We start from the raw sequence: 57,671 nt of genomic DNA, 5'->3' as shown, positions 1-57,671 counted from the left end.
TCCCAGCTCAATTGTGAACCCGCCACGTTTAAATTCCTGAATGAACCAATCTTTATACCCAGCATGGCTGTCAATGTATTGAACCGCCCGATATCCGCTGCGCTCCTCAAACTCCCTTGCAACATTCGCTGCCTGTTCAGGTTCATGTCCCTCATATCCCCAATAGAATTCCTTTCCCTGTGTGTGAAGTGCTAGCACTCTTTCAAAATTCCGTCTTGTTGCCAGCTCCTTCATGGCCAATGCTTCTGGCTCTGATAAAGCGGTCTCTCCTGGATAATCCCTCGGAGCAGGGGCTTTAGGAATTTTTCTTTGCTTTTCAATCTCCCAATTGGCCGGATATTGATTATTCAGGTCTACACCACGGATATTGGCTTTCCAAGCATAAAAGGCAGGATTACCATTATTCATTTTTAATACATCAAATTTCCCCTCTGCCGCCTTCTCCCCCTTTAGGACTAGCTCGACTCCATCAGGATTCACCATTGGAACCATCGAAATAGTAACTTCCCGATAGAAAGGCATACAATCCATTCCGCATAATGTACGATCATTCGTTACTGCCAACAGCAAATCATTCAGCCATTTCATCAAGACCGCCGACGTGATCCATTCATTTGCATGAAATGAACCATTATAATGTATGAGCTTATCACCTTTACCGACCCTCACCTCATGAAGTTCTTTTCCTAATACACTCCTCCCAATCGATTCAACTTTTATGAAGGGATAATGAAAAGAAAGAATATCAAGGTCGTCAAGAAGTGTTTGATAATCATATGGCTTTTCGGTGACAAGCATGGGATGCATGACTCTGACGGGTACGGAAAATGGTTTTTGTTCACCTTGATTCAACAACAATATCGCATCGATTGGCAATTGAGACTGTAAAGCGATATCGGAAAAATCGATATCTAGCCGGGACTCTTCTTGAATAACGAACCCCGGTATTTGCACCTCCATGCCATTTGGCAAAATCCCTCCCGTAATGGAGGGATTTGCATCCTCAATCAAGACACGTGGAATTTGGAACAATTGACTATAATATGCCAAATCATCCCCGCTTCTGCTTACGACTTTCATTCAGCCTCCGCCCCTTTCATTGTTTAATCTTTATGAAACGAAAGGCCGAAAGATGTTCAGGAAGTCTCCCGTGTTTCAAATTGAATGGTGATCCTCCTTTAATGGTGCCGATTCTCCTCACAAAAACAAAAAAACCTGGATTAGCCAGGTTTCCATTTTCAACGTTGCTCATAAAATCGAAGCAAGTCGCCATATATTATTTTATCGGAGTAATTAAGTTCCTGCTTCGCCTTTTCTAAATACTTCTCACATGGACTCTTGTCCGTCGCCGTTCCGGTCTTTTTATCATAGCAGGTATCCATCGTATACAGATGATCCTTCGTGATGAAGCTGCTATCGCGAAGAACGGTGAATTCTATTTTCTCTTCGGAAAATAAATCTTTGCCGAATTCGATATAATCATCATTTTCAACGCCCAATAAATGCAGGAGTGTCGGCCTTACATCAATTTGGCCGGAAACGGTGGAAATCGTTTTTCCCTTCTGTCCGGGGACATGTATGATCAGCGGGACACGCTGAAGTTGGATGGATTCGAACGGCGTGATTTCCTTACCCAGGAACTGGCTCATGGCAGAGTTATGATTTTCCGAAATACCATAATGATCCCCATATAGTACAATAATCGAATTCTCATATATTCCATCACGTTTCAAATCGCCGATAAATCGTTCCAAGGCTTCGTCCGTATAACGTACGGTCGGAAAATACCGATTCAAGGTTTTGGAATTTGAATCGTATGGTTCCAATGATCGGTCTGCTTCATTCAAAGTGAATGGGAAATGATTGGTTAACGTTATGAATTTGGCATAAAAAGGCTCCGGCATCCCCTTCAAGTGAGCAATTGATTGCTTGAAGAACGATTTATCATTCAAACCCCAATTGATGGAATTCCTTTCAGAGACCTTGTATTCATCACTATCATAAAACCGCTGGTACCCAAGAGAATCGTACATCATGTCACGATTCCAAAAGCTTTTATTATTGGCATGCAAGGAAGCCGTATAGTAACCTTTTTCCGTTAAGATTTCGGGGGTGGCTTTGTATTCATTTTGGGAATGCGTGAAAAATACTGCACCTCTACCTAGAGGATAAAGGGAATTCTCAATAATGAATTCTGAATCAGATGTTTTCCCCTGGCCAGTTTGGTGATAAAAGTTATTGAAATAATAGCTCTCTTTAATGAATTCATTCAGAAAAGGAGTGATTTCTTCCCCGTTCACTGTTTTATTGATGACAAAGCTTTGAGTGGATTCCAATGATACAAGAATCACATTTTTGCCTTTTGCCAGACCATATAGATCATCATTAACCGCTTTTTGATTGGAACGGATATAATTTTCAATTTCCGCCAATTCACTGCCATCCGCAAGGGCGCGTTGAGCTGATGATTTCGTCTGTAATATTGCATCATAGAGATGATAATGGTACGTACCAATATTCTTAACGAAGATTTCGCGGTCAAACGTTCTTGTCAGGAGTTCAGGACGCTCCGCTTCCGCTAAAGCTAAATTAAAGAATGTCACTCCCAAAGTCATTAACACTAAGAATTTACGATCCTGTGGATTGTATGAACGATCGTGGAATATTTTCGGTTTGTATTTGACCAAAAGCATCAAGAAAAGAATATCGGCAAAATACAAAAGGTCACTCAGATTGATCAATTCATGTACACTGCTTCCAAGGTCGCTCATATTGCTCGTTTGAAAAAGAACGGGAATGGTTAAAAAGTCATTGAAAAAGCGAAAAAAAACAAGGTTGGCAAACAGGACAAGGGTGATGAAAAAACTCATGATCAATAAGTATGCTGTCCGCCTTTTTTCTTTTAAAAATATATTTACGCTAAGAGTAAGTAATAGGAAACTGACCGGATTGATGAATAATATGAACTCCTGGACCCAATTTTCAATATCTATCTCAAAACTCGTTTTATAAGCAATGTATGTTTTAAGCCAAAGCGATATTAATAGGACCCAAAACAATGAGTATCCTTGATTTTTGAAGACCCTTTTCACTCCTGGTCCCTCCTCATTGAAGAAGCGCTGGCGCTATGAACCAGAGCGTTTCAATCATGGGTCATGGTTCTTCTCTCCCGCAATGCAAAATCAGGAACGATTGGACCTGCCCCTTAAAGTTGTTAAACTGTCTGAAAATTACATCTACTTTTCTTATACCCCTGTTTGCCACAGGGGCAACGGATCAAGTATTCAATTGGCTTTTGATAAGCCAGGCTGCACCTATTACCCCTGCATCATTGCCTAGTGTTGCCAGGCTGATTTTCGTTGATTTACTAACCCGTTTGAATGCATACTTTCCAAAGGCAGAACGGACAGTATCAAGCAGAATGTCCCCCGCTTGTGAAACGCCCCCGCCAATGACGATTTTATCTGGATTCATCACATTCCCAACATGTGATAGTGCTAACCCTAGGTAATTGCCTACCTTATCTACCACAGCCGTGGACAAAGGATCACCTGCTGCAGCGCATTGGAATAACAATTTGGAAGTAACCACATTTCCCTCGTCGACTTTCTGCTGAAGCATTGACCTTTCATCGGCATTATTCAAGGCCTCTAAAGCCATACGGACGATTCCCGTTGCTGAAGCGACCGTTTCCAAACAACCTGTCTTGCCGCAATTGCACGGCGCCCCGCCGTCTGTTATGACCGTTATATGGCCCACTTCTCCAGCAGCACCACTAATACCATGGACAATTTGCCCATTATGGATGATCCCGCCGCCTACACCCGTACCTAAAGTGACACAAACGAGGTCTTTGGCGCCATTACCCGCACCTTTCCACATTTCTCCCAAAGCTGCCATATTGGCATCATTATCGATCACCGCAGGGAGAGATGTCTCCACTTCCAATAAATCTTTTAAAGGATAATCTTTCCAGCCTAGATTGACGGCTTCATATATGGAACCACTTACAAAATTCACAGGGCCGGGGGCACCCATTCCTATCCCAACTATCTTACTCTTCGGTTCATTAAGTTCCACGAGCTTCGCATCAATCGCTTTTGCTATGTTAATCGTAATGAATTTGCCCTTTTCGGAGATGTCCGTGCTGATTTCCCATTTATGAATAATCTCTCCGTATGAATTGATCAGAGCCAGTTTGGTAGTTGTACCGCCTAAATCTACACCCATCAGCCACTTTTCCATCATTCTCACCTTTTTTATCATTTTTTTTCTTTTTTTCCCTTTCAAGAGACAATTGCTGCCTAATTAAAAGGATTGCCATTTGATAATCTTTCGTATCCATCATCTGCATACGGTGGATTTCCCTGATTTCAGCTTCCATCAGTTCAAGCTCGGCTAGCCGATCACCAATATAAATAAATGTACCGAATCTTTTCAAGTATTGTTGAAGATCATAATATGTTTTCATAGTTAGCCTCTTTAGTCTTTTATATAGGAAAGTATATCGAATCAGCCTCTTTACAACAAGCGTCCATTTCCTCTTTTGATAATTTTACCCATCCCCCTCATACATGTCCAACTCTATTCATATGATGAAATATCAAGAATGTGAACGCCTAATGAGGACTCTCTCGATTTGATTTAAAAATTTGGAACAACTTAATATTTTTTAAAATCATTCATCGTACGTGAAAACGGAGGGGAAAAATGAAACTACAATTGAAGTATACCGTCTTTTTAGTCTTAACCACCATTTTTGTCATCCTTTACTTTTCAAATAATAGACAGGCAGAGGAAACCATTATTTTTTTCCCCATCGATTCCTCGCTCCATTTTGAACATGCTTCCACCCACCTTACACCGAAGGGTACCGGGGGTTCCACCTATTCCATCACTTGGAAGGTGAATTCTGCGTTGGACCAGCCTGCTTATTTACGTCAGGACGTATCGCTCTTATACAAAAATGGAAAATTGGCCGGAGCTTTAAAAAATTGGCGGCAAAATAAACAAGAACTCTCTCAAAAAGCGGAATCTAAAGAAAGGGAGAGCGGGCGTTACGAAGCGGTAACTTTTCATTATGCCGAGGTTCATCCGGCTGACACAATTTTCACCAGTGCACAGCAGCTCAGTAAAGATAAACTTTATACAGTAACGTCACCAGCTTTTCAATATTTCCATCGTCCCCTTTCAGAAGAACAGATTCAATGGAAAAAAACGCTGGACGGTTTGACTGATCAAACGGTTCAAAATGGTTTGGAGAAAGCAGGTCAAGCATTTCAAGTTAATCTGGATCAGTACAATTTCATCTCATTGACGGACCTGCCCTCAAAAAAAAATCAATGGCTTTCCGCCTTCCCCCAATTCAAACGGGAAGAAATTGTGGGAAAGCTATGGGAGGGGCTTTATAAAAATTATGTGTTAGGAATTAAAAAGGAGGATGGATCCACTGTGAGTCCACAAGGAAGCACCATCCCCCAATTGCTTATGGCGAAGAATCAGGGTGAAATACTTGTCTTGTTTACCCTGAAAGACGGTACCCCAATCATGCTACGTCAAAAGTTATAATCGCTTTTCAATTTCTGCCAACAGTTTAATATATGACTTTTTATCCGGGGCTAGCTCAATAGCCTTTTCAGCTTGCTCCTTAGCTTGGTCGAATGATTCGAGCTTCATGTAGACTAAGGCCAGATTGTAATGCGCTCCATGCAAATCCGGATTACTTTCAATCGCTTTTTCATAATAATCCCTTGCTTTGTATAAGTCGTCTTTATCAAAAGATAAATTCCCAAGCATAAAAAGCGATAGTGGTGCATCTGGGTTTTGATCCACATAATTGAATAACATCTCTTCTGCTTTATCTTCTTCTGCATCATCAATGTACTTTTGGGCTAGCATGGCCATGGTATTATCATCTATAGCTGCATCGCTCTGATGTTTAAAACCAAATTGAAGCATGCCATAGGTCAGTATCGCAGTTCCTATTAAAAAAGCCAGCTGCCGAAAGAGATTCCTGGTTTTTGGCAGATGGACCACTCCAGCAGCCAAGAACCCGCCAACCAACCCTCCGATATGCCCTGCATTGTCGATTCCCGAAACGGTGAAACCATATATCAGGTTAATGATAATTAACGCGATCACCGTTGAGCCCATCGAGCGCATGAATAATTTTGGATAGACGATGCCAAAGTACAGAAGGGCCCCAAAACAGCCAAAAATGGCGCCGCTCGCCCCTGCCGAAAGATTCGGGGTCATGATGAAGCTGCCTAGAGTTCCGGCGAAACCTGCGAATATATAGATAAAAAGGAACCTGGCATTACCGTAAATCCTTTCTACTTCAGCACCGATCAAATACAATGAAAATGTATTCATCAGTAAATGAATGAACCCAATATGGATGATCATCGGTGTAAAGAACCGCCACCATTCCCCTTGTATGATATAAGGGGAATATTTAGCGCCAAACTCAATCAAAGTCTTGGAGTTGGTGCTGCCTCCATTAAACTCCATCAAGATGAACATAGCTATTTGTATCGCTATGAATATATATGTAAAGAATGGCTTATTTGCATTTTGAAATACTTTCTGCTCAGCCTTAGCCTTTTTGACTGACTCCGAGATGGCGTCTTTCTTTACTGCGAGAACCTTTTCCTCATCTATTTCATTTTCTTTAAGAACTTGAATTGAAAGTGGTTTTTTCAAAACATGCTCAAGGTTTTGCAACGAATCATGAAATGTTTCACAAGTAAGAATAAACGTGTTAACATTCGTTTTTTTAAAGGAAGCCACCTGTAAACTAAAGTCATGATCATCGACCGGGGCAAATTTACTAACATAGATACTTAGTATGTCTATGGGCTTTTTGTATAATTTCCTCCTGATTCTTTCCCCATTCTGCAGTGTTCGGTCGATATCACGTTTCAGCCAATTAGCCCAATCCAAATCATGTCGAATGAGCCTGATGACTGGAAACTCCTTATTCTTATCGCTCTCAAGCCAAATCTCCTGATGGTTTTCCGTGACAGTGATCATTCGATAATCATAATGGGCCGACAATTCCCTTATGGTTTCCCAAAACAAATAATCCTCTTTAAATCCCAATGCCTTCCCCACTTTCCAATGAATCTTAAGCTTCTAAAATTCCTGTTTCTATAATTAAAACTATAGACGAAATGATGAAAAAAGTAAAAAGGAGACTGTTTTCCCCTCCACTCTCCCCCTCCTTATAAAAAAAGGAACCCTTGAGAGGTTCCTTTTTAAGATGCCGGCATCATCATTTGGTCTGACTGAACATGCTTTGCATCATTTTATCCCTGAACATTGGCATATCCAAGGACTTAGTCACTAGAAATCTTCTCAGTATGCCGTTTGAAAGCACAGCATTTATCAGGCGGTACCGGTTTTGATAACCTGCATAAACCACTAAACCAACCAAGAAGATTTGAATAATTAATCGAAGCATAACAATCCCTCCTAGCATTAGTTTGATACAGGAAAGGATTTTTATGAGCTAAAAGTGATAATTAATAATTTTCTTCTTCTAATGGGCGTACGTGCGTAAAATCCTGGAAGGGGTAATGAGTTTGCTTACCGCTATATCATGAACCTCTATCGGGAGTTCATCCAAAAATTGAAGGTCGTATGCAAGGGCCATTGTAGCACCTCGGTAATATGAGAGGAAGCGGTCATAATAGCCACCCCCAAAGCCTAGGCGATACCCTTCTTTGGTAAAGGCAAGACCGGGTACGATCAATACGTCCAATTCCTCTTTGAGAGCCTTAGCAGTTTCAGCCACTGGTTCAAGCAATCCATAATAAACAGACTCCAGCTGATTGAAGGAGGAAATCTTTTTGAATTCCATTGTCTTTTTTTCAGGGTCACACTTGGGCACTGCCACTTCTTTCCCTTCACTCCATGCTTGTTCAATGATCCGTACCGTTGGAACTTCAGGTGGGATGGAGATGGTGATGCCAATGGTTTTAGCTTTTTTCCATTCCTCCAGTGAAAATAAGTTTTCAGCGATTCTGCTCGATAGTTCTTCATGTTCCACTTTGGTCAGTTCCATTAAACGGGACCTAACTTCTTTGCGGAGCTTATTCTTGTTTTCTCTCATCTCTTCCGACTCCTTTAGTCTACTTCTATTATTATCTCATAATATTTGTTCAATTACGAAAATACGAAGCGGGAAGTTGCCTAATCATTAGTACATTCTGAAAATATTCACTAAATGGGCAACGGACCCTAAAGGAAAGATAGAAAGAAGGTATTAAAAAAATGCAAAAAAAAAACAACAGGAAAAATCCTGTTGCTTACTTTGTTTCACGGTGAGTCGTGCTGCGTTTTTCTCTTGAGCAGTATTTTTTAAGCTCAAGACGGTCTGGATTGTTACGTTTATTTTTTTTAGAAATATAGTTACGGTCTCCACATTCAGTGCAAGCTAATGTAATATTTACGCGCATTGTGTATTTCCCTCCAAACATATTGACTTTTTCACATAGGACTTTTCTATAATATCATTATTCAATGCGAATTGCTAGTATGTTTTTTGGGAAAACCAACATTAACTTTTTTTAATTTTAATTGTTCACGTTTTGCATCGTCAGAAGAAGTTGATTATTTATGACTTTCGCTTCTTCTTTCGTTTCAGCATGAATGACCCAAGCCACAGCTTCTATACATTCCTTAGGTAAGATTTCCGTCTCTAATGTAAACACGCTGGTAACTTCCCCTTTGGCAAGCGGTGAATAAGCCAGGAGCCCTTCTTTCAGTGATTTGAAGCATCCCTCTTGATAAAGGCTTCCCTTACCTTGGATGCAATATTGAGAGATGCTTTTCCCTTTCACCAATCCACCCAGTAAGGCAATCGATTGAGGTGCTACATGTAAAATCGCCCTTTCATTCGGGCTGTAAAAAGCCACCGCCTGTCTTTCGAAAGCGTTTTCATAGTGAAAAAACACTTTAGGACGCTTAGTCTCAAATGAAGTATTCCTAATCGTGAACTTCGAAAAGGTCACCTGACCCTGGGTATAAGTTTGCGAAAGTGTCCGGATCTCTCCATTAGGATGACTCATCATGTCTTCCTCAGGATACCAATCAAAACTCTCATCCATCCATAACCCAGCCTTTAATCCCTTACGATATAGATCCTGGTTATCCTGCGGCATATATGCGAATAGCGAATTCATATAATCATCCCTTCCCCTTTTTTATCCTTATATAACTTATCATTAGGCGCTGACAGTGAAACTTTCCACTTAGAATCTGCACACCATTTTCTTATCTTATAGGTTCGCTGATTTTTAACTATTCATAATATTTCGTCTTTTCTTTTTATTCTATCTTTATGTTAGCACTGAATTGGCTGATGGACAATAAACACTTTTTGTCGAATTTTATGTAAGTTATCTTTTAAAGGTTTTTTTCCCGTTTTCATGCCTGAATTTTTTTCTTCATCGATAGTCATGAGGCTTTTCGACAATAATTTGAAACCAAACAGACAATTAATGTAGTTTATTGCCATTTGCAAGATATAAAAATATGAAAATCTCCAATTTTTTAAAAATATGTGTAAAATATAAGTATATGTCGAAAATTATCTTCTGAGGTGTAAACATGGAAATCCTTATAATCCTTCTTTTTTCATTAGCGATCATCATTCTTATCATTTCCTTTATCAGTAAAGATAAAGTTGCCAAATTAGAAGAAGATTTAGAGCAGATGACCATAACCTATATGCAGGATATCTACCAATTAAAGAAGAAAGTGAAAATTCTTGAAGAGGAATTCATTATCCAGGATGACCCGATTCCTCCTTTAAAGACTAAATCACCTGTTACTTCCAATGATATCGAACCCATTCATGAAATTCTAAAAAGCCAGGTTCTATCCTTATATAGCCAAGGTCTTTCTTTGGACCAAATCGCAAAACAATCCTCTTTAACAAAGGAACAAACCATCTCAGTGATCAAGCAACAAAGATTGCGGGTGAATAAAGATGAATAAAGCAAGACTGCAAGGCCTTTCCGCCGGTATCATCCTTACAACAACAATCTTTACAGGATTTTATTACGGTACCGGAATAATCGATGGTACCACTCCGACTACGGAGGAAGCTAAGGAATTGCTAGAGAATGAGGGATTTGTCGTTTCACTTCCTATCGAGGAAGCTAAAAGAACTGTCCATCAGTCAAAGGATGCGGATAAAGAAATAAAGGAGAAAGAAGCTTCAAAAAAAGATCACTCCATCGTCTCCTATACAATGGAAGTGAAAGCGAATATGACCACAAGCGAAATTGCCAATAGGCTTTCAAAGGAAAAGGTCATCGATGATGCTGCAGGATTTGAAGCTTATATGAATGAACATGATTTCGCAAAAAAAGTTCAAATCGGTGAGTTTGTGGTTACGAATAATATGACATATAGACAATTGGCCCACACTTTGACACATTAATGAATAAGAGAGACTTTTAAATGGACGATGTCCGAGAAAAAGCCTCTCTTTATTTCAATTAGGATTGGGTTCATTCATTCCTGCTGACATATCTCCCTCTTACTAGGAAATAAATATTCTCTGCGATATTCGTTGTATGATCAGCCGTTCTTTCTAAATATCGGGCAATTAAGGAAAGCTGTGTGATCTGCTGAATGTTTTTTTCATCTGAAAGCCGAAGGAGACCTCGAATCATCTCTCCATAAAAGCGATCGACCTCATCATCCATTTCAATGATTTCTCTTGAAAGTACAACATCTTCCTTCTCAAATGCTTCTATCGAAAGTTCAATCATCTTTAGGGTAATATCATGCATCTGCTTTAAAGGTGTTAAAGGCAGAATAAATGGCTGGTCACCGATTCGGATGGCCGATTTAGCGATATTGACCCCAAAGTCCGCCATCCGTTCAATATCTGAAGCTATTTTTATGGCAGCGATGATACGCCGTAAATCAATCGCAACTGGCTGTTGCTTAGCAATCAGTAAAATAGCAAAGTCATTAATTTCCTCTTCCAGCAAATCAGCTATTGTATCATCATCAATAACTTCAAGAGCCTCTTCAACATTCTTGTTTTCCAGTGCGGTAAATGATTTTGAAATGGCGCCGGAAGCTAAATTGGCCAGTTCCACGATTTTTCCTTGTAACTCTTTCAATTGAAGCTCGAAATTTTCACGAACGATCATTATCGCATCTCCCTTTCTCTTTAACCGAAGCGTCCGGTAATGTAATCTTCTGTTCTTTTATCATTCGGATTAGAGAAGATGGTATTGGTATCAGAGTATTCGATGACTTCTCCATTTAAAAAGAAGGCTGTTCTATCAGAGATACGTGCTGCCTGCTGCATGTTATGGGTAACGATTATGATGCTGAATTCCTTTTTCATTTCTTGGACCAATTCTTCTATTTTCAAAGTGGAAATCGGATCAAGAGCAGAAGTCGGTTCATCCATTAAAATGACATCCGGCTCGATTGCCAAACATCTGGCGATACAAAGTCGCTGTTGCTGTCCACCTGAAAGTCCATATGCATTTTCATGAAGGCGGTCTTTCACTTCATTCCAAATCGCTGCACCTTTTAAACTTTTTTCAACGATTTCATCAAGGATTTTTTTATTTTTGATACCATGGATCCTTGGTCCGTATACAACATTTTCATAAATTGATTTAGGAAAGGGATTAGGCTTTTGAAAGACCATCCCCACCTGTGTCCTTAAATCTTCCACCTTATAGGACTGATCGAGGATATTCCTGTTCCTATATTTAATCTGACCTGTCGTTTTAACATCCGGAACCAGTTCAATCATTCGGTTCAATGTTTTGATGTAGGTGGATTTCCCACATCCTGAAGGCCCGATGATGGCAGTCACTTCATTTTGATGCATATCAAGATTAATATTTTTCAAAGCATGGTTTTCTCCGTACCATAAATTGAGATTGGACGTTTCATACACCTTTTCCGTCAAGACACCGGACTCGACATTTTTGATCCCGATTGCCGGTGACTTTTTTTCTCTCGTTAAGGTCATATTCATGCTTCCTTCCTCCCATCAATATCTTTTCTGGAATTTATTCCTAATTAAAACCGCTATTGAATTCATGAAAATCAACAGGAAGAGCAAAACGATGATTCCCGCTGCAGCAACCTGCTGGAATTCCTCCTGTGGACGAGATGTCCAATTATAGATTTGCATTGGCAGCACTGTAAATGTATCCATGACCGTTTGAGGCAAAAAGGCGATGAACATCGGTATGCCAACCACCACCAATGGCGCCGTTTCACCGATTGCCCGCGACAAGGCAAGTATTCCACCAGTTAAAATGCCAGGTATAGCAGCCGGTAGGACCACTTTCAATATTGTCTGCCACTTTGTTGCACCCATTCCAAATGAAGCTTCCCTTAAATCACGAGGTACGGCACGTATGGCCTCTTGGGCAGCTACTATGATGACCGGGAGAACGAGAAGACTCATGGTCAAGCCTGCTGCCAATATGGACCGGTCCAAGGCTAGCGCCCGGACGAAAACCGTTAAGCCCAGCAGTCCAAATACAATTGACGGGACACCTGCCAGATTGGAAATATTCACTTTGATAAAAGTGGTGATCCAATTCTTTCTGGCATATTCCTCTAAATAAATCGCCGTTCCGACACCAAGCAGCAGGGAAACTGGAGCCACGACTACCATCAACCATATTGAACCGATTAGAGCTGCTTTTATACCAGCGTCCTCTGGTTTCCTGGAAGCGAAATTCTGAAGGAAATCCCCATTCAGATGACCAATTCCTTGAGTGAATATCCGATAAAATAAGATGGCCAATACAATGAGGCCAACCAATGTTGCCAAGAAGAATAATCCTTTACAAATCGTGTTAACAGCCAGCCTAACGGGCATTTTTTTTGCAACATGACTTTTGTTTATCAGTTTCATGTCTTAATATTCCTCCCTGAACTTGCGAGAGATGAACTGCGCCAGTAAATTCATGACAAGCGTAAAGACGAACAGTGTCATTCCAACCGCATATATGCTGTAGTAAATCGTTGTCCCATACCCTGCATCCCCCGAACTGACCTGTACGATATAGGCGGTCATCGTTTGGATCGATGAAGTGACATCCATGCTCATATTTGGAGTCGAGCCACCTGCAACACTCACAATCATGGTCTCCCCGATCGCTCTGGATAGAGCAAGAACGATGGATGCCACAATTCCTGAAATGGCTGCTGGCAATACCACTTTAATTGTCGTTTCAAGTTTCGTTGCCCCTAAAGCATATGCACCTTCGCGAATCGACTTCGGCACTGATACAAGGGCATCTTCCGACAAAGAGGCTATCATCGGCATGATCATGATACCTACAACGATCCCAGGACTTAAGGCATTGAACATATCAAGGGAAGGAAATAAATCCCGCAAAACCGGTGTTACAAAAGTTAAGGCAAAGAAGCCGTAAACGATAGTAGGAATCCCAGCTAAAACTTCTAAAATCGGCTTGATGATTCTCCGCGTATTCTCTGATGCATATTCACTCAAGAAAATGGCTGTTGCAAGCCCTACTGGAACTGCAACCACCGCTGCTATCACTGTTATCTTCAATGTTCCAACGACAAGGGGCATAATCCCATACGAAGGGGTGGATGCAAATGGCAGCCATTTAGCCTCTGTAAAAAATTCGACGATGGAAACTCTGTCAAAGAAGATGAATGTCTCAAATATAAGCGTCAGGATAATCCCGATTGTAGTAAAAACAGAAATTGCCGCAGTAAAGAACAATAGCTTAGGTATGATTTTTTCTATATTTATTTTTTTCTTCCTTTTCTTTTCCAGGATCATTTGCTGTACAGAATAGCTTTCTGTTTTTCTCAGTTCCAACTTGCATCCTCCATTTCAGACACGCAATATTTGGATTTACAAGCTGTTACCCCCGCCTTAAACGAGTCAAGACGGGATTTCAGTAGCCTGTAATATCGATTATTTTTCAAGTTCTTTCAATTTATCAAGATCTTTCTTGTACTCTTCTTCCGGTAGGCTGATATAACCCACTTCTTCAGCAAGCTCTCCAGCATTTTCAATGACGAATTGAGTATAATCTGCCACTTGTTCTTTTTCAGCTACCGACTTATTAGCTACATATGTGTATAGCGGACGTGACAATGGGGCATACTCCCCACTTTTAATTGTTTCATGTGTTGGCTCAACAGCACCTTTGCCGTTGTCGATGGAAACGATCTTTAACTTATCTTTATTTTCTGCATAGTAGGCATAACCGAAGAACCCAATCGCATTTTTATCACCTTCTACACCCTGTACAAGAACATTATCATCTTCTGAAAGCGTAGCATTTTCCACCATTGGTTTTTCGTTAAGGATCACTTCATTGAAATAATCATATGTGCCTGAATCTGTTCCCGGAGAGTAGAATTTTATTTCTTCATTCGGCCATTCGGGACGTATATCAGACCATTTCTTCACCTTGCCATTATCAACCCACAGTTTTTGGAGTTCTTCAACTGTTAGTGAATCGATGAAATCATTATCTTTATTGGCGACGATTGAAATCCCGTCAAATGCCAATTTCAACTCTGTATATTTAACTCCCTTTTTATCAAGCATCGTACTTTCTTCTTCCTTGACAGGGCGGGATGCATTGCTTAAATCCGTCTCACCAGCGATGAATTTCTTAAATCCTCCGCCTGTTCCTGATGATCCAACTGATACTTTTACATCAGGTTGTTTAGCCATATATTCTTCTGCAACTGCCTCCATGATTGGAAAGACCGTTGAGGAACCATCCGTAATCACTTCTCCCTGCAGTTTGCCTGATCCTTTTCCTTCACTGCTGCTTGTCTTAGTATCATCGGATCCACAACCCGCCGCAACTGCAATTACTCCACCCATCATTACAGTCATTGCCATACCCTTGAAACGTCTCATTTGTAAATCCCCCTAAGAATTTTATATGAATATTTTGTCCTACAAACACATCATACTTTTATACTGTGAACCCCATTTGAAGCAAATGTAAATATTCAGTAAATTATTGTGTACGAATTGTAAAGATGCCAAAACTGGATTCATCGCGACCTAAAAAAAACACGTTTTCGGTTTTACCCAAAAACGTGTTTTTAGCCTTTTTATTCATTTTCCTGGCTTTTTCTAACTTCAGCCTGGTCTTTTTGAACGTCTTTACCATTCTCCACTTTCAAATCAGTCGAGGTTTCAGTATTTTCCTTTTTAGCCCGTTCTTTTTTCAGTTTGAAATAAGTATCCATGATTTCTTCACCTATTTCTTTGCTCATACTGTGGCCCGTATGTCCTTGATATGCCCACGGAACAACGACAGCAAAAGCAACCTCCGGATTTTTAGCAGGTGCATAACCGACAAGCGTGATGTTCATCGTTTTTTGAGGCTCGCTATAATCCGTTCGGTTCGGACCATCATAGAACGCTTGCGCCGTTCCAGTTTTAGCCGCTACCGTATATGGTTTATGACCAAAATACGTATATGCTGTTCCGCCTTGTTCCATCGTTACTTTCTCGAAACCGCTCTGCACACGCTTTATCCAATCTTCCTTCATATCCAGACGATTCATGACTGTCGGTGAAATGTCTTCGTCGACAGGACCCAATTCTTCGTTATTATCAACCGGTTCGCGAATTTCCTTAACCATATGCGGCTTCATGCGATTTCCACCATTCGCAATGGCTGAAACATATTGCACGAGCTGCATTGGTGTATACGTATCATACTGTCCGATTGCAAGGTCAAGCAGCTTACCAGGAGATGTTTCGGAACCTTTGAATCCGCTCATTTCATTCGGCAAATCAATCCCAGTTCGTGTACCCAAGCCAAACTGGGCAAATGAATTCCGCATGGTTGAAAAGGCACCGGAACTAATATTCAATGGCTCATTCGGGACATATTTCGCACCGGCAATATTAATCGCCGTCCTGAACATATAAACGTTCGAGGATACTTTTAAGGCAGTCAAATCATTAATGTTCCCGAAGTTACTATATGATCCTTTTTCTGGTGTACCTTTGATTTTCAGCTTCGTATCATAAAAGTACGTACCCGGCTGGATCGCACCTTGCTGATAACCAGTTAAAACAGTTGCACCTTTTACGGAAGAACCCATCGTATAGGAAGTCGTGATATTTCCTAATGCAAAGTCCTCTATGGAAGATTTCCCTGTTTTCGGATCCTTCTCATATTTCTTACCAGCCATCGTTAAAACTTCCCCTGTATTGGGATCCATCATGACGACAAAGGCCCTATCCAAGAACTTGGTGTTACCCAATTTCTTCTTGGCAATCAATTGCTTTTCAATGATTTTCTCTGTTGCTAGCTGTAAATCCATATCGATTGTCAATATAAGATCTTTTCCGCGCTGGCCTTCAGTAATCACTTCTGAATCGACTATATTTCCTGATTTATCGGTCACATTCCTTACTTTTGCTTTCTGCCCTTGGAGGATATCTTCATATTGCTGCTCGATATAGCTCTTTCCTACACGGTCATTCCGGCTGTAATCACGTGCCAGGTAATAGTCCAGACTTTCACTAGGCAATCCTTCTTCAGACGAAGAAACTTTACCCAATACAGATTTAAGGGTTTTATTATACGTATAAAAACGATCCCAATCCGTTGATATATCGACCCCAGGAAGCGAATCAAGGTTTTCGCTCACCCTGGCGAATTCTTCCTTCGTCACTTTTTTGTTTTTCACAATCTGTGGAGTAAGCGCATATCCGCTAGCGAATTCCCTGTATATGGCAAGGGTTTCCATATCCTTTTTCGAAAGCTTTGCTTCTTCCTCCGTAATCCTTTTGAGCTGAAGCTTATACAAATCACTCTCTTCCAGCTCGCCCTCTTCGACCTTTTTTCTCTCTTTATCAGTAATTTTTTTGGCGGCCAACTTTGGATTATTCAAAATCCAAAAATCCTTTTTATCACGCTCAGTCACTTTATTCGTATCTTTATCGATCAACTTCGCGAGTTTCTCAGCCGTTTCCACCATTTCTGTTTGTTTCGTACCTTGCTTTCGTGTATATGTAATTGCATCCAGTGGTTGGTTGTCGACCATCAGTTTTAAATTCCGGTCATACATTTTTCCACGGGGCACCGAATTATTCACGGTCACTTCCTCTGTTTTTTCAATCTCACGCCGGTAATCATCACCATAAACAATCTGTACAACACCCAAGCGTAAAATGAGAACGGAAAACAAAACAAATACTAAAAAGAAAAGAATATTCAATCTGAAAGGCACATGCGTCTTTTTCTTTTTCTTTTTATTCACACTAAGCCACACATCCTTTTTACATAGTCATAATAGTCCTTTCCTATTCTATAGAACATTTATATTTTTTTCTACCTTAGTGTTCTAGAAATATTAAACATCTAACGAACATTACACAAAAAGTGACTTACGGCTCATAATACCTAAACCGTAAGTCATGGATATTGAAAAGAGGCCTTTATGGCCTCTTTTCAATCTTGGTCAATGATATCGATTTTTCGTACAAACCAATATATGGCCGTATGCCCTGCCCCGACGATTAACAGATAAATCGGAAGCATTTGCTTTAGGTCGAAAAACATGACCGAAAGAATGAATCCTGATATGGATACTATCCTTCCAAAATGTACGAACAGCTCCCGGACTACGATATATTCAATCCTCATTTCCGCTGCTTTCCAAGCGCGGCCTATAATGTCATAAGTCAATGATATATATGGGACCAAAAGAATAGGATAAGCGGTAGCAACAATCGCCCCATAAATGAGAAGCTTTCCGAATGTGATATCAATTGCAATCAATAAGACTCCTGCATACAACAGGATTCCTCCAATAAGAATCGCTTTCTTTCGCATCGGTTGTTTTATATATCGAGAAGCAAAAAAATACGCAACGAATGATATGGCTGAATTTAACAGACCATAGCTCCCTAAGGCAAGTTCACTACCCGTCTGAATGAAAACGGTGATTGAAATGATGAACATGAATGTGCCCTCTCGTATCCCTTGAAAAAAATGTGCACGAGTGATCAAGAGCCAATTACGATTTTTTTTACGTTCTTGCAATATCCGAAGAAAAAAATATTTCCCATGGGCTGGACGTCTTTTCAACGAAAAACTAAGAAATACCGCAACGGAAAACAATAACAAAGACAAGCCGAATACAATGGAATATCCCGTGAATTTTTCAAGCCTTGAAATGATGAACCCTGAAAGAATAGGACCCACCATCCCCCCAAGGGATGATAAAATCCCTAAAAAACCATTGAAGAAATCTCTAGTTTCCGGTTCAGTAATTTCAAACGTCAATACATTATACGCTAGCCAATAAAACCCATAGCCCATTCCTAACAATGCACCGAGCAGCCAAAGAAAATCCGTTGCCCGTGTGCCGACCAAAAGGACAGTTAAATAAAATAGGGCCAAAAAGATTACACCTAGACGCAAAACAATGATTCGATCCACTTTTTTCGCCAGCCTGCCAGCAAAGACAAAGGTAAGCGGTTGAAAAAGCACCACGGTTAGATTATATACGGCAATATCAACAATTTGACCGGATTGTTTCCACAAGTACACATTAACGAATGTATTGGATAAAGCAATGCTAAGGCTGTACAGACCGCCAATAAACAAAAGGAGGTGCAGATCCTTCTTCCCCCCCGTTTCACCCAACCATCTCTCTAAAATACCCATTGTTTTAACTCTCCTTTAAATTCCACTCTAGTGTTTGAAAAAACAAGGGTATTTATGTAAAAAAAAGTAAAGAAAACTCTTCGACCGGCGAAGACAGAGAAGTAGTTGCACTTACACTGGTTATCTTATAGATACTGCCATCTATATATAAACAAAAAAAAGACAGGATTTCCTGTAAAGGAGTTCCTGTCTTTTTCTTACTAATTATTTTGCAGCGCTGTAACGTTTTGCAACTTCATCCCAGTTTACAACATTCCAGAAAGAATTGATGTATTCAGGACGACGGTTTTGATAGTTTAGATAGTAAGCATGTTCCCAAACGTCCAATCCAAGAAGTGGAGTTTTACCTTCTGATAATGGATTGTCTTGGTTCGGTGTACTTGTTACTTCCAATTCGCCGTTGTTGACAGCAAGCCAAGCCCAGCCAGATCCAAAACGAGTAGTAGCCGCTTTAGCGAACTCTTCTTTAAAGCTGTCAAAACTTCCGAATTTAGAAGTGATAGCATCTGCTAATTCACCAGTTGGTTGTCCGCCGCCGTTAGGTGAAAGGATTTCCCAGAATAATGTGTGGTTAGCATGTCCGCCACCATTGTTGCGTACAGCTGTACGTACAGCTTCAGGTACTGCGTCAAGGTTAGCGACAATTTCTTCAACGCTTTTGCTTAGAAGTTCTTGGTTGCCTTCTAGGGCATTGTTCAGGTTCGTCACATATGTGTTGTGATGTTTAGTGTGGTGAATGTTCATTGTTTCTTTGTCGATGTGTGGTTCTAATGCATCATATGCATACGGTAATTGTGGAAGTTCAAAAGCCATTATAAAATTCCTCCCTATGTAAGCTGTTTTTTTGAGGGCTTCAGTTCTGGAAAGATACCTGAAGCTCGCTAGCAATAGAGTATCAAATTTTTGTAACCGTTTCAAACCTTATGCCTCAATTTTTCATTTTTCGATTTTATTTCCTATGAGAATACCACGTATATAAAATATCCTATCATCAGAAGTTGAATGATGCCTTTGGTGATTACGCTGCTTATAAAACCTACAACGGAACCAAGGCCGATTTTAGAAGCAGTAACCGGGTCTTTTTTATGGACTAGGATTTCCGCCAAGAATGCCCCGATGAATGGGCCTATTAGAATTCCGACGAACGGAATCACGAATGGTCCGACCAGAAGCCCAATCGTACTGCCCCAAACCCCCGCTTTCGTGCCGCCATATTTTTTGACTCCAACCATGTTTGCTATATAATCAGCTGCGAATAAAAGGATGACGAATAAAATTTGGACAGTCCAGAAAAACCAACCAAATGGTTCAAAGGAATAAAATAGTCCATATAACAATATTCCGCCGAATATGAATAAAACACTTGGGATAATCGGAAAAATCAGACCGACAAAGCCCATTATGAACATGAGGATAATTATTATCCAAAATAGTGTATCCATAACTAAAAACGCCCTTTCTCATTTCATTTATTATTTTTGCCTCTATCACTCCATAATTGCCTCTTTATTAATGGTTGAAACCATTGAAGCAGAAAACAGGTTGTTTTATTTTTCCCAAATAGTTAAAATTGGTTAGGAATCTTATATAGTTAGGTGCTGAAAACATTGAACATATTCAAACAACTATGGGTAAGCATATATTCTCCTAAAGATATCGCTTCCTTTCAAAGCCAAGGTATCGGGAAAACGATATTATTCGTATTCTTTATAAGTCTCATTGCCTTTCTCCCTTCAGCTTTTTATTTCGGTACAATGATAGTTGACGGGATAGATGCCATGAATGAAACAGTATCTGAAGACTTACCTGCATTTGAAATCAAAAATGGCACGTTGACGACTGAAGAAGGTGAACCATTTAGCCTGAATAAAAACGGATATCAAATTTTTGTAGATGGTACGGGGACATTGACCCCGGAAGAAGTAGCTGCAAAAGCTGATGAGGCTGTCGCCCTTTTAAAGTCAGATCTGGTGTTCGTATCTGGCGGCAACGTGCAATCCACTCCATATTCACTTCTGGAAGGAGATAATCAGGAAATATCCACTTGGCTTGAGTCAGTTGAATCTGTGCTACCGATCATCCTTCCATTGCTACTACTTATATTATACCTGTTTACTGCTAGCGGAATCTTCATTAAAGTGACAATCCTTGCCGCTTTTGGACTTCTTTTCAAAAATGCCCTTGGCCGTTCGCTTTCCTATAGGCATCTATGGAGAATTGGTGCATATAGCATTACACTTGCCACCATATTCTTCACCATCATGGATGCTTTTAAAGCAACGGTTCCATTCGCTTCAATCATTAGCTGGTTTGTGACATTGATAATCTTATATTTATCCATTAAAGAAACAGCTGCTAATAAGACCGCAGATTGACCTTAAAAAGCAAAAAGACCCGGAACCTATCTGTTCTGTTCCGGGTCTTTTTGCTTTTGCAGGTTCTCCATGCTTTCCCGCATATGACTACAGTCATATTTTTTCATATCTTCTTAATTCGACAAAATACTCACCAAGTCATTCTTATACTTATTGTTGAAATAGTATTTAAGAGGTGATAGACGTGAAGGAAGTAATATTGATGTACAAGGGCTGTTACTCATAATGAAGGCAACAGAAATTGGTCTGACCCCAAAGGAAACTAACATTCATTCAAATAATAAGGATTTTAATCAACTGAAAAAGAAAAATGGAATGACCCTCCCACATTCCATTTGAAAAACTGCCCATTTTTAGGCATATTTTTAGATTCTTACAAGTATAAATGAAATAAAGACAAGCTTGGGAGGATGGAAAATTGAAACGGCTACTGCTTTTTATCTCATTCTGTTTCACTTTATTTATTATTTATTTCGATTTGACTACGGGTACCCTGCCGCCTTCCCATCCACCGGCCACTACAGGCCAACCGACCGTCCCGGCCAGTAAGCCTGCATCCGCACCATCTGCCGCTTATAAAGAAATCACCATGAAACCCGGGGATACCTTACTCTCCATCATTGAAACGGAAAAAGTCGGATCAAATCAGCCAATCGAAACGATCATTTCTGACTTTCAAAGTTTGAATGAAGGATTGAAGCCCGAAAATATGCAGATTGGCAAAACATATAAGATTCCCGTTTATAAATAACCTCAAAATGGGGATCTGCGCACTCCCAAGCACCATTAAAAGGGATTTCTAAGCATCGAATATATCCAGTAATGGGGAATTTTTCTTGTTGAAAAAAGATAATGCGACCTATTTCCTTGTCAAGCGGTATGTACATTGATACAATATTTCAGAGAAACAAATTAAAAATCAAAACTGATTTTTTCCTAAAGGAGAGAATTCCACTTGAGTGAAATCATACATCGGACCAAGACGCGGCCAATTAAAGTCGGAAACTTAACGATTGGCGGCAATAATGAAGTTATAGTACAAAGCATGACAACTACAAAAACACATGATGTTGAAGCAACAGTTGCAGAGATCCTTCGTCTTGAAGAGGCGGGATGTCAAATCGTACGTGTCGCCTGTCCGGATGAAAGGGCAGCTGATGCAATCCCCGAGATAAAAAAACGGATAAACATCCCACTTGTAGTCGATATTCATTTCGATTATAAACTCGCTCTTAAGGCAATTGAAGGCGGAGCGGATAAAATCAGGATAAACCCTGGTAACATCGGACGCCGTGAAAAGGTAGAAGCTGTCGTGAAAGCTGCGAAGGCTAAAGGAATTCCAATCCGCATCGGGGTAAATGCTGGTTCTCTCGAGAAGAAGATCCTCGATAAATACGGATACCCCACTGCCGATGGCATGGTTGAAAGTGCTTTACACCATATCAAGATCCTGGAAGATCACGATTTCCATGACATCATCGTTTCCATGAAGGCTTCTGATGTGAATTTAGCCATCGAAGCATATGAAAAAGCTTCTAAAGCATTCGATTACCCTTTACATCTGGGAATCACGGAATCAGGTACACTGTTCTCAGGAACCGTAAAAAGTGCTGCCGGACTAGGTGCCATCCTAAGTCAAGGTATTGGAAGCACGATGCGTGTTTCCTTAAGTGCCGATCCTGTCGAAGAGGTGAAGGTGGCAAGGGAGCTCCTAAAAGTATTTGGCCTTGCTTCTAACATGGCCACATTAATTTCCTGCCCTACTTGCGGTCGGATCGAGATTGATTTAATCTCTATCGCCAATGAGGTTGAAGAGTACATCCAGACGGTTAAAGCACCAATCAAGGTATCAGTGCTTGGTTGTGCGGTAAACGGTCCTGGGGAAGCCCGTGAGGCTGATATCGGCATAGCTGGGGCTCGTGGTGAAGGTTTGCTGTTTAGAAAAGGTCAGATTGTACGTAAAGTGCCTGAAGAGACGATGGTCGAGGAACTGAAAAAGGAAATTGACAAAATCGCTGAAGAGTACTATGAAAAACAAAGAGCCGAAGCTGCTGCTGCCGCTTTACTAAATAAATAAAAAAAAATCCCGATTTTTCATTATCGGGATTTTTTTTATTTAAAAACCCTTTGATGCATTTTAAGAAATGACATCAAAGGGTTTCAAATTGTTAAAAGAATGGCAGGATGAATATGCCAACGATGATGGAGATTGCACCTATTACTATGGCCCAAGTACCCAAGTTTGATCCCCTGCTTCTGGCCACTATCCCTACAATTATACCCACAACCCCTAAAATGAACGGCATCATGAATAACGATAAAATGGAGATGATCAAAGCTATGACACCAATAGCCTTTCCTCTTGAAGCAACATTCCCAGAATCATCAGCCTTAGTTGACTCATTATTCTTATATTCCCTGATTCGCGGTGGTGTTGAAATTTCTGCAGACGTTTCTTCATTATACTGGTTATCCATATTATTGGTAATGGTCCCACGACTTTCATACCGCCTGTCATCTGCAGGTGTATCTTCATTATAATATCGCTCATGATGCTGATCATCCACAACAACGGATGGTTCACTGCCCTTTTTAGTCAATTGCATCTCATCGTCAATACTGGAGTATTGATCTTTTTCCATTAGTGAATCCCTCACTTTCGTTTATGGAGCATTTATAGTGTATGTAAAAAGTGATGGAATCCATCGTGAAATGGTTTCATGTCTTGGAAATAAATACGGGTTTTTACCAAAGCTATCTTGGTATATGTTACACTATTACAAGTATTGAATATGAGGAGAGATTCATCATGAAAAAACGATTTGGCATCGATATAGATGGAACTGTTACGAGACCTGATTCCATGGTCCCTTTTTTAAATAATGCTTTTCAGCTGAATTTAGCATATGAAGACATAACGGAGTATGACTTATACCCATTCGTTAATGTTCCAAAAGAAGATTTCACTAAATGGTTCATTGAAACCGAGCCAATCATCTATTCCGAATCTTTATTGGCTGAGGGAGCAAAGGATGTATTGGAAAAATGGACAGAACAGGCTAACTTATATTTCATCAGTGCCCGGAGCAACCTTTTATTGGATATAACGAAGAATTGGTTCACGAGCAACGAAGTCCTATATGATCATATCGAGCTTGTAGGATCACACGATAAAGTTGCTGCAGCCAAGAAATTTGAAGTCGATCTCTTTTTAGAGGACAAGCACGATAATGCAGTGGCCATTTCGGAAGAGTGTAAAATACCCGTGATTTTATTTAATACCCCTTACAACCAAGATCCTGTGCCTGAAAGGGTGATCCGGGTCAACAATTGGCAAGAAGCTTCTGTCTGGGTGAATAATTGGATGTCAGGGCAACCGGCAACTATAAAGTGAAACAGGAAAAACCATTGACCGAGTGTCAATGGTTTTTATGTTTCTAAGATGCACTGCATGCAGGACATCGTCCGTATATTTCAAATTTATGTCCTGAAACATCGTAGTCCTTCAAGCTTTCCTGAAGTTCCTGCATCGGACACAATTCGATTTCTTTCGTTTTTCCACAATTCAAACAGATAAAGTGGTGATGATGGGAAGAATGGCCGCATGTAAATCGAAAATGCTTTTCCCCTTCCAACTCCGTCGCTTCAAAGATGCCTAATTCGACAAATAAGGAAAGATTCCGGTAAATCGTATCAAAGCTTAACCCTGGATAGTCTTTTTTCATATTCTCCAATACATCTTTTGCCGTTAAATATTTATCGCTGGAAGAGAAAAGCTGAAGCATTTCTTCCCTCTTTCCTGTATGTTTAAAACCTTTATCTTTTAATAATTGCATGGCAGTAGTTACGTTCAAAAAACATCACCCCATCTATCGATTTTTCCACTTATCAAACAAAATTGACAAGATGAGAATTAGCACAGCTATTATTACAATGGTCCCACCAGGAGCGAGATCAAGGTTGTATGATAAAAATAATCCGCCTATGACGGATACTTCACCGAATATTACCGAAAAAACAATCATCTGCTTAAAGCCCTTTGCGAAACGGAGACTGGCTGCTACCGGGAGCGTCATGAGCGAAGAAACCAGTAATATGCCAATGATTTTCATGGAAGCGGCAATGACCAATGCGACCATGACAATAAAAATAAAATGAATCGCTTTATAAGGTATTCCCGACGCTTTTGCATGCTCTTCATCAAATGATAACAGAAATAATTCTTTATACAATAGGGTGAGCATTAATGCAACGACTATCCCCACTGCCAATATGACATATAAGTCAGCCCGGCTGACGGCGCTGACACTGCCGAATAAATAACCATATAAATCCGTATTGAAACCATTTGCAATGGATATGAAAATGACACTAAGACCCATGCCGCCGGACATTATGATCGGGATTGCAAGCTCTTGGTAATGCTTGTACACCCCTCTTAATTTTTCAATGAATAATGAACCACCTACAGAAAACGCCATTCCTATATAAAGTGGATTCAATCCTGCTAGAGATAGAAAGCTCTTCTGAAGCAATAAACTAAACGCTATACCAGCAAGCGCTACATGACTGAGAGCATCGGAAATCATCGACATCCGCCTTACCACGACAAAAACGCCCACTAATGGCGCAATCGCTCCGATGATGATTCCGGTCAAGAATGCGTTCTGCAAAAATTCAAATTGCAATATCCCCGATATCATTGGGCTATCCTCCAAAACATATTAATGATTATGATTTAATAATTGGACCCCATGTCCATAAATGGATGAGAGCTCGCTTTCATTCAACTCATTATATTCACAGGCATCCCCGTGAAAATGAAGTTTTTTATTTAAGCAGGCGACATGTGTGACTTTATCCGTCACAGTACCAACATCATGGGTTACTAAAATCAGTGTTATTCCTAATTTTTTATTCAGCATCTCAAGCATTTCATAAAATTGGTGGACGTTCTTTGAATCAACGCCAACCGTGGGCTCATCCAATATCATCAATTCCGGCTCGCTTACCAGTGAACGGGCAATGAATACCCTCTGCTGCTGCCCTCCGGACAATTCTCCGATATTGCGGTTCTGATATTCAAGCATATCCACGGATTCCAAAGCTTTCTTCACCTTTTGCTTATCCTCTTTGACTGCAAACTTGAATAAACCGATTTTTTTGGTCAAACCGCTTTGAACCACTTCAAATACAGTGGCAGGGAATCCTGAGTTGAAGGAGTTCGCCTTTTGGGAAACGAACCCTACCTTTTGCCAATCTTTAAAGCGCCTTATGTCTTCCCCGAATATTTCAATTTTTCCCTTTTGGAGCTTGAACAGACCAAGCAGCAATTTCAAAAGGGTTGACTTACCGGATCCATTCGGCCCAACGATAGCTAAGAAGGCCCCTCTAGGAATTTCAAGCGAAACATGTTCCAGCACTAGATCTTTTGTATATTTGTAAGATATATCTTCTAATTTAATTATGGGGTTTACTACATTATCCAAAGAGATCACCTATTTTTTTAAGAATCATTACGATTAACAATCGTTAGTATAAATCAAAGAAGTCCAGATGTAAAGAATCCGGTCCCCTGAACAAGTGTCCATCCGCCCTGAACCATCAAAAAATGTTAGCTGAACCAAATTCCCGTAAATCAAACAAACTTTCATGTTCACATACGTCTGCTTCCTTCATATGTTTTAACAAAGGAGGAGATCGTTTGAAATTATTTGAAATGATGGTCAATCATAAAATCAACAGTATTCGCCCTGATGAACTGCTTTCCCTTGCTAAGCAGCATGGGGTTGCACTCACCCAAAAACAAGCACAGGATATCACTGCACTTCTAGCAGGTAAAAAAATCAACATTTTTGATATACGTCAAAGACAGAACGTACTGGGTCAAATTACAAAAGTTGCCGGAGCAGGCACAGCCAGGGAAATAGAATCCCTCTTTAACAACCTTACTTCCACCTTTTAAGCCTACTTTCTGACAGTCTTTGAATGAGTATACTTAAACTAAATGTAAAATGAAAGGACGATTCATCGAAATAAAGATGAATCGTCCCTTTCTATTATGATTATTGCTGAGATCCGATTTTTTCCAGTAAATCTTCTTCAAATTGATTATTCTTGAACATATCAATTTCAAATTTATAAGGGGCCTTTTTGTCTTTCTTGTCTTCCCCTACATAAGGTGTTTCCAGGATTTTTGGAACAGTGCTTAATTGCGGATGGTGGACAATATCATTCAACGCCTTAAAACCGATATGACCGAAGCCAATGTTTTCATGGCGGTCCTTACGCATGCCGCGTTCGTTTTTACTATCGTTTATATGAAGGACCTTGATGCGGTCAATACCGACCAATTTATCAAATTCATTCAGCACACCATCAAAATCCTCAATGATATTATATCCTGCATCGTGAGTATGGCAAGTATCGAAGCATACCGATAATTTTTCATTATGGGTCACACCATCAATGATCATCGCTAACTCCTCGAAAGACCGGCCACATTCAGTACCTTTACCCGCCATCGTTTCAAGGGCAATCTGAACTTTATCGTCGGCTGTCAGCACTTCATTCAAACCTTCGATGATTCTCTTTATTCCCAATTCACTGCCTGCACCAACATGCGCACCTGGATGAAGTACGATCTGCCTTGCACCTATCGCTTCGGTCCGATCGATTTCACTGCGTAAGAAGTTGACCCCCAGCTCGTATGTGGCTGGATTCGTGGTATTTCCTATATTGATGATATATGGGGCATGGACTACGATGTCGCTTATTCCATTCTCCTCCATATGCAGTCTTCCGGCTTCAATATTTAAATCCTCGATTTTTTTACGTCTTGTATTTTGAGGGGCCCCCGTATAGATCATGAATGTGTTGGAGCCATATGAAACCGCTTCTTGACTCGCAGCAAGAAGCATATTTTTCCCGCTCATTGAAACATGCGATCCAATCTTCAGCATCTGATTACTCCCCTATTTCTTTCTCTGTATACGACGTTCGCGTTTTTTAAAGTTTTCCACATCGCGTTGAATTTTCTTTTTGTATCCTGGCTTGACTTTAGTTGGCTTCTTGACGTGCCTGCTCGCTTTAACATCGATATCAGATTTTTGTTTTTTACGGTTTTTCCGTTTATTACGTTCGTCGATATCAACCCAATCACCGTTTTGGATATCGGCATCACGGAATTCGATGCCCATTTTTTCAAGGCGGTTCAATGAATCTTCATCGGATGTATCATAAATGGTAGTGGCAATGCCGGAATATCCTGCACGAGCAGTCCTTCCCGTCCTATGGATGTAAAAATCCAAATCTGATGGCAATTCATAGTTAATGATATGGCTTACACCTTCAATATCGATTCCACGGGAAGCCAGATCAGTCGCAACGATGAATTGATACTCTAAATCTTTGATTTGCTTCATCATTTTTTTACGCTCACGAGGTGTTAAATCCCCATGAATACGACCGACATTCAACCCTTTTTCAATCAAGGAATTAGCCACATGATCCGCCATTTTTTTTGTGTTCGTGAAAACTATCGCCAAATAAGGATTATAACGAACAATGATGTCATGAAGTAACTGCTCCCTGTTACGGTGGCGAAGCGGTACCAGAACATGTTCAATTTTCGCAGCTGTCGCCTGCTTCGGATTCACTTGAACATACTTAGGATTCTCCATATATTTATTCAAAAACGGCTTCAATTTTTCAGGAATGGTTGCCGAGAAGACAAGCATTTGAATTTTTTCAGCCATACGTGATGCAAACAAATCGACATCTTCAAGGAATCCCATGTCTAGCATAAGGTCCGCTTCATCGACTACAAGCATTTTTGCTGTATACACTTGTAAGGCCTGAGCCTCAACCAAATCCTTGATCCGGCCTGGCGTTCCGATTACCAACTGTGGCTGTGTCTTCAATTTATCTATCATTCGTTGTTTATCAGTACCACCGATGAAACAGCGGACTTGAATCTGCTCATCCTCAGGGAAATGATCAGCAATTTTCAAAGCTTCTTTGTAGATTTGGTTCGCTAACTCACGGGTTGGTGCGGAAATAATCGCTTGAACCTCATTTTTACCAGCATCAAGCCTGTTCATAATCGGCAGCAAATAGGAATGTGTCTTTCCTGTACCTGTCTGCGACTGGCCAATTAAGCTACTTCCCTTTAAAAGCGACGGAAGCACACGCTCTTGAATTTCCGTCGGCTTATCGAACCCTAAAGTACGAACTGCATCTAGAATGTAGCTTTTCAAATTAAATCGTTCAAATTGGTTTTGTTTCATCAAAAAACTCCTTTATCCTGTCAGTCATTAGACATGTCCTGTTATTATAATAAATTTTACATAAAAAGCGCAAGCGCCTGGGTAGCTCGTGAAGAAAATAGGGATTGTCCCATAAGGCGCTTTTTGCCTTGTGAGGGCAATCCTCTTTTTCACAGCGAGCTAGGCGCTGAAGCTGGATTTCATAAAAAGCGCAAGCGCTGAGGCTAGTTCTCTTAAAATGGACTCTTGCAAATGAAAAGCCCCTGTCCTGGTCATAGCGTATCCCCCGCAGACATGGAGCTAAAAGACTACCGTTACCATCTTACCTTCTTTCCGGTCACTTCACAACAGCCCAGTCACTCTTTCCTCAAACCTTTTTTGTCGAGCTGCATAATTTATATAGAAGAATACACCAGCATATAAAATCAGAGGAGGTGAAACCTATGTTCCCAGACAGAAATCGTCAACCCGGACCCGGTTTTCAGCCACCAAATGGTCGAAGGATGCAACAGCCGCCAATACCATTTAGGCAACCACCGCAAATCCCCAACCCTTATCAGCAGATGCGGCGGCCGATGGCACAAAACAGACCGCAGGGACCTCAGGGGCCTCAAGGTTTCCGGGGTCCTTTCACCACACCGCAGCGGCAGGAAATGCCGCCAGCAAAGAAAGAAGGGCTATTGTCAAAGATACTCGGTAAGTCGAAACAAAGAACTGCTTCTCCCAACTTGTTTGCACCAGCTGCTCCCACTAACAAAAGTTCTTCAAGAAGCAGCGGAGGCGGCGGTATCTTAGAAACACTAAAAAACCCCGATTCCCTGAACAATATGCTCAACAACACGCAAAAGGTGTTGCAGGCAGCCGAACAATTCACCCCTATGGTGGAACAATATGGACCGGTAATTAAAAACTTGCCTTCCGTGTGGAAAGTTTTCCGGAACATATCATCAGCCGGTGAAACCGAGGACAAGAAAGCGCCAGTTGAAAGCGTGACTAATGTTGAGTCACAAAAAAATAATGAGGTAAAAACGGATTCGAAGGAAAAAGCAAAAGCTAAAGAAGATAAACCCATTCCCCAGGTTCGTACCAAAACCAAAAGGGAAAGGACATCAGGTCCCAAGCTTTATATTTAACGTTTTTAAAAATTTTATCAGGAACTGGCTTTATGCAAATAGGATGTTTTGTAATATCATCTATGGTCTTATATAATAGAAAGGTATAAAAGTGAGAGTTTTTTGCCTTGAGGAGGACACATAGATGAAAGTGATTAAAATTTCCCCGCGCGGCTATTGTTATGGCGTTGTTGATGCCATGGTCATCGCCCGAAATGCGGCTTTAGATAAAACCTTGCCACGCCCCATTTACATTTTGGGAATGATCGTGCATAACAAACATGTAACGGATGCGTTTGAAGAAGAAGGCATCATCACGTTGGACGGCAGCAACCGTCACGATATCATCGAAAAGGTCGACAGAGGAACCGTCATCTTTACTGCTCACGGCGTTTCCCCTGAGATTAGGAAGATTGCTGAGAAAAAAGGGCTTGTCACGCTAGATGCAACCTGTCCCGATGTTACCGCAACCCATGACTTAATACGGGCAAAAGAAGCGGAAGGCTATCAAATTATTTATATTGGCAAGAAAGGCCATCCGGAACCAGAGGGTGCAGTCGGAGTTGCTCCCGATGTCGTTCACCTCGTTCAAAAGGATGAAGACGTTGAAGCCTTGACATTGAATAGTGATAAGATCATTGTGACAAATCAAACAACGATGAGCCAATGGGATGTTTTGGATATCATGGATAAAGTTAAGGAAAAATTCCCACATGCCGAAGTCCATAAGGAAATTTGTTTAGCGACACAGGTGCGTCAAGAAGCGGTTGCCAAGCAGGCTGGCGAAGCTGATGTTTTAATTGTCGTCGGTGATCCCAAGAGTAATAATTCAAACCGCCTTGCACAAGTATCCGAGGAAATTGCCAGCACGATAGCTTATCGAATCGCGGACATTTCCGAGCTGAACCTTGAATGGCTAAAAGATGCAGAAACGGTTGCCGTCACTTCCGGGGCATCTACACCCACTCCGATCACAAAGGAAGTTATAGCATTTCTAGAGCAATATGAAGCAAATGATGAAACGACCTGGAATACCGAAAAGAAAACGCCATTGCATAAAATTTTACCTAAGATTAAAGTGAAAAAATGATCATGCACAAAAAAGGCAGCCGCCCCGGCTGCCTTTTTTCGTCTTTTAAATGAATCGGAAAGGGTCCGTATTCACCCGAGATGGAATGAATTCCACATCGTAGTTCTTTTCGTGACACATTTCTTCAAGGATTCGTGCAACGCCTTTTTTCATCACCTTTTCAACATTGTGGCCTGGGTCCACAATGTTCAAACCAATCATCATAGCGTCATGGGCTGTATGGTAATACATATCACCTGTAACATATACATCCGCACCCTTGAATTTCGCAGTCGTAAAGTATTTATTGCCGTCTCCGCCCAACACGGCCACTTTTTTTATCGGGCTTTGCAAATCTCCAACGACGCGCACCTTTTCAACATCAAGGGTCTGCTTCACATGTTCGGAAAATTGTTCAAGTGTCATTTCTTCAGCAAGCACGCCTATCTTTCCTAATCCAAGTGACTCCCCTTCATTTTCCAGTTTATAAATATCGTACGCAACTTCCTCATATGGGTGAGCTTTAATCATTGCAGAAAGCACTTTCTTCTCGATACTTTCCGGGAATATCGTTTCAACCCTCATTTCAGCAACTGCTTCAAGCTTTCCTTGGGAGCCAATTTCCGGTTCACTGCCTTCACCTGGCACGAAGCGTCCTGTACCTTCCACCGAAAACGAACACTGGCTGTAATTCCCGATTGATCCGGCCCCTGCCTTACCTAAGGCTTCCCTCACCTTTTGTTCGTCGGTCTTTGGAACATATACGACCAATTTCTTTAGAGCTGTCTCGTAAGTTGGAATCAATACCTCTGTATCCTGCAATTGTAGCGCTTCGGCAAGTAAATCATTCACTCCGCCCTTAGCGACATCCAAATTGGTATGTGCAGCATAAACAGCGATATCATGTTTGATTAGCTTTTCGATGATGCGGCCTCCAGCTGCGTTTGTATCGATCCTTTTCAATGGCCGGTAAATAAGCGGATGGTGGGCGATGATCAATTCCACCCCATGTTCTATCGCTTCGTCTACAACCTCTTCCAGCACATCAAGGGCAATCATCACTTTGGTAACCGGCTTATTGAGCTGTCCGACATGCAAACCGATTGGATCTCCCTCCATTGCATATTGCTTTGGGGAGAATTGTTCAAACATTTCAATGATTTTGTGACCATTTACGATCTTCAACCTTTAAGCACCTCCTCAATTACGGAAATTTGGGATATTAATTCATTGCGCTTGGTTTCAAGTCCGCTTCGTCCGCTTTCATCCAATTGTTCGATGATTCTTTCCAAATGTTTTTTCTCAAGCTGCCATTTTTTTATGAAAATATCACTGAATTGCTCTCTTAAATATGGTCCGAATATGAGACCTGTTTGTCTGTTTACATGATAAGGGCGAAGCGGTTCCCCTTTTTCAGCAATTAAGATTTCGTAAATTTTCCCATCTTCCTCAAGGATTTCCTCTCCGCTAAGTTCCCAGCCGTTATCGATTAGCCAACTGCGAACATTCGCTGCACCGACATTAGGCTGAAGGATAAGCCTTTCCGCCTTGCCGAGTTTCCCTTTTCCGCTTTCCAATATACTTGATATTAAAGTCCCTCCCATGCCTGCAATCGTAATGCATGTCGCTTCATCGGGATTCAATACTTCAAGCCCGTTTCCTTTACGGACCTCTATCTTGTCTCCAAGTCCCGTTATAGCCACTTGCTTGCGGGCTGACTGATAAGGCCCTTCTACTACCTCACCTGCTATAGCGCTGTCACACAGGCCGTTACTCACCGCATAGCACGGTAAGTATGCATGGTCGGAACCTATATCTGCAAGGATGCTTCCTTTTGGTATATGTATGGCAACACGTTCTAATCTCATCGATAGTTTTTCATGATTCATATTTATCAACTCTCTTAATTCAAATAATGTCTTACATTTAATTAGTTTCCCATTCGATTATAACAAGTTCAATCGAAAAATTACAGGAAGGAGAAATAGGACCCCCTCCATCACTGGATAAAGGGAACCTTCCAGCTGGAATCTTCCTTTTTCGGAATAAAATAAAAACTGACCCAAAAAGGTCGCCTTCAAACGATCTCCTGAGTCAGTTTCATGAATTACTTCAGTCCATGAATATATTTGGCCATGGCATCAATGTTCTGTTCTTCGACTAAACCTGATGGCATTGCACCCCGTCCATTAGTGATCACGTTTTTAACCTCGTCAACCGACAGGCGATCGCCAACTCCTTTTAGAGCAGGTCCGACGCCGCCTTGATAGGCGTTACCATGACAAGAGATACAGTTTTGCTTATAGATGTCCTCAGGTGATGCAGACGCACTTTCTTTTTCTTCTGTCTTTTCGCCGCCCTTTTTTTCCTTAGCAAGATCTTTGGCATCACCCAAACCTTTAAACGAAAGTAAAAACATAAGTCCAATACCAAAAACCATGATAATAATAAAAGGCATTACTGGATTGCGCATAGTATTTCCTCCCCTATGTAGAACCTAAACTTACCATATTTAATATTATATACAAACAACTATATATTATTTTACTTGAAAAGAGTTTCAAGTAAAAGCCCAAAAATTGAAGATATTATATAATTTCTTAAAATTGTCAAAAACTTATGTATATTTCCAAACATTTTCATTTCTTCTTACATATATTTCATAATACCCTAAATTCACCATTTAAAACCGCTAAAATGTCTTTGAATTATATTATTAAAAAGTAAGCAATGACTATAGCCCCTAGGCTTCCCGCTATGGAGAAATGGAGCAGCTTCAGTTTTTTGCCCATTAAAATCCAGAGTCCGCAATTTATGAACAAGAAAACATAAAGGATACCCGCTTTGCCGGGTGCCATGAATTCTGCCAAACTGCCATCAACGCCATCTGAAAAATTATTTTCCTGACGATAAAGCGGCGGACCGCCAGTCCAAAGGCAATGATAGAAATTGTTGTCACAAGCATTTGCATTCTTATGGGTATTTCAGTAAAATAATTCAAAAATACAATAAATGCAAAAAGGGCTCCAATCAACAGTCCTGAAAGAATGTCTTTCTTATCACTCCAGGTTTTCTTAAAATTTGCAGGCGGTAGTCCGCCTTGACAGTATAATGCAAGCAGGTAATCACAATATTGCTCCGGAAGCATACGACTTTCCTTCCAGGAGTTTATTTCTTGAATGATGATTTTCTTTCTCATCTCATCCATGAATTTCACATCCTCATGCCGGTCATTTCTTTTTAACAGCTTTTTGCCGCTCTTTTAGGTTGTGGAAACTCAGTTATCGAGTTAAACCCATCTCCATTATATAGATAACTGGTTAAATTTTGTTCTTACAAGGAATTTTTTACATCAAATTTCAAAAAAAAAAGCCGCTCCCGAACGCTGGGCATTCAAAGAGGGCTCTGTAAAGGGCAAAATATATTTTATTCCAAGAAATCTTTCAAGCGTTTGCTGCGGCTTGGATGTCTCAGTTTTCGTAACGCCTTCGCTTCGATTTGACGGATACGCTCGCGGGTAACCCCAAACACCTTACCTACCTCTTCAAGTGTCCGAGTGCGGCCATCATCAAGTCCAAAGCGGAGCCTCAAGACGTTCTCCTCACGGTCAGTAAGTGTATCCAATACGTCTTCAAGCTGTTCTTTCAAAAGTTCATATGCTGCATGTTCTGATGGGGAAGTAGCATCCTGATCTTCAATGAAATCACCTAAATGGGAATCGTCTTCTTCACCTATTGGCGTTTCCAGGGAAACCGGCTCCTGAGCTATTTTCAAGATTTCACGAACTTTTTCAGGAGTTAAGTCCATATCTTCTGCAATTTCTTCCGGAGAAGGTTCACGTCCTAAATCCTGAAGAAGCTGTCTTTGGACACGGATCAATTTATTGATGGTTTCAACCATATGCACCGGTATCCGGATCGTTCTTGCTTGGTCGGCAATGGCACGGGTTATCGCTTGGCGAATCCACCATGTTGCATACGTACTGAATTTGAATCCCTTGCGGTAATCAAATTTTTCCACTGCTTTGATAAGTCCCATATTACCTTCCTGAATCAAATCAAGGAAAAGCATGCCGCGTCCGACATAGCGCTTGGCGATACTGACAACAAGACGAAGGTTAGCTTCTGCCAAACGGCGTTTCGCTTCTTCATCTCCATCTTCAATTCTCGTCGCCAGAGATATTTCCTCTTCTGCCGATAAAAGGTCGACCCGACCGATTTCCTTTAAGTACATACGGACTGGATCATTAATTTTAACGCCAGGAGGAACACTTAAATCATTTAAGTCAAACTCTTCTTCTTTTGCAAGTTTCTTCTCATCTGGATCGTCTTCATCTTCGTCTTCCTCACCATCAGTGAGTATTTCGACGCCGTTTTCTGCTAACACCTCATAGAACTCATCCATTTGATCGGAATCCAACTCAAAACCGCCAATCATTTCAGCAATTTTTTCTAAAGTCAAAGAGCCCCGTTTTTTACCTAGCTCTAGTAATTTTTCTTTCACCTGTTCAAGGCTAAATTCATTATCAACTTGTTTGGAACGTGCTGGTTTTTCAGCCATTAGTTCCCCTCCTTCCAGGACTTACACCTAAACGACTACAACATTTTACGCAATTTAATGATTTCCATGGCAATTTGTGCAGCAGCGACATAATCACTACGTCTAACTGCATCTTTTTCTTCAACTTGTTTTTCTTTTATCTTTAACAACTTTTCGTATTTCAACACTTGATTTATACAATCGGTCAGTTCTTTATCGGTAACTTCCTCATTCACTGACATCATTTCTATTTCCGAAACGATCCTTCTCAAGTTTGGATCCGGTAAATAAGTAAGGAAAAAGCTTGTATCCGGTTCGTGTCCATCTTCATAGAACGCATATAAATAGGTGATGATTGCCTGATGTTCATCTACATGAAATACCGTTTGCCCAAGCAACTGCTGAATTTTGAAAGTCATATCCCTGCTTTTTAGCATATGGGCAATCAACTTCGTTTCAGCATTATGGTGAGCAGGCTTTAACTTATGCTCATATTGCAGAGCCATTTTCTTTGGAGCTGCTGGCTGCGGCAGTGTCCCCTTCTTGCGTTCCGTAAAGAACACCTGACGCTGCTGCTGTTCCAGCGCATCCAATGAAAGGGAAAATTCAGAGGATAGCTGCCGGAGATAATGATCCCTCTCCACTGCATTGGGCAATCGCGAAATTTCTTTAAGGACTTCTTCGATATATTGAATTCGATCTCCTTCATTATTTACATTTTTCCCTCGGCGCAAATAATGCATTTTGAATGCCATGTAGGTTAAACTGTCCCCTATTACTTCAGAAACAAAGCTTTTTTCACCGAATTCCTTTATGTAGTCATCGGGGTCCAAGTTATCAGGCATGTGAGCGACTTTCACGGAAAAGTCATGGTCCTGTAGCATATTAACTGCACGATTGGCTGCGTTCAATCCCGCAGAGTCCGAATCGTAGCAAATAAGTATCTGGTCAGTATTTCTTTTTAAAAGCTGGATATGCTGTTCCGTCAGGGCAGTCCCCATTGTAGCGACTGAATTTACTACACCTGCACGAACAGCTGAAATACAATCGGCAAAGCCTTCAAAAATGACTACTTGTTCTTTCTTTCGTATGTGCGGTCTTGCATGATGGAAATTATATAAAGTTTTACTTTTATTAAAGATTGGCGTTTCAGGACTATTCAAATATTTGGGCTCATCGTCCCCCATCGCTCTCCCTGAAAACGCAATCGTATTTCCTTGATGATCCATAATTGGAAACATGACTCTATTTCTGAAACGGTCAAAATATGACTCGTCTTTTTCCCTGTAAATAATAAGCCCTGCCTGCTCCATGTATTCTGCTGGAAACCCACGTTTTAAAAGAAACTTGGATACGAAGTCCCATGAATCCAAAGAGTAGCCAATTTGGAACTTTTCTATCGTCTCTTCAGTGAACCCACGTTTAAGTAAATATTCGAGAGCATCCTGGCCCTCCTTCGTGTTAACGAGGAGATGATGATAAAACTTTCGCAGCAGGTCATGGGCTTCAACCATTTGCTGAGAGCCTGCAGGCATGTTAGAACGCTTGGAATCCTTATTAATTTCAACATCCAAAGGAACATTTCCTTTTTCAGCCAAAACCTTTGCAGATTCCACAAAGTTGTAGCCTTCTATATCCATTAAGAAGGTAAAAATATTTCCGCCTGCCCCACAACCAAAACAGTGAAAGATTTGCTTTTCCGCTGAAACGGAAAACGAGGGCGAGTTTTCACCATGAAAAGGACAAAGGCCAAAATAATTGCGCCCTTGCTTCTTCAGCTGGACATACTCCCCAATTAAATCAACAATGTCAACAGCTTCGCGAATTTGGTTAATTTTTTCATCTTCTATACGGCCATTTATCATTTTTCCACCTTGCAATACTGGTGATAGTTTCTAATTCGATACTGTTTCCTAATTCCCTGCAAAGTTCGACAAAGTTTTCAAAAGTTTATTTGTAAAACATATACGGTCTTCCTTTGTGAATGCTTTCGGCCCTTTCGTATGTTTACCCTGCCTGCGGAGTTTCGCCGACTGATAACGCATATCCAATAGCATGAAAATATTCTCTTCGGTGTATTCTTTTCCCCTAGGCGAAAGAACATAAACGCTTTTAGGAAGCAGGGTCCCAGCCAAACCAATATCTGCAGTAACGACGATATCACCCTTTTTTACTGAGTTTACTATATAAAGATCTGCCGCTTCTTTGTCTGCATCGACATATACCCATTTACCTTCAGGGTTATTCATCATATTTTTATATGATGCAACAAAACAGACTTCAACATCGTGCAATCCTGCACAATGAAGGATCTCGTCTTTCACCGGGCATGCATCGGCATCGACGTGTATGGTAGGTTTATTATTCATACCTTCTAATTCTACATCTTTCTGCATAATCCTTTTTCTCCCCTAAACTTTATGAAGATATAGTGAATTTTCAGCATTGGTTCATAGAGTTCCCTCTAAAGAAGCCAACATTTATTCTTCAAGGAATACCAGCTTCCTTAAGTGAAAGCGCCACTTTTCCCTTGAATAAGGCCCACCCATTTTGAATTATACGGAACATGTCGAATTATTTTTATGATAAAAACCTTGACATCTCATTAACCTTTAGTTTATTCCTTATTAATTAAGTCTAAACCTTAAGATTACTTTTTTCTCACAATTTTTTATTATAGTCTATTTGATTAGAAGATGCCAACATTTAAATTCCGATTTTATTTTCATGCAAATCAATGGATTTACATTTGGAAAAGTAGAGGAATTATATGTATTTATTTTCAATTCATTCTTGATATTCCCTTTATTGACCTTGGCATTAAAATGTGAGCTGACACTTAAAGTGTCAAGCTCACATTTTGGTTTGCCTTGATTATATGGATCAACGATTTTTGTTTTGAAGGATATTGATGATCAAATTGGCTGTTTCTTCAACAGCTTTATTGGTTACATCAATAATTGGACAGTTCAGCCTTGATATGATTTTATCAAAGTATGTCAATTCTTCTTTTATTCGCTCCACATTTGCGTAAATCGCATGATCATTGAGCCCGAGTGACTTTAATCGTTCTTTGCGAATATGGTTCAGCTTTTCCGGACTGATCTTTAAACCAATGCATTTTTCAGGCGGCACCAAAAACAGCTCTTCTGGCGGTTCCACCTCAGGCACTAAAGGTACATTCGCCACTTTATAGCGTTTGTGGGCTAAATACTGTGATAACGGTGTTTTTGAAGTGCGTGAAACACCTACAAGGACGATATCAGCACGTAAAATGCCTCGGGGATCACGTCCATCATCATATTTCACTGCAAATTCAATGGCTTCCACACGCTTGAAATAATCATCATCCAGCTTTCTTACAAGACCAGGTTCATTAAGAGGCCCTTTTGGTGCCCTTTCCTGAAGGATGTCCATAAGCGGCCCTAAAATGTCATAAGCAGACAGGTTTTCTTTTTCGACCTGTGCTTTCATATACGCTCTAATAGCTGGCTTCACAAGGGTATAAGCAATGATCGCCCCATCTAATTTAGCCAGTGAAATCACTTCATCCACGTTTTGTTCATCTTCAATGTACGGAATTCGCTTTATGGAAAAAGCAGATCCCGAGAACTGGCTTGCAGCTGCTTTTGTAACCAATTCCGCTGTTTCCCCTACTGAATCCGATACAACATATATAATAGAACCGTTCATATTCTCCGTCATTCCTTTTGCAAGCCCCCTAATAGCCTTCATCAGCCAAAGCTACGAATGCTTTCGTAATATTGGTTTTTGTAATTCTTCCAATTACTTCATAGCCTTTTTCTGTGTCTTTGACGACCGGTAATGAGTCGATTTGCTTATCAATCAATTTTTTGGCAACATCAATCAAAAGGTCTTCTTTTGAACACATTGTAATATTGGGCATCCTAGTCATGATGATATTGACTGGAATGGAGTTAAGCTCTTGTTTCCCAATACTCGCACGCAACAAGTCTTTCCTTGATAAGACACCAACAAGCAATGCATGCTTATCGACAACGAACATTGTCCCGACATCTTCTAAAAACATCATGACGATTGCATCATATACGGAAATGCCCTCGTCAACAACGACCGGGATCGATTGGTAGTCTCGTACATAAAGATGGTTAAGGCTGTCGGTCAAAAGCTGTGTTCCTGACCTGCCTGTATAGAAATACCCGACCCGCGGCCTGGCATCAAGAAAACCTGCCATCGTCAAAATGGCTAGATCTGGACGAAGAGTCGCCCTAGTAAGGTTCAATCTATCGGCAATATGCTCTCCAGTAATCGGTCCGTTTTCTTTTACAATTTGTAAAATCTGTTCCTGACGCTTATTCAGTTGGATTATAATCACCACCCCACTGCTTTCGCAGAGTAAAGTAACAAAAGTCATTCATTTAATAATTATATACTAAATTATTTAATAAGGGCATGTTTGTCCTATTTATTGACCATTTATCTTTTTATAGAAATCGGAAACCCTTGTTTAAAGTGTTTCCGATTTCCATACACCCTTTCAATTATGTAAGGATGATTTTATTCATGGCAGCAAAACCTGCAACCAAATCACTGATTTCCTTCATAAGAGATAAACGGTTACTTCGGATTGCTTCATCGTCTGCCATGACCATTGTATTCTCGAAATATGATTCTATTTCCGATTGGAGCGAAACAAGCTGTTCAAACCGCTCATTCTCATCTTTAGATTCAGTATAACGAATTGCTACATTTTGATATTTTTCGTATAGCGCTTTTTCTTGATCATTTTCAAAGAAAGTTGGATCGACTGTCACTTTATTGTCACATTTCACGGCAATGTTCATGACGCGGCTTAAAGCTTCCAGACTTTCTTTAAATCCTGCTTCGTCTTTTTTCGCATCCAAGACGTGTGCACGTTCCACGATGGAGTGGATATAACCGATCTCATTGACCAGAACTGCGTCAATCAAATCGTAACGGATTTGCTGTTCTTGCAGCAGGTGTTTGACACGCGCTTTAAAGAATGTGAACATATCAGATTTAACATCCTCAAGATCACGTTTTAAGATACCTTTTGATTTTAGACCTTTAAGACCTATAACAATAAGCTCCTCTAAAGAGATATTCCATTTCTTCTCCGCTAGAATTTGGACGACACCGCTCGCCTGCCTTCTTAGTGCGTATGGATCCTGGGAACCTGTCGGAATGACGCCAATAGCGAAGAATGAAGACAAAGTATCAATTTTTTCAGCTAAACTAACAACCGCTCCAATGACAGAAGGCGGAACATTGTCATCCGCATGCCTCGGCATATAGTGTTCATTGATAGCTGCAGCCACTTCCTTGGTTTCTCCTTTTAGGAGTGCATATTTCTCACCCATATACCCTTGCAATTCAGGGAATTCATAAACCATATGGCTCACCAAATCGAACTTGGCAATTTCCGCTGCACGAAGGGCCATTTCTTTTTCCGCCTTTAAATTCAAGGCATCCGCAAGGACTCCGGTAACTGCAGTTACCCTGGCAGTTTTCTCGGCCAATGTACCAATTTCTTCATGATAAACGATGCTGTCCAGCTTTTTCAAAGCAGCCGAAATCTCTTTTTTCTGATCTTCTTTATAGAAGAATGCTGCATCCGATAGGCGTGCACGCAATACTTTTTCATTTCCTTTAGAAACCTTATCCAAATGGCGATCATCACCATTACGCACGGTTACAAAGAAAGCAAGTAGCTTGCCGTCCTGATCTTTGACAGGGAAATAACGTTGGTGCTCCTTCATTGAAGTGATCAGGACCTCTGGAGGAAGCTCAAGGAATTCTTCTTCGAAGTGTCCAAATAACACCGTTGGATACTCCACCAAATTATTGACTTCTTCAAGCAGTTCTTCATCGACCGGGATGATCCAGCCCTTTTCCTGCTCAAGCCCTTTAATCTGATCCAGAATAACTTGTCTGCGTTTATCCGGATCCGCAATTACAAATTGTTCTTTTAACGTTTCTTCGTACCGTGCCGGCTGCTCGATGATTGCGCTATCGCCCAAGAAACGATGTCCCTTTGTTTCACGGGCCGTCTCGACACCAGCGATGCTAAATGGCACCACTTCATTTCCGAATAAGGCAATCAGCCATTTAATCGGACGGACGAAGCGGAGCTCTTGATTGGCCCAACGCATGTTTTTCGGGAACGTCATGCCGCTGATGATTTCAGCAAGCTCAGATAAAAGCTGTACAGTCGGCTGTCCTTTTATGAATTTATTCACATGGGCATATTCCACACCCTTGAGTTCTTTAAAATAAATATCCTCTGAAGTCATGCCTTGGCCCCTGACAAATCCCAATGCGGCTTTAGACCAATTGCCTTCGCTGTCCAAAGCTATTTTCTTAGCCGGTCCTTTTGCTTCTTCTTCGATATCCTTTTGTGATTCTTCCACGTCTTTCACCAATATGGCCAAACGTCTTGGTGTGGAAAACGCTTCAACTTCTCCGAATTCAATCGCTTTTTCCGTTAGCCATTTCTGCACTTTATCTGATAGCTGTTTCATGGAAGCTGTCACAAAACGTGCTGGCAGCTCTTCCAATCCAATTTCCAATAACAAATCACGCTTGCTCATTTGTATTCTCCCCTTTCACTTTCAGAATCGGGAAGCCTAATTTTTCCCGCTCTTCATAGAAGGTTTTAGCGACCTTACGCGCTAGGTTACGGCAGCGGGCAATATATCCCGTTCTTTCCGTCACCGAGATGGCACCTTTGGCATCCAAAAGGTTAAACGTATGTGAACATTTCAAAACATAATCATAGGCAGGATGCACAAGCCCTTCTTCCATTTGGCGATGCGCTTCCTTTTCATACATCGTGAAAAGTTGAAACAGCATATCTAGGTCGGATGTTTCAAACGTATATTTTGAATGTTCGTATTCCGGCTGTCCAAATATATCCCGGACCGTGAATCCTTCTGTCCATTCCAGGTCAAATACGTTTTCCTTATCTTGAATGTAAGAGGCGAGACGTTCGATCCCGTATGTAATCTCCACGGAAACCGGCTTACATTCAAGGCCGCCCACTTGTTGGAAATATGTAAATTGCGTGATTTCCATTCCATCAAGCCATACTTCCCAACCGAGACCAGCACACCCTAGTGATGGGTTTTCCCAATTGTCCTCCACAAAACGAATATCATGCTCTAGCGGATTAATCCCTAAAGCGCGCAATGAATCCAAATATAAATCTTGGATATTGTCAGGCGACGGCTTCATGATCACTTGGAACTGATGATGCTGATACAGTCGATTAGGGTTCTCGCCATAACGACCGTCAGCCGGACGGCGGGATGGCTCCACGTAAGCAACACTCCAAGGCTCAGGTCCAATGGCTCTCAGGAACGTGTATGGGCTCATCGTTCCTGCCCCTTTTTCTACATCATAAGCATTCATTAATATGCAGCCTTGTTCAGACCAATGCTTTTGTAACGTTAAAATCATATTTTGAATATTCATCGTACACCTCCAGGTTATTTAAACGGCTCTTTAAAAATTAAGGATCGAACCCTTTCACAGGCAAACAAAAAACTCCCGTCCCTATGCGAAATGCATAGGGACGAGAGTATACCCGCGGTTCCACCCTAATTGCCGTTTATAAAACGGCCTCTTTTCAAAGCAACATGCTCCGGAAACGCCCTTCCCTGTAAATCCATATCCCGGCTTCCACCGTCCCGGGTTCGCTTTTTATGGAGAATGACAGATACTCTTTTCCATCAACGCAATCTTCTTATTTTGATGATTAGAATTTTATACAAACTAGCATGGAATGTCAATAGGTCAGATCTTAAAACATATCTTTCATCGTATCAATCTGTTTTAGGAACTTTTTTGATTTCAAATGGAGACCGGAATATTCCTCATAATAAGCATCTATTATTTTCTGGATTTCCTTTTTCGTTTCAGGCTTGACGGAAATGTTTCCTAGCCTTGATAAATCGAAATAATAAAATATCCTCAGCAATTTGAGGGCTGCAGGTGAAATTTTAAAATGATAGGGATCCTTCCCGAGACAGCGGTGACAAATAAAACCCGCTTCCCGAAGCGAGAAGGCGAATTCCCCTTCCGTTTCGCCACAAACAGCACATTGATTCAGCACTGGGTTAATCCCATTGACGGGCAGCATCTTCATTTCAAAAATGAATTTCAAAACCTCTGCGTCATATTCTTCGTTTATGTAATGCAAGGTTTGCAAAAGCAATTCATACAAATATGGATTCGGTTTTTTATCATCGACGCTTTTATCAAGCAACTCAACAATATAAGAAGCATAAGCAGTCGCAAAAAGGTCCTCCCGTATGTAACGGAGTGAATCGACCATTTCACCTTGCTGAAGACTTCCGAGTCCGGTTGAAGTGGTTACAAGGAAATACCCGGAGCAAAAAAGCTGGGTGACGGCAGCAAGCCTGCTATTAGGTTTACTGGCTCCTCTAGCCATAACACCAATTTTTCCTAGCTCTCGGGTATATATAGTAATGATTTTGTTATTTTCTCCATATGCAGTTCGCCTTATGACAATGCCCTCACATTTTTGGAGCATACCAAGACACCACCCATGTTCGCCAAGACTAACCTATGAAACAGGAAAATCAATTTCTGCTAGCTCATCTTTCAATACCAAGGGTCTTTCCTGTCTTTCGACTTCTATCTCCTTAAACAGCAAATAGGTGTCCACATTACCTGTTTCACTAAATAATTCCCAGGTAAAATCCAACATATAAAGCCCACCTTTCATTTTTAACTAGCAATTGAATATCCGACCATATGATTAGCTTGACCGTTTTCCAAACTTTCATGACTCGTAAATTTTGTTAATTAATACTCGCTCTCATTGAAACCATAATCGCGAAGCTGGCTGGCTTTGTTACGCCAATCCTTCTGTACCTTTACCCAAAGTTCCAAGAAAACTTTCGAGCCCAATAAGTTTTCGATGTCCACCCTGGCACGGCTACCGACTTCTTTAAGCATTTTCCCTTGCTTTCCGATGACGATGCCTTTTTGTGAATCACGCTCGACAACGATCGTTGCCATGACATTAATGGTATCACTGTTATCCATTTTTTTAATTGAATCGATGACAACAGCCACTGAATGCGGAATTTCCTCACGCGTCAGGTGCAATACCTTCTCGCGGACCAATTCGGAAATGATAAAACGTTCCGGATGGTCGGTCACTTGATCAGCTGGATAAAACTGGGGACCTTCAGGTAGGTGTTCCTTGATTTGTTCAAGCAATGTATCGACGTTATTTCCTTCAAGTGCAGAAATCGGAACGACTGCCGCAAATGGGTAAAGCTGTTGATATTTTTCAATGATTGGAAGTAAATCATCTGGATGCATCGCATCAATTTTGTTTACAACCAGGAAAACAGGAGTTTTTACGGTTTGAAGTTTTTCGATGATAAACTCGTCACCTCGTCCATATCCTTCAGTCGCATTGATCATGAAGAGAATCAAATCGACTTCTTTCAATGTATTCGTTGCCACTTTCATCATGAAATCCCCAAGCTTATGCTTTGGTTTATGAATGCCGGGTGTATCAATGAAAATCATTTGTGAATCGTTTTGCGTAAGTACGCCTTGAACCTTATTTCTTGTAGTTTGGGGTTTATCACTCATAATCGCGATCTTTTGACCGATGACCCGATTCAGAAATGTACTCTTTCCAACATTAGGTCGTCCAATTATCGAAATGAAACCTGATTTGTAACCTTTTACTTGTGTATCATCAAATAATTTATCCATTTAAATCCTCCGGTGAAAAAGCTCCTGGAAGCAATTCCTGTACTGTTAGTTCTTTTATATCCCCATTTAAGTTGGTCAAAACAACCGGCATATCCTGGTTGCACAGTTCTGAAATAACCTGCCTGCACGCCCCGCATGGAGAAACGGGACCATCGGTATCTGCCACGACTACAAGTTTAGTGAACTTTTTATCGTTATGGGCATAAGCGCTGAATAAAGCGGTCCTTTCAGCACAATTACACATGCTGTACGCAGCATTTTCTATATTACAACCATGATAGACCTTCCCATCAGTGGTCAAAAGGGCTGCCCCCACTTTAAATTTGGAATAAGGTACATAAGCTTTTTCTCTAGCTTTTTTAGCTTCCTCAATCAATTCATTCGTATTCAATTCACATCTTCCTTTCAAATTGAGTACCATTTGGCAACCTACTGGCCAAACTTAGGCAAAAAGATAATCAATCCAACTATTATGGAGAATATAGCATATATGAATACTGCGCCGGCTGCAATATCTTTTGCCTGCTTGGCTAGGGGATGGATTTGATCCGTCACCAGGTCAACTACCCTTTCAATCGCTGAATTAACGAGCTCTAACGTAATCGTACCGGCTATGGCCGCCAAAATGAAAAGCCATTCCATCCCATTCAATGAGAAATACCAGCCAAAGAAAACGACGATTGCCGTTAACGCGAAATGAATCTTAATGTTGCGTTCCGTTCGAACAGCCTCCAAAATTCCCTGACAGGCAAAAGAGAAACTTTTTAATAATGGATACCTTTTTTTACCCTTCTCTTGAAAGTCCATATTCTTCCAAGATCTCCTTTTGTTTCGTAAACATCTCTTTTTCATCTTCTTCATTCATGTGGTCGAAACCTAATAAATGAAGAAAGCCATGCAGTGCTAAAAAACCAAGTTCACGATCGAATGAATGCCCATATTCTTCAGCCTGCTCTTTCGTGCGTTCAATGGAAATGATGATATCGCCTAATATGCGGGGCATTTCCACCCCGACAATTTCCACTTCATCTTCCCCCATTTCTTCAAGTGCAAAAGAAATGACATCGGTTACTGAATCTTTATGACGATATTCTTTATTGATTTCCCGAATTCTCTCATTGTCTACAAATGTAACTGATAGCTCGGTATCTTTTTCAATGTTTTCTTTTTTAGCCGCAAATTGCAGAATGCTTTCAACAAGTCGCTGAGCTTCTTCCGTTACTTCGTTCGTTTCATCCATTAAATCGATAGCTAAAATCATTCTTTCACCTTCTGTCCTAATTTATCCGCCTCCGGATATTCAATCCTGGAGTGGAAGATACCATTAAGCGATTCACATAAGGAATGCTTCACGATACTCAATTCTCTCATAGTAATGTCACATTCATCAAATTGACCATCTTGAATCCTGTCCTGAATGATGAAACTTACCAGTTCTTCAATCTTCTCTGGGGTTGGGTGCTGCATCGATCTGACTGCAGCTTCCACACTATCGGCAATGCCTATGACAGCTACTTCCTTCATTTTCGCCCTCGGCCCGGGATACCGGTAAGCCGATTCCAGTGTGGCATCATCCTGTTTTTTTGCCTTATGGTAGAAAAATTTCAATAAAGTTGTCCCATGATGCTGCTCTGCAATATCCACTATCTCTTTCGGGAATTTGTGGCTTCGCAGCATCTCACCGCCATCTACGGCATGAGCGATGATGATATCCCTGCTCGTTTCTGGCTGCAGCCGATCATGCGGGTTCTCCACGTTCATCTGATTTTCGATGAAGAAGTGCGGCCGTTTCGTTTTACCGATATCATGATAATAACTGCCGACCCTTGCCAGCAATCCATTAGACCCAATGGCTTCACAAGCCGATTCTGCCAAATTGGCGACCATTACACTGTGATGATAAGTCCCCGGAGCCTCAATCAAGATCTTCCGCAGTAACGGATGATTGGGATTCGAAAGCTCGATAAGCTTAATAGATGATAAGATCCCGAAACCAGCCTCGAAAAACGGTAAAAGGCCCATGGTCAAAACAGCTGAACCAACTCCAGAACCTATCGCAGCAACAGCATAATATAAATACTCCATTCTAGTATAATGGCCGTCCATGATGAAGATGAGTGAAAATACGAATGCCATATTGATTAAAGACAATAGTAGCCCTGCAACCAGAACCTTTGATTTGAAATTGGGCCGCGATAAAATGATGATTGCCGTCAATCCCCCGAAAATGATATAAAGCCCCATCGAGAAATCCAGATTACCAGGCGTATCACCATTAAATATAATCGTACCATATGAACCTAACAATATGATCATGGCTACCGCTAACTTATCGTTCAATAATATCTTGATGAGCATCGCCGCCATGGCACCCGGGAAAATGTATTCCAAATTCGAGTTTTTCAGGTCTGCCAGAATGCTGACCGTTTTCATGGTAGCCATTGAAAGGATAAAGACAAGACTGAAGATCAATAACTGATTGTACTTGTTATCCTTTTTGGAAATGGAAAAGTAGAAAAAGTAATAAAAAGCGGCAAAAGTCAGAAATATGAATAGCAGCAGGCCGATATACGGGTAAATGGTAGACTCCGTATTTAAAAAGCCTGCCAGTTCAAGCTGCCTATATACATCCCTGTCCACTAACTGGTTCTCTTCTACGATGATCTGTCCCTGGAGGATCCTGATTGGCTCCACGCTTTCGACCGCTTTCCGTCGCTGTTCCTCGGTTTTATCCTTATCGAAAAACACATTTTGAATGATTGCCGTGCGCGCTAGGGAATTGGAAGCTTTCTTCATATCGCTATTAATGCTCATATAGCCCAATTCCTCTACAACCTTTTTCTTGGCATTTTCGACGTCACTGGCAGCGATGCGGGAGCTCATCACATTATTCACGGCAGTAATGGTTGAATCTTTTGCTATTTTCAACTCATCTTCATCCGCCTGGACTAAAGCAAGGAAAACGGATTCCTCAATATTTTTATTGACTTCATCGGTCAATTTTTCTTTTAATATGGAAACTTTTTGAGCATCCGTCTTTATGGTCCCTTTTTTATTCTCTTTACCATCTTCATCATGCTCTTTATCGGGGTCCGTTTCTTTATTCACCTCAATCGCTGAATCGAAGATGGATGAAATCAGATCGACTTTATTTTTGGCATATTCTTTTTTTAATGAATATACATCAGCCACCTGTTTTGAAATCTCTTCTTTTTCCTGTTCGGTCTTATAGGTATCTTCCACAGTCTTCGTTGAACGGATTGTTTGTTCCGAAGGCTTAAAAAGCTCTACCTCGACCTTTTCCGGCTTGACGTTGGAGAACATTAACCCATACGCAAACAAACCAAGTATGATAAACAATAACACTTGAAAAAAGCGATGGACCAACAGCCCTTTTATTTTAGTGAAAAATTTCTGGATACGATTCAAGGAAGGTCCTCCTAAAAAATGATGTTTATTATTCTAGATATGTAAAATCATAACAGTTTTCATGTAAATTTTCACCTCGTATTGATAAATGTAAACCTTCTTTCGTTCCATATCCACTTTTTAGCCAAAAAGATAGGTCATTTAGTCACATCACGAAAAATCCGCCGAATGAAAACGGCGGATTTTTTTCTTATCACTTTGCCTGCTCGTAAGCAGTAATGATTTTGGCGACAAGCGGATGTCTTACTACATCACTTTGCTCAAAATAAACAAAGGAAAGGCCTTTAACATTCTTCAAGATCTCTTCTACCCGTATAAGACCTGACTTTATGCCTTTTGGAAGGTCAATCTGGGTCCGATCTCCCGTAATGACCATTTTCGATCCGAACCCTAGCCGGGTCAGGAACATCTTCATTTGGGCTTCCGTCGTATTTTGGGCTTCATCCAAAATGACAAAGGCATCTTCAAGCGTACGGCCCCTCATATAAGCCAGAGGAGCTATTTCGATCGTTCCGCGCTCTATCATCCGTTGGGTCTGTTCCATCCCAAGGAGGTCATGGAGAGCGTCATACAGCGGCCGTAGGTAAGGATCTACCTTTTCTTTTAGATCACCAGGCAGAAAACCCAGGCTTTCGCCCGCTTCGACGGCAGGACGTGTCAGGATGATTCGTTTTACATGTCCATTTTTCAATGCATTGATCGCCATTACAACAGCAAGATAAGTCTTCCCGGTTCCGGCAGGCCCAATTCCAAATACCAGGTCATGTTTCTTTATTGCCTGGATATAGTATCTCTGCCCGATAGTTTTGACTTTAATGGATTTCCCCTTAGCCGTTTTCGCGATTTCCTCATCATATAATTCACCAAAATACTCCAAGGTGCCTTTTCTTGCCAATTCAATTGCATAAAGCACATCTCTAGAGCTGATTGCAATTCCTTTTCTGATCACTGTCAATAGTGCCTTAAGTATTTCCTGTCCCATCGTTACGCGCTCGATATCCCCGGCAACACTCACCGCTTCACCCCGGGTAATGACGGAAATGCCTAGCTCCTCTTCAAGCACTTTCACATTTGAATCCCCATTGCCCAATAAAGCGATCGCTTCATTAGGTGACTCTATTTCCAGCTTAATTACTTTCACATCATCTGCCATTCGTTAGTCTCCTTGAATGATTGGCTGTCCAATCGCTATATCTTCAATAACTTGGTAATGTATAGATAATTTAACTTTACCATTCTCTATGCTTTCGTGCAAAATTTTTTCTTCGACGATTTCATCTTCCTCGTCTAAATGCTTTTCCAATTCTGCTTTAGCCATTTTCCTGCCTTCCTTCACCGCTTCTTCCTCTGTATAACTCCGAACAATGTCTTCCTTGCTCCTTAAGGTCACCTGTTTATAAGAAATGGGCAGTTCCCATTGAAGAAAGTGAAACGGCCTCACTGTCGTTTCTTTTACCTGTTTTTCATATCCCGGATCCTTGAATCCCCAAATAGGCAGTGAAAATTCCCCCATTTTCAAAAAGTGCCTACTCGTTTCATTTCCGTTAAAAACAGCAAACTTGGTTTTTAACGGAACATCCACTTTCGCTTTATACCACGTTTTCCCTTTTATTACTCCCTTTGCGGATACAATTTCCTGTTTATCCTCTTTTCCAATCAGTCCTGAAACAAGAAGCTGTCCTTTTCCTACATAATCATTCACATTAACTATAGATTGTCCCTTTTCAACGAACATATTAGTGATGATCGCTTTTTTGGAAGCTACCAAATTCTGTGGAGATGTTTTCTCGACTTCTTTAGGCTGCCGTTTTTCAACAACCCTGAAATGGTATGTCGTTCCCTTTAGCTCTACCCCCACCCATGTCAATGCACCAATCCGGTCCGACAGCTTACGCTGAATCGTATCCACATCATCAACAAAGAATTGCACTTTACCGATCTTCACGCCCATCTTGTCCAATTCTTTCCGGATGGCATGCTCGGTTGCCGGCTTGGCATCTTGTACCTCGATGCCCCATACCATATTGGAAAGTACAAATATGCAAAGCAGGAAAGCGATCAGGCCCACTAAAAATCCGCTGTTTTTCATAACCCTCTTCATGAGGAAAGGGACACCCTTTCCCTGCATGAATTTTACTTTACAATCGCTCTTACGCATGACCTGACGGAGTTTAGGGATATCCCTAACATCCATATGAAAAATCAGGGCTTCGCTGCCGACGCGCTTCACATCCCAGATATGCAGCCCTCTTCTCGTCAGCATGTTAATCAGCCGTTCTGCGCCTTTTCCATATGCCTTCACTTTTACATAGCCTGTATAATAGTTTGTCCATTGGTTTTTCATGGAGACCTCCCGGGATCATTCATTGATAAAATAAACCTTGTCAATTTTGCCTTCGAGCATGATTTCTTCCGGCAAAATCGTCTTTATGACAAAGGCGTTTCCCTTTATCAGCAACTGCCCATTTTTCAGCATCAATCGCACTTCGCTGTCTGTAAAAGCCAATAAGCCACGATGGTTTTCAATATAAATATGTAATTGTCCGATCATTGTAATTCGCGGCAGGTCCATCATGACATCTTGCGGAAGGTCCATTGTTTTGGTCATAAGCTGTTTCACTTTTTTTCCCCAATTGCGTGCCATAAAAAAGAACCCCCTTTCATCTCAATGTATGAAATGAAAGAGGGTTCTAGCACAAAATTATAAGGGAATGAAAGCCTATTTTTTCGTGCATCAAGGACGTAATGAAAAAAGCCCGGTGTTGCACTCTGTTACCTTCTGGACCTCTGAAGACTTCGCTTCGCCCTTGGCGGTCCCAGCACTTCTGACATGATGATGCCATCAATCAGCTGGTTTTTGCCAAAAGAACGTCCTTTGCGATAGACCGGACTGCTGTTATCAGATATCGCTGATGTAATTTGATCTGCCTTCGCTTTTTGATATAAACGCTCTTGATCGTACTTCTGCTGAAGCCGTCTAAGCTCAGCAATCCTTTTGTTCGCTTCATTCTTCGTCTCATCGTTTACTTCAACAGCCTGCGTTGCCTGTTGTTCGACTTTCCTTACGGGAGCAGGGGCAGGCCTTTGCTGCTGATCCCCTTGTGACATTTCACCTTGAAGCTCCCGCATGACCTCCTGCCAGTTCTTTTTCGGAGGCCTGTTTGGATCATCATTTTGCTGAGGCTGCTTTTTCTTTCCTAACATGGACGTTAAAATACCGATCAAGACAATGATAAGGAATGGGTTCTTGAGAAAGAAATCAATAATATCTCCCATTTAAAGACCTCCCTTCCCTGACCTAATTATTATTATTGTTGTTATTGCTATCTTTTGGATTTTCGGATATTTTACTGATGGAATCGCGCATATCCGTATCTGCCGTGATGTTTTGGATATTCATATAATCCATCACTCCCAGATTTCCGCTTTTCAGTGCATCGGCCATTGCCAACGGAACTTCCGCTTCTGATTGAACAACCTTCGCTCTCATTTCCTGAACACGGGCAACCATTTCCTGTTCAAGCGCAACAGCCATTGCACGGCGTTCTTCTGCTTTTGCCTGGGCTATTTTCTTATCGGCCTCGGCTTGGTCAGTCTGTAATATGGCCCCAATATTTTTCCCGATATCCACTTCAGCGATATCAATGGAAAGAATTTCGAATGCCGTTCCAGAATCCAACCCTTTTGATAAAACCGTTCTTGAAATCAAATCGGGGTTTTCAAGTACATCCGTATGCATTTTCGAAGCACCGATCGTCGATACGATCCCTTCACCTACACGGGCAATGATTGTCTCTTCGCCGGCACCACCGACTAGACGTTCAATATTGGCACGGACCGTAATCCTCGCCTTTGCTTTCACTTCAATACCATTCATCGCTACACCAGAGATGAATGGAGTTTCGATCACTTTCGGGTTAACGCTCATTTGAACGGCTTGCAGTACATCCCGACCTGCAAGGTCAATAGCTGCACCCCGTTCGAAAGGTAACACGATATTGGCACGTTCTGCAGCAATTAAAGCATTCACTACGCGATCGACATTACCGCCTGCAAGGTAATGGCTCTCTAATTGATTCGTTGAAACATTGATTCCAGCCTTATGGGCCTTGATAAGCGGATTGACAACCCTGCTTGGTATAACACGGCGAAGCCTCATCCCTACTAATGTAAATATACTGATTTTGACTCCTGCCGCTAAAGCGGAAATCCATAACATTACTGGTACGAATGTGAAAAACACTGCCAATACGATTATGGCAGCAATCACTGCCAGTACAATAAATATCGTTCCTGAAGTTATCACTTAATGATTCATCCTTCCTGTTTCTTAAAATTTTTTAATTTGAATCCGGAATTTCCCGGACGACCACCCTAGATCCTTCAACTTTAACGATCATGATTGACGAACCTTTGGAAATAAAGCTTCCTTCAGTCACGACATCCACTCTTTCATCTTTGATTAAAGCTGTTCCTGAGGGCCTCAAATCTGTAAGGGCCTTCCCTTCCACACCTAATAAATCCACTCGATTCGGATTGCTGACATATCCTTGTTCCGTTTTTGTTGCATCGGTTAATATCATTTTCCTGAAAAATTTCATTTGTTTTCCAAACACCTTTACAAGTAGGATGAATACCAAAATGGATACGGTGACCGCAATTAGCAAGGATATCGTCATATGAACCGGATCACCTGATGCGAGGAATAAACTCCCCACAATCGCTGTAAATCCAAGCAGCCCGATAATCCCCCCTGGGATAAAAAACTCAACTAGTACAAGAATGACCCCAATGATGAACATCGCTAACGATTCGTACCCGGTGATACCAGCGACAAGATGACCATAGAAAAATAAGACAAGACTGGAGATCCCAATTACCCCCGGAATTCCAAAACCAGGTGAAAACAATTCAATCACAATCCCGATTCCTGCTATCGTCAATAAAATGGGGACGACGATCGGATTGGTCAAAAAGCGGGCAAGTTTCTCTGGAAAGCTTTCTTCGATTGACCGAATATCGGCATCCTCAACCCCAAGTATACTATACAACTCCGCTTTCCCAGAGACGGTGCCTTCACTATAACCAGCCTTTTTTGCCTGTTCAGCTGTAAATGTCAGCAACTTTCCTCTTTCCGCCCCATATTCGGGAAGGTCGATGTCATCATCCGCCATCGCCTGAGCGAATATGGGATCGCGACCATTTTGTTCTGCAGCAGTCTTCATGGCAGCCAGCCAATAAGATTGGGCTTTCTTACCTGCAGCGTTCCCCGTTGAATCAATCACTGCCGCTGATCCCATAGTGGCACTTGGAACCATATAGATCTCATCTGCACTTAGGGAAATATATGCACCTGCAGATAAAGCTCTGTTATTCACGTAAGCAACAGTCTTAATTGGTGAATCGGACAGTAACTTCGCAATTTCCCCTGCTGCATCCACAGCGCCTCCAGGGGTATTCACCTCGAATACCACAAGATCTGCATCAGCAGCTTCAGCAGTGGTCAGCGCACGCTCCAAAAAGGCCGAGAGTCCCTTTTCCACCGTTTCTTCAATTGGAACATGGTAAACGATCTTCTCTTTTGCAGAAACCACCGATCCTCCAAATGAAGACATGGTGAACAGCAATCCAAATAAGAGTACAGATAAATAACGCCAAATTTTCAGGCAGAACGCCCCCCCTTTACCGTCTTAAACGCTGTAAGTGCCTCCAATTTTCAGGAAGATACTTACCAGTAAAATTCAGCCCGCAACTAAAATTCGAATAAGGAGCAAATGAAGCAACCCTATACTCTGTTCTTTAGTTATTACGTATGTATATGAAAAAGGTTTCAAAAAAAGCAAATAAAATTGAAAGTGCCCATATTATCTTTGGCTTCGTTTCAATAATATACGCACAAAAGGAAATACACAAAAACCACAGGCAATTTGCCTGCGGTTAGGTTTCGAGTTTTAAGTTTCGAGTTTAAGATAGATGTTGTTGTACTAATTTGTTTACTAGAGAACCATCCGCTTTACCTTTAACTTTAGGCATTAAAGCTCCCATAACTCTCCCCATATCTGCTTTGGATGTTGCATTGACTTCTTCAATCGTTTGTTTAACAATTTTAGAAATCTCTTCTTCTGAAAGTTGCTCAGGCATATATGCCTCTACGTATACTAGTTCGGTGCGGACTTTATCCACGAGATCGGAACGACCTGCGTTTTCAAACTCCTGGAGGGAGTCTTTGCGTTGTTTTAATTCGCGAGAGAGCACTGTCAATTCTTCATCATCTGTTAAATCTTGTCTCTGCTTCAGTGCTTCGTTTTGAATAGAAGCTTTCAGCATCCGAATAACAGATAGTTTGTCCTTTTCCTTGTTCTTCATCGCTTGTTTCATATCATTATTTAAACGCTCGAGAAGACTCATCTTTCCACCCTCTCTTAGAATTTACGTTTTCTTGCAGCTTCAGACTTTTTCTTACGTTTTACGCTTGGTTTTTCATAAAATTCACGCTTCCTAGCTTCCTGAAGCGATCCTGCTTTAGATACAGTACGTTTGAAACGACGAAGAGCATCTTCAAGCGATTCGTTTTTACGAACGACGGTTTTAGACATCTCTTTCCCTCCCTCCGAAAACAACACACTAACTCAAGTTGTCAACATGTTATACATGTACTAAACAATTATAATATATCATCTTTAGCAGGTCAACCAATAAAATCAAACTTATTTTGAATATTATCATGTTATTATCATAATTTTTCTTTAAACCATCATTCAACGGCATGGAAACCCAATTTATAGCATGTCTCCCCTTAACGGACCATAAGTTATTAAAGGGGTGACAGTCATGTATGAACTATTTTTATTCCTACTATTCATTGCGATATTTTTGGCTGGTATGTCAGTTTTACGAATCGGGTTGTTCAATATGTCCGGTGCAGCATTAAAAACATTTCTCTCAAAAGTAACGGATAAACCATGGAAGGGTTTCATGGCCGGAACCATCTTTACGGGGATCTTACAGAGCAGCTCGGCGGTCATGGTCATGACTGTCGGCCTCGTTTCTGCAGGAAGCTTAACGTTCCCGCAAACAATCGGGATTATTCTTGGAACGAATATCGGATCCACCTTCACGGCAGAGTTCATGACCATCTCTTTGGATGGTTGGATCATCCCAGGTGTCATCAGCGGCGCTTTCCTTTGCTTCATGCCAAATGTATTATCGCGAAGCTTAGGGATGACACTGATCGGAATCTCGGCCATCTTCGCGGCTATGAGTGGTTTTAAAACGCTTTCGACACCAATTGCAGCCTATCCATCCATACAAACGCTCATCAATTACATAGAGGGCCATATGAGTTATGCCCTATTAGCAGGGATATTATTGACGGCACTCATTCACTCTAGTTCGGCTACCATCGGGATAGCCATGAGCTTTTTGATGAATGGGGAGTTATCCGTCGCTTCCGCAATCATCATCATGTTTGGATCCAATATAGGCACTTGCATCACCGGATACATGGCCAGCATCGGGTCTGGTAGACAAGCTGCCTTCACAGCTTATGCACATATTTGGCTAAACGTCATCGGGGTTGCTGCATTCCTGCCTTTTGTGGACATCCTGGAACGAACGGCTGCCTTTTTCACCGAAAACGAGGGGAAACAACTCGCCCATGCTAGTGTCATTTTCAATATCTTGACTTCTTTGGCTGTCTTGCCTTTCGCACGCCAATTCTCCAGCTTCATTCTTTGGGTGCACCGTCCCCCTAAAAAATAAAGGCCTGTTCATGACATTCACTCAATTTCGGTGCTTTACTCGTGAATTTTACACTTTTACTTGTGAATTTCAATTTCCTCCTCAAAATTGCGTGCTTTAGCTTAATTTTGGGGCGTTTTCTTTTGCATTTTCATGACATTCACCCAATTTCGGTGCTTTACTCGTGAATTTTACGCTTTTACTCGTGAGTTTCAGTGCTTTACTCGTGAATTTTGCGCTTTTACTCGTGAATTTCAATTTCCTCCTCAAAATTAAGCGCTTTGGCTTAATTTTAGGGCGTTTTCTTTTGCATTTTCATGACATTCACTCAATTTCGGTGCTTTACTCGTTAATTTTGCACTTTTACTCGTGAATTTCAATTTCCTCCTCAAAATTGCGCGCTTTAGCTTAATTTTGGGGCGTTTTCTTTTGCATTTTCATGACATTCACCCAATTTCGGTGCTTTACTCGTGAATTTTACGCTTTTACTCGTGAGTTTCAGTGCTTTACTCGTGAATTTTGCGCTTTTACTCGTGAGTTTTGTACTTTTACTCGTGAATTCCGGTGCTTTACTCGTGAATTTTGCACTTTTACTCGTGAATTTCAATTTCCTCCTCAAAATTGCGCGCTTTAGCTTAATTTTGGGGCGTTTTCTTTTGCATTTTCATGACATTCAC

The 57,671-nt window shown here is 41.1% G+C and carries 63 protein-coding genes and 1 other annotated feature (1 of these 64 running past the window's edge); of the genes, 11 read left to right on the top strand and 52 right to left on the bottom strand.

Annotated features, from left to right (window positions below; all coding sequences use genetic code 11):
* The 4 genes from N9I19_RS11410 to N9I19_RS11395 form a co-directional block, all read right to left on the bottom strand.
* Positions 1-1,080, bottom strand: partial view of a M14 family metallopeptidase gene (locus N9I19_RS11410; RefSeq protein ID WP_317777845.1) — the 5' portion only. The gene continues 87 nt to the left of window position 1, outside the view; 1,080 of the gene's 1,167 nt are visible here — the first part of the coding sequence; its start codon is at positions 1,078-1,080; the stop codon falls past the left edge of the window.
* A gap of 158 nt (positions 1,081-1,238) precedes the next feature.
* On the bottom strand, positions 1,239-3,092 hold the full coding sequence (locus N9I19_RS11405; RefSeq protein ID WP_317777844.1) for an LTA synthase family protein: 1,854 nt from the start codon (positions 3,090-3,092) through the stop codon (positions 1,239-1,241).
* Between the two features lie 184 nt (positions 3,093-3,276).
* Entirely contained in the window at positions 3,277-4,248 is a 972-nt protein-coding gene (locus N9I19_RS11400) for an ROK family glucokinase (protein WP_317777843.1), read from the bottom strand.
* Positions 4,160-4,471: a YqgQ family protein gene (locus N9I19_RS11395; protein ID WP_317777842.1), complete on the bottom strand. Its 312-nt coding sequence runs from the start codon at positions 4,469-4,471 to the stop codon at positions 4,160-4,162. The genes N9I19_RS11400 and N9I19_RS11395 overlap by 89 nt, the downstream gene beginning before the upstream one ends.
* Positions 4,472-4,710: 239 nt before the next feature.
* On the opposite strand from N9I19_RS11395, the gene N9I19_RS11390 reads away from it, so the two are divergent.
* Positions 4,711-5,568: a hypothetical protein gene (locus tag N9I19_RS11390; RefSeq protein ID WP_317777841.1), complete on the top strand. Its 858-nt coding sequence runs from the start codon at positions 4,711-4,713 to the stop codon at positions 5,566-5,568.
* Here N9I19_RS11390 and N9I19_RS11385 read toward each other — a convergent pair.
* From N9I19_RS11385 to N9I19_RS11365, 5 genes are all read right to left on the bottom strand, one after another.
* A complete protein-coding gene (locus tag N9I19_RS11385) occupies positions 5,563-7,101 on the bottom strand; it encodes a rhomboid family intramembrane serine protease (RefSeq protein ID WP_317777840.1) in 1,539 nt (512 codons plus the stop codon). The two genes, N9I19_RS11390 and N9I19_RS11385, sit on opposite strands and share 6 nt — an antisense overlap.
* 172 nt (positions 7,102-7,273) lie before the next feature.
* Positions 7,274-7,462 (bottom strand): hypothetical protein, encoded by a 189-nt coding sequence (locus N9I19_RS11380; RefSeq protein WP_061464062.1) that lies wholly within the window; start codon positions 7,460-7,462, stop codon positions 7,274-7,276.
* A 78-nt stretch (positions 7,463-7,540) separates the two neighbouring features.
* On the bottom strand, positions 7,541-8,113 hold the full coding sequence (locus N9I19_RS11375; RefSeq protein ID WP_061464063.1) for a 5-formyltetrahydrofolate cyclo-ligase: 573 nt from the start codon (positions 8,111-8,113) through the stop codon (positions 7,541-7,543).
* 196 nt (positions 8,114-8,309) lie between these two features.
* A complete protein-coding gene (rpmG, locus tag N9I19_RS11370) occupies positions 8,310-8,459 on the bottom strand; it encodes a 50S ribosomal protein L33 (protein ID WP_028391797.1) in 150 nt (49 codons plus the stop codon).
* Between the two features lie 117 nt (positions 8,460-8,576).
* A complete protein-coding gene (locus N9I19_RS11365) occupies positions 8,577-9,185 on the bottom strand; it encodes a hypothetical protein (RefSeq protein WP_061464064.1) in 609 nt (202 codons plus the stop codon).
* Positions 9,186-9,612: 427 nt separating this feature from the next.
* Between N9I19_RS11365 and N9I19_RS11360 the strand changes: the two genes are divergently transcribed.
* Both N9I19_RS11360 and N9I19_RS11355 read left to right on the top strand, forming a co-directional pair.
* Positions 9,613-10,002 carry a hypothetical protein gene (locus tag N9I19_RS11360; protein WP_089361517.1) on the top strand — a complete coding sequence of 130 codons (390 nt, stop codon included), beginning with the start codon at positions 9,613-9,615 and terminating at the stop codon, positions 10,000-10,002.
* Positions 9,995-10,450, top strand: a complete 456-nt coding sequence (locus N9I19_RS11355; RefSeq protein WP_317777839.1) for a hypothetical protein — start codon at positions 9,995-9,997, stop codon at positions 10,448-10,450. The genes N9I19_RS11360 and N9I19_RS11355 overlap by 8 nt, the downstream gene beginning before the upstream one ends.
* A gap of 70 nt (positions 10,451-10,520) precedes the next feature.
* On the opposite strand, the gene phoU is transcribed toward N9I19_RS11355, so the two are convergent.
* The 9 genes from phoU to N9I19_RS11310 form a co-directional block, all read right to left on the bottom strand.
* Complete coding sequence (gene phoU, locus N9I19_RS11350; protein ID WP_089361519.1) at positions 10,521-11,174, bottom strand: phosphate signaling complex protein PhoU; 654 nt, start codon at positions 11,172-11,174, stop codon at positions 10,521-10,523.
* A 20-nt stretch (positions 11,175-11,194) separates the two neighbouring features.
* On the bottom strand, positions 11,195-12,022 hold the full coding sequence (gene pstB, locus N9I19_RS11345; RefSeq protein ID WP_317777838.1) for a phosphate ABC transporter ATP-binding protein PstB: 828 nt from the start codon (positions 12,020-12,022) through the stop codon (positions 11,195-11,197).
* Between the two features lie 15 nt (positions 12,023-12,037).
* Entirely contained in the window at positions 12,038-12,916 is an 879-nt protein-coding gene (gene pstA / locus N9I19_RS11340) for a phosphate ABC transporter permease PstA (protein ID WP_061464070.1), read from the bottom strand.
* 3 nt (positions 12,917-12,919) lie between these two features.
* Positions 12,920-13,819, bottom strand: a complete 900-nt coding sequence (gene pstC, locus N9I19_RS11335) for a phosphate ABC transporter permease subunit PstC (RefSeq protein ID WP_061466147.1) — start codon at positions 13,817-13,819, stop codon at positions 12,920-12,922.
* A gap of 138 nt (positions 13,820-13,957) precedes the next feature.
* Positions 13,958-14,920 (bottom strand): PstS family phosphate ABC transporter substrate-binding protein, encoded by a 963-nt coding sequence (locus N9I19_RS11330; protein WP_289337340.1) that lies wholly within the window; start codon positions 14,918-14,920, stop codon positions 13,958-13,960.
* Positions 14,921-15,120: 200 nt separating this feature from the next.
* Positions 15,121-17,289, bottom strand: coding sequence for a peptidoglycan D,D-transpeptidase FtsI family protein (locus N9I19_RS11325; RefSeq protein WP_317777837.1), 2,169 nt, complete (start codon positions 17,287-17,289; stop codon positions 15,121-15,123).
* A 191-nt stretch (positions 17,290-17,480) separates the two neighbouring features.
* Positions 17,481-18,701 (bottom strand): MFS transporter, encoded by a 1,221-nt coding sequence (locus N9I19_RS11320; RefSeq protein WP_289320054.1) that lies wholly within the window; start codon positions 18,699-18,701, stop codon positions 17,481-17,483.
* A gap of 204 nt (positions 18,702-18,905) precedes the next feature.
* Positions 18,906-19,514: a superoxide dismutase SodA gene (gene sodA, locus N9I19_RS11315; RefSeq protein WP_034308436.1), complete on the bottom strand. Its 609-nt coding sequence runs from the start codon at positions 19,512-19,514 to the stop codon at positions 18,906-18,908.
* A gap of 143 nt (positions 19,515-19,657) precedes the next feature.
* On the bottom strand, positions 19,658-20,143 hold the full coding sequence (locus N9I19_RS11310; RefSeq protein ID WP_284470219.1) for a DUF456 domain-containing protein: 486 nt from the start codon (positions 20,141-20,143) through the stop codon (positions 19,658-19,660).
* A 165-nt stretch (positions 20,144-20,308) separates the two neighbouring features.
* On the opposite strand from N9I19_RS11310, the gene N9I19_RS11305 reads away from it, so the two are divergent.
* The 3 genes from N9I19_RS11305 to ispG all read left to right on the top strand — a co-directional run bounded on the left by N9I19_RS11305 (position 20,309) and on the right by ispG (position 23,153).
* A complete protein-coding gene (locus N9I19_RS11305; RefSeq protein ID WP_317777836.1) occupies positions 20,309-21,076 on the top strand; it encodes a DUF1189 domain-containing protein in 768 nt (255 codons plus the stop codon).
* A gap of 418 nt (positions 21,077-21,494) precedes the next feature.
* Positions 21,495-21,827, top strand: coding sequence for a LysM domain-containing protein (locus tag N9I19_RS11300; protein WP_061464076.1), 333 nt, complete (start codon positions 21,495-21,497; stop codon positions 21,825-21,827).
* Between the two features lie 213 nt (positions 21,828-22,040).
* The gene (gene ispG, locus N9I19_RS11295; RefSeq protein WP_185147838.1) at positions 22,041-23,153 is read left to right on the top strand and encodes a flavodoxin-dependent (E)-4-hydroxy-3-methylbut-2-enyl-diphosphate synthase; all 1,113 of its coding nucleotides are present in this window, start codon (positions 22,041-22,043) and stop codon (positions 23,151-23,153) included.
* A gap of 91 nt (positions 23,154-23,244) precedes the next feature.
* Here ispG and N9I19_RS11290 read toward each other — a convergent pair whose 3' ends face one another.
* Entirely contained in the window at positions 23,245-23,718 is a 474-nt protein-coding gene (locus N9I19_RS11290; RefSeq protein ID WP_317777835.1) for a DUF308 domain-containing protein, read from the bottom strand.
* A 167-nt stretch (positions 23,719-23,885) separates the two neighbouring features.
* Between N9I19_RS11290 and N9I19_RS11285 the strand changes: the two genes are divergently transcribed.
* A complete protein-coding gene (locus N9I19_RS11285; protein WP_317777834.1) occupies positions 23,886-24,470 on the top strand; it encodes a 5' nucleotidase, NT5C type in 585 nt (194 codons plus the stop codon).
* A gap of 43 nt (positions 24,471-24,513) precedes the next feature.
* Here N9I19_RS11285 and N9I19_RS11280 read toward each other — a convergent pair whose 3' ends face one another.
* Genes N9I19_RS11280 through N9I19_RS11270 form a run of 3 tightly spaced genes read right to left on the bottom strand, consistent with a single transcriptional unit; the run spans position 24,514 to position 26,565 of the window.
* The gene (locus tag N9I19_RS11280) at positions 24,514-24,930 is read right to left on the bottom strand and encodes a Fur family transcriptional regulator (RefSeq protein WP_061464080.1); all 417 of its coding nucleotides are present in this window, start codon (positions 24,928-24,930) and stop codon (positions 24,514-24,516) included.
* A 15-nt stretch (positions 24,931-24,945) separates the two neighbouring features.
* The gene (locus tag N9I19_RS11275) at positions 24,946-25,779 is read right to left on the bottom strand and encodes a metal ABC transporter permease (protein ID WP_061464081.1); all 834 of its coding nucleotides are present in this window, start codon (positions 25,777-25,779) and stop codon (positions 24,946-24,948) included.
* Positions 25,780-25,800: 21 nt separating this feature from the next.
* Positions 25,801-26,565 (bottom strand): metal ABC transporter ATP-binding protein, encoded by a 765-nt coding sequence (locus tag N9I19_RS11270; protein WP_250211687.1) that lies wholly within the window; start codon positions 26,563-26,565, stop codon positions 25,801-25,803.
* A 215-nt stretch (positions 26,566-26,780) separates the two neighbouring features.
* Between N9I19_RS11270 and N9I19_RS11265 the strand changes: the two genes are divergently transcribed.
* Positions 26,781-27,041, top strand: a complete 261-nt coding sequence (locus N9I19_RS11265) for a DUF2624 family protein (RefSeq protein ID WP_061464083.1) — start codon at positions 26,781-26,783, stop codon at positions 27,039-27,041.
* Between the two features lie 100 nt (positions 27,042-27,141).
* On the opposite strand, the gene N9I19_RS11260 is transcribed toward N9I19_RS11265, so the two are convergent.
* The gene (locus N9I19_RS11260) at positions 27,142-28,038 is read right to left on the bottom strand and encodes a deoxyribonuclease IV (RefSeq protein WP_317777833.1); all 897 of its coding nucleotides are present in this window, start codon (positions 28,036-28,038) and stop codon (positions 27,142-27,144) included.
* A 12-nt stretch (positions 28,039-28,050) separates the two neighbouring features.
* Complete coding sequence (locus N9I19_RS11255) at positions 28,051-29,364, bottom strand: DEAD/DEAH box helicase (protein ID WP_061464085.1); 1,314 nt, start codon at positions 29,362-29,364, stop codon at positions 28,051-28,053.
* 422 nt (positions 29,365-29,786) lie between these two features.
* Between N9I19_RS11255 and vrrA the strand changes: the two genes are divergently transcribed.
* Together vrrA and N9I19_RS11245 are read left to right on the top strand one after the other, a co-directional pair.
* Positions 29,787-30,476: a VrrA/YqfQ family protein gene (vrrA, locus tag N9I19_RS11250; RefSeq protein WP_317777832.1), complete on the top strand. Its 690-nt coding sequence runs from the start codon at positions 29,787-29,789 to the stop codon at positions 30,474-30,476.
* Positions 30,477-30,600: 124 nt separating this feature from the next.
* A complete protein-coding gene (locus N9I19_RS11245; protein WP_317777830.1) occupies positions 30,601-31,545 on the top strand; it encodes a 4-hydroxy-3-methylbut-2-enyl diphosphate reductase in 945 nt (314 codons plus the stop codon).
* Between the two features lie 45 nt (positions 31,546-31,590).
* Here the strand turns inward: N9I19_RS11245 and N9I19_RS11240 are convergent, their stop codons facing one another.
* From N9I19_RS11240 to rpsU, 26 genes are all read right to left on the bottom strand, one after another.
* Positions 31,591-32,709 carry a Nif3-like dinuclear metal center hexameric protein gene (locus N9I19_RS11240; RefSeq protein ID WP_317777829.1) on the bottom strand — a complete coding sequence of 373 codons (1,119 nt, stop codon included), beginning with the start codon at positions 32,707-32,709 and terminating at the stop codon, positions 31,591-31,593.
* The gene (locus N9I19_RS11235) at positions 32,706-33,413 is read right to left on the bottom strand and encodes a tRNA (adenine(22)-N(1))-methyltransferase (protein ID WP_061464089.1); all 708 of its coding nucleotides are present in this window, start codon (positions 33,411-33,413) and stop codon (positions 32,706-32,708) included. The genes N9I19_RS11240 and N9I19_RS11235 overlap by 4 nt, the downstream gene beginning before the upstream one ends.
* Before the next feature lie 218 nt (positions 33,414-33,631).
* Positions 33,632-33,997: a cytochrome c550 gene (gene cccA / locus N9I19_RS11230; protein ID WP_061464090.1), complete on the bottom strand. Its 366-nt coding sequence runs from the start codon at positions 33,995-33,997 to the stop codon at positions 33,632-33,634.
* 339 nt (positions 33,998-34,336) lie between these two features.
* Positions 34,337-34,732 carry a hypothetical protein gene (locus N9I19_RS11225; RefSeq protein WP_317777828.1) on the bottom strand — a complete coding sequence of 132 codons (396 nt, stop codon included), beginning with the start codon at positions 34,730-34,732 and terminating at the stop codon, positions 34,337-34,339.
* Positions 34,733-34,950: 218 nt separating this feature from the next.
* Positions 34,951-36,084, bottom strand: coding sequence for an RNA polymerase sigma factor RpoD (gene rpoD / locus N9I19_RS11220; protein WP_034308477.1), 1,134 nt, complete (start codon positions 36,082-36,084; stop codon positions 34,951-34,953).
* A 35-nt stretch (positions 36,085-36,119) separates the two neighbouring features.
* Entirely contained in the window at positions 36,120-37,925 is a 1,806-nt protein-coding gene (gene dnaG / locus N9I19_RS11215) for a DNA primase (protein WP_317777853.1), read from the bottom strand.
* Positions 37,926-37,976: 51 nt separating this feature from the next.
* The gene (locus N9I19_RS11210; RefSeq protein ID WP_061466148.1) at positions 37,977-38,432 is read right to left on the bottom strand and encodes a YaiI/YqxD family protein; all 456 of its coding nucleotides are present in this window, start codon (positions 38,430-38,432) and stop codon (positions 37,977-37,979) included.
* A gap of 514 nt (positions 38,433-38,946) precedes the next feature.
* Complete coding sequence (locus tag N9I19_RS11205) at positions 38,947-39,768, bottom strand: pyruvate, water dikinase regulatory protein (RefSeq protein ID WP_230160715.1); 822 nt, start codon at positions 39,766-39,768, stop codon at positions 38,947-38,949.
* Between the two features lie 16 nt (positions 39,769-39,784).
* Entirely contained in the window at positions 39,785-40,459 is a 675-nt protein-coding gene (gene ccpN / locus N9I19_RS11200) for a transcriptional regulator CcpN (protein ID WP_155727348.1), read from the bottom strand.
* Positions 40,460-40,586: 127 nt separating this feature from the next.
* Positions 40,587-42,656: a glycine--tRNA ligase subunit beta gene (gene glyS, locus N9I19_RS11195; RefSeq protein ID WP_317777827.1), complete on the bottom strand. Its 2,070-nt coding sequence runs from the start codon at positions 42,654-42,656 to the stop codon at positions 40,587-40,589.
* Complete coding sequence (gene glyQ / locus N9I19_RS11190; RefSeq protein ID WP_061464095.1) at positions 42,643-43,539, bottom strand: glycine--tRNA ligase subunit alpha; 897 nt, start codon at positions 43,537-43,539, stop codon at positions 42,643-42,645. Before glyQ ends, glyS begins: the two co-directional genes overlap by 14 nt.
* Positions 43,540-43,632: 93 nt before the next feature.
* Positions 43,633-43,809: a binding site (T-box leader), on the bottom strand.
* 58 nt (positions 43,810-43,867) lie between these two features.
* The gene (gene recO, locus N9I19_RS11185) at positions 43,868-44,620 is read right to left on the bottom strand and encodes a DNA repair protein RecO (protein ID WP_317777826.1); all 753 of its coding nucleotides are present in this window, start codon (positions 44,618-44,620) and stop codon (positions 43,868-43,870) included.
* 33 nt (positions 44,621-44,653) lie between these two features.
* Complete coding sequence (locus N9I19_RS11180; RefSeq protein ID WP_081108859.1) at positions 44,654-44,797, bottom strand: YqzL family protein; 144 nt, start codon at positions 44,795-44,797, stop codon at positions 44,654-44,656.
* Positions 44,798-44,895: 98 nt separating this feature from the next.
* Positions 44,896-45,825, bottom strand: a complete 930-nt coding sequence (era, locus tag N9I19_RS11175) for a GTPase Era (RefSeq protein WP_061464097.1) — start codon at positions 45,823-45,825, stop codon at positions 44,896-44,898.
* Entirely contained in the window at positions 45,818-46,216 is a 399-nt protein-coding gene (gene cdd, locus N9I19_RS11170; protein ID WP_317777825.1) for a cytidine deaminase, read from the bottom strand. Before cdd ends, era begins: the two co-directional genes overlap by 8 nt.
* A 38-nt stretch (positions 46,217-46,254) precedes the next feature.
* Positions 46,255-46,632 (bottom strand): diacylglycerol kinase family protein, encoded by a 378-nt coding sequence (locus N9I19_RS11165; protein ID WP_317777824.1) that lies wholly within the window; start codon positions 46,630-46,632, stop codon positions 46,255-46,257.
* Positions 46,610-47,086 (bottom strand): rRNA maturation RNase YbeY, encoded by a 477-nt coding sequence (ybeY, locus tag N9I19_RS11160; RefSeq protein ID WP_089361539.1) that lies wholly within the window; start codon positions 47,084-47,086, stop codon positions 46,610-46,612. The genes N9I19_RS11165 and ybeY overlap by 23 nt, the downstream gene beginning before the upstream one ends.
* On the bottom strand, positions 47,083-49,254 hold the full coding sequence (locus N9I19_RS11155; RefSeq protein ID WP_317777823.1) for an HD family phosphohydrolase: 2,172 nt from the start codon (positions 49,252-49,254) through the stop codon (positions 47,083-47,085). The genes ybeY and N9I19_RS11155 overlap by 4 nt, the downstream gene beginning before the upstream one ends.
* 193 nt (positions 49,255-49,447) lie before the next feature.
* The gene (locus N9I19_RS11150) at positions 49,448-50,407 is read right to left on the bottom strand and encodes a PhoH family protein (protein WP_061464102.1); all 960 of its coding nucleotides are present in this window, start codon (positions 50,405-50,407) and stop codon (positions 49,448-49,450) included.
* 3 nt (positions 50,408-50,410) lie between these two features.
* Positions 50,411-51,598, bottom strand: coding sequence for a sporulation protein YqfD (gene yqfD, locus N9I19_RS11145; RefSeq protein ID WP_061464103.1), 1,188 nt, complete (start codon positions 51,596-51,598; stop codon positions 50,411-50,413).
* Positions 51,599-51,613: 15 nt separating this feature from the next.
* Complete coding sequence (gene yqfC, locus N9I19_RS11140; protein ID WP_034308511.1) at positions 51,614-51,898, bottom strand: sporulation protein YqfC; 285 nt, start codon at positions 51,896-51,898, stop codon at positions 51,614-51,616.
* Between the two features lie 128 nt (positions 51,899-52,026).
* A complete protein-coding gene (locus N9I19_RS11135) occupies positions 52,027-52,530 on the bottom strand; it encodes a hypothetical protein (RefSeq protein ID WP_317777822.1) in 504 nt (167 codons plus the stop codon).
* Positions 52,531-52,552: 22 nt separating this feature from the next.
* Positions 52,553-53,542, bottom strand: coding sequence for a flotillin-like protein FloA (gene floA, locus N9I19_RS11130; RefSeq protein ID WP_375166284.1), 990 nt, complete (start codon positions 53,540-53,542; stop codon positions 52,553-52,555).
* 52 nt (positions 53,543-53,594) lie between these two features.
* On the bottom strand, positions 53,595-54,869 hold the full coding sequence (locus N9I19_RS11125; RefSeq protein ID WP_317777821.1) for an NfeD family protein: 1,275 nt from the start codon (positions 54,867-54,869) through the stop codon (positions 53,595-53,597).
* A gap of 349 nt (positions 54,870-55,218) precedes the next feature.
* Positions 55,219-55,662 (bottom strand): GatB/YqeY domain-containing protein, encoded by a 444-nt coding sequence (locus N9I19_RS11120; RefSeq protein ID WP_089361544.1) that lies wholly within the window; start codon positions 55,660-55,662, stop codon positions 55,219-55,221.
* Between the two features lie 14 nt (positions 55,663-55,676).
* Positions 55,677-55,850, bottom strand: a complete 174-nt coding sequence (rpsU, locus tag N9I19_RS11115) for a 30S ribosomal protein S21 (protein ID WP_028391853.1) — start codon at positions 55,848-55,850, stop codon at positions 55,677-55,679.
* A gap of 235 nt (positions 55,851-56,085) precedes the next feature.
* Between rpsU and N9I19_RS11110 the strand changes: the two genes are divergently transcribed.
* Positions 56,086-57,015, top strand: a complete 930-nt coding sequence (locus tag N9I19_RS11110) for a Na/Pi symporter (RefSeq protein WP_061464108.1) — start codon at positions 56,086-56,088, stop codon at positions 57,013-57,015.
* A 96-nt stretch (positions 57,016-57,111) separates the two neighbouring features.
* On the opposite strand, the gene N9I19_RS11105 is transcribed toward N9I19_RS11110, so the two are convergent.
* The gene (locus N9I19_RS11105; protein WP_317777820.1) at positions 57,112-57,252 is read right to left on the bottom strand and encodes a hypothetical protein; all 141 of its coding nucleotides are present in this window, start codon (positions 57,250-57,252) and stop codon (positions 57,112-57,114) included.
* Positions 57,253-57,397: 145 nt separating this feature from the next.
* Positions 57,398-57,601 carry a hypothetical protein gene (locus N9I19_RS11100; protein WP_317777819.1) on the bottom strand — a complete coding sequence of 68 codons (204 nt, stop codon included), beginning with the start codon at positions 57,599-57,601 and terminating at the stop codon, positions 57,398-57,400.
* Positions 57,602-57,671: the final 70 nt, after the last annotated feature.

Origin of the sequence: Peribacillus sp. CSMR9, from assembly GCF_033141925.1 — a bacterium.
Taxonomy (GTDB): domain Bacteria; phylum Bacillota; class Bacilli; order Bacillales; family DSM-1321; genus Peribacillus; species Peribacillus simplex_A.
Note: the sequence above shows the minus strand (reverse complement) of the source record. Positions and strands in the feature narration are given on the sequence as shown.

What these genes read in the sequence shown, in the direction of transcription:
- N9I19_RS11400 (WP_317777843.1), bottom strand. Translation starts at nt 4,248, where the DNA reads ATGATGGAAAAGTGGCTGATGGGTGTAGATTTAGGCGGTACAACTACC.
- N9I19_RS11395 (WP_317777842.1), bottom strand. Translation starts at nt 4,471, where the DNA reads ATGAAAACATATTATGATCTTCAACAATACTTGAAAAGATTCGGTACA.
- N9I19_RS11390 (WP_317777841.1), top strand. Translation starts at nt 4,711, where the DNA reads ATGAAACTACAATTGAAGTATACCGTCTTTTTAGTCTTAACCACCATT.
- N9I19_RS11380 (WP_061464062.1), bottom strand. Translation starts at nt 7,462, where the DNA reads ATGCTTCGATTAATTATTCAAATCTTCTTGGTTGGTTTAGTGGTTTAT.
- N9I19_RS11375 (WP_061464063.1), bottom strand. Translation starts at nt 8,113, where the DNA reads ATGAGAGAAAACAAGAATAAGCTCCGCAAAGAAGTTAGGTCCCGTTTA.
- rpmG (WP_028391797.1), bottom strand. Translation starts at nt 8,459, where the DNA reads ATGCGCGTAAATATTACATTAGCTTGCACTGAATGTGGAGACCGTAAC.
- N9I19_RS11365 (WP_061464064.1), bottom strand. Translation starts at nt 9,185, where the DNA reads ATGAATTCGCTATTCGCATATATGCCGCAGGATAACCAGGATCTATAT.
- N9I19_RS11360 (WP_089361517.1), top strand. Translation starts at nt 9,613, where the DNA reads ATGGAAATCCTTATAATCCTTCTTTTTTCATTAGCGATCATCATTCTT.
- N9I19_RS11355 (WP_317777839.1), top strand. Translation starts at nt 9,995, where the DNA reads ATGAATAAAGCAAGACTGCAAGGCCTTTCCGCCGGTATCATCCTTACA.
- phoU (WP_089361519.1), bottom strand. Translation starts at nt 11,174, where the DNA reads ATGATCGTTCGTGAAAATTTCGAGCTTCAATTGAAAGAGTTACAAGGA.
- pstB (WP_317777838.1), bottom strand. Translation starts at nt 12,022, where the DNA reads ATGAATATGACCTTAACGAGAGAAAAAAAGTCACCGGCAATCGGGATC.
- pstA (WP_061464070.1), bottom strand. Translation starts at nt 12,916, where the DNA reads ATGAAACTGATAAACAAAAGTCATGTTGCAAAAAAAATGCCCGTTAGG.
- pstC (WP_061466147.1), bottom strand. Translation starts at nt 13,819, where the DNA reads ATGATCCTGGAAAAGAAAAGGAAGAAAAAAATAAATATAGAAAAAATC.
- N9I19_RS11330 (WP_289337340.1), bottom strand. Translation starts at nt 14,920, where the DNA reads ATGAGACGTTTCAAGGGTATGGCAATGACTGTAATGATGGGTGGAGTA.
- N9I19_RS11320 (WP_289320054.1), bottom strand. Translation starts at nt 18,701, where the DNA reads ATGGGTATTTTAGAGAGATGGTTGGGTGAAACGGGGGGGAAGAAGGAT.
- sodA (WP_034308436.1), bottom strand. Translation starts at nt 19,514, where the DNA reads ATGGCTTTTGAACTTCCACAATTACCGTATGCATATGATGCATTAGAA.
- N9I19_RS11310 (WP_284470219.1), bottom strand. Translation starts at nt 20,143, where the DNA reads ATGGATACACTATTTTGGATAATAATTATCCTCATGTTCATAATGGGC.
- N9I19_RS11290 (WP_317777835.1), bottom strand. Translation starts at nt 23,718, where the DNA reads ATGGAAAAAGATCAATACTCCAGTATTGACGATGAGATGCAATTGACT.
- N9I19_RS11285 (WP_317777834.1), top strand. Translation starts at nt 23,886, where the DNA reads ATGAAAAAACGATTTGGCATCGATATAGATGGAACTGTTACGAGACCT.
- N9I19_RS11275 (WP_061464081.1), bottom strand. Translation starts at nt 25,779, where the DNA reads ATGATATCGGGGATATTGCAATTTGAATTTTTGCAGAACGCATTCTTG.
- N9I19_RS11260 (WP_317777833.1), bottom strand. Translation starts at nt 28,038, where the DNA reads ATGCTGAAGATTGGATCGCATGTTTCAATGAGCGGGAAAAATATGCTT.
- N9I19_RS11255 (WP_061464085.1), bottom strand. Translation starts at nt 29,364, where the DNA reads ATGAAACAAAACCAATTTGAACGATTTAATTTGAAAAGCTACATTCTA.
- vrrA (WP_317777832.1), top strand. Translation starts at nt 29,787, where the DNA reads ATGTTCCCAGACAGAAATCGTCAACCCGGACCCGGTTTTCAGCCACCA.
- N9I19_RS11245 (WP_317777830.1), top strand. Translation starts at nt 30,601, where the DNA reads ATGAAAGTGATTAAAATTTCCCCGCGCGGCTATTGTTATGGCGTTGTT.
- N9I19_RS11235 (WP_061464089.1), bottom strand. Translation starts at nt 33,413, where the DNA reads ATGAATCATGAAAAACTATCGATGAGATTAGAACGTGTTGCCATACAT.
- cccA (WP_061464090.1), bottom strand. Translation starts at nt 33,997, where the DNA reads ATGCGCAATCCAGTAATGCCTTTTATTATTATCATGGTTTTTGGTATT.
- N9I19_RS11225 (WP_317777828.1), bottom strand. Translation starts at nt 34,732, where the DNA reads ATGGATGAGATGAGAAAGAAAATCATCATTCAAGAAATAAACTCCTGG.
- rpoD (WP_034308477.1), bottom strand. Translation starts at nt 36,084, where the DNA reads ATGGCTGAAAAACCAGCACGTTCCAAACAAGTTGATAATGAATTTAGC.
- N9I19_RS11210 (WP_061466148.1), bottom strand. Translation starts at nt 38,432, where the DNA reads ATGAATAATAAACCTACCATACACGTCGATGCCGATGCATGCCCGGTG.
- N9I19_RS11205 (WP_230160715.1), bottom strand. Translation starts at nt 39,768, where the DNA reads ATGACGGAGAATATGAACGGTTCTATTATATATGTTGTATCGGATTCA.
- ccpN (WP_155727348.1), bottom strand. Translation starts at nt 40,459, where the DNA reads ATGACTTTTGTTACTTTACTCTGCGAAAGCAGTGGGGTGGTGATTATA.
- glyS (WP_317777827.1), bottom strand. Translation starts at nt 42,656, where the DNA reads ATGAGCAAGCGTGATTTGTTATTGGAAATTGGATTGGAAGAGCTGCCA.
- glyQ (WP_061464095.1), bottom strand. Translation starts at nt 43,539, where the DNA reads ATGAATATTCAAAATATGATTTTAACGTTACAAAAGCATTGGTCTGAA.
- recO (WP_317777826.1), bottom strand. Translation starts at nt 44,620, where the DNA reads ATGCTCCAAAAATGTGAGGGCATTGTCATAAGGCGAACTGCATATGGA.
- N9I19_RS11180 (WP_081108859.1), bottom strand. Translation starts at nt 44,797, where the DNA reads ATGTTGGATTTTACCTGGGAATTATTTAGTGAAACAGGTAATGTGGAC.
- era (WP_061464097.1), bottom strand. Translation starts at nt 45,825, where the DNA reads ATGGATAAATTATTTGATGATACACAAGTAAAAGGTTACAAATCAGGT.
- N9I19_RS11165 (WP_317777824.1), bottom strand. Translation starts at nt 46,632, where the DNA reads ATGGACTTTCAAGAGAAGGGTAAAAAAAGGTATCCATTATTAAAAAGT.
- ybeY (WP_089361539.1), bottom strand. Translation starts at nt 47,086, where the DNA reads ATGATTTTAGCTATCGATTTAATGGATGAAACGAACGAAGTAACGGAA.
- N9I19_RS11150 (WP_061464102.1), bottom strand. Translation starts at nt 50,407, where the DNA reads ATGGCAGATGATGTGAAAGTAATTAAGCTGGAAATAGAGTCACCTAAT.
- yqfD (WP_061464103.1), bottom strand. Translation starts at nt 51,598, where the DNA reads ATGAAAAACCAATGGACAAACTATTATACAGGCTATGTAAAAGTGAAG.
- yqfC (WP_034308511.1), bottom strand. Translation starts at nt 51,898, where the DNA reads ATGGCACGCAATTGGGGAAAAAAAGTGAAACAGCTTATGACCAAAACA.
- N9I19_RS11135 (WP_317777822.1), bottom strand. Translation starts at nt 52,530, where the DNA reads ATGGGAGATATTATTGATTTCTTTCTCAAGAACCCATTCCTTATCATT.
- N9I19_RS11125 (WP_317777821.1), bottom strand. Translation starts at nt 54,869, where the DNA reads ATGTCTTCATTTGGAGGATCGGTGGTTTCTGCAAAAGAGAAGATCGTT.
- N9I19_RS11120 (WP_089361544.1), bottom strand. Translation starts at nt 55,662, where the DNA reads ATGAGTCTTCTCGAGCGTTTAAATAATGATATGAAACAAGCGATGAAG.
- rpsU (WP_028391853.1), bottom strand. Translation starts at nt 55,850, where the DNA reads ATGTCTAAAACCGTCGTTCGTAAAAACGAATCGCTTGAAGATGCTCTT.
- N9I19_RS11110 (WP_061464108.1), top strand. Translation starts at nt 56,086, where the DNA reads ATGTATGAACTATTTTTATTCCTACTATTCATTGCGATATTTTTGGCT.